Annotated in this window: 58 protein-coding genes and 1 pseudogene (2 of these 59 cut by a window edge); 18 read left to right on the plus strand and 41 right to left on the minus strand. The window is 38.5% G+C overall.

What is annotated here, in order from left to right:
- Both K364_RS0101830 and K364_RS0101835 read right to left on the minus strand, forming a co-directional pair.
- Window positions 1–151, minus strand: partial view of a response regulator transcription factor gene (locus K364_RS0101830; RefSeq protein ID WP_035267543.1) — the 5' portion only. Its footprint begins 539 nt before the window's first position; the window shows 151 of its 690 coding nt (coding positions 1–151); it begins with the start codon at window positions 149–151; its stop codon lies beyond the left edge, outside the window.
- 98 nt (window positions 152–249) lie between these two features.
- Window positions 250–1,173 (minus strand): universal stress protein, encoded by a 924-nt coding sequence (locus K364_RS0101835; protein WP_028306603.1) that lies wholly within the window; start codon window positions 1,171–1,173, stop codon window positions 250–252.
- Between the two features lie 236 nt (window positions 1,174–1,409).
- On the opposite strand from K364_RS0101835, the gene K364_RS0101840 reads away from it, so the two are divergent.
- Window positions 1,410–1,601, plus strand: coding sequence for a hypothetical protein (locus tag K364_RS0101840; protein WP_028306604.1), 192 nt, complete (start codon window positions 1,410–1,412; stop codon window positions 1,599–1,601).
- A gap of 156 nt (window positions 1,602–1,757) precedes the next feature.
- On the opposite strand, the gene K364_RS22505 is transcribed toward K364_RS0101840, so the two are convergent.
- The 17 genes from K364_RS22505 to K364_RS0101935 form a co-directional block, all read right to left on the minus strand.
- On the minus strand, window positions 1,758–3,323 hold the full coding sequence (locus tag K364_RS22505; RefSeq protein ID WP_051533745.1) for a glycine betaine uptake BCCT transporter: 1,566 nt from the start codon (window positions 3,321–3,323) through the stop codon (window positions 1,758–1,760).
- 153 nt (window positions 3,324–3,476) lie between these two features.
- Window positions 3,477–4,910, minus strand: a complete 1,434-nt coding sequence (locus K364_RS0101855) for a trimethylamine methyltransferase family protein (protein ID WP_035267544.1) — start codon at window positions 4,908–4,910, stop codon at window positions 3,477–3,479.
- 42 nt (window positions 4,911–4,952) lie between these two features.
- Complete coding sequence (locus K364_RS22510; RefSeq protein ID WP_051533746.1) at window positions 4,953–6,242, minus strand: sigma-54 interaction domain-containing protein; 1,290 nt, start codon at window positions 6,240–6,242, stop codon at window positions 4,953–4,955.
- 194 nt (window positions 6,243–6,436) lie between these two features.
- Window positions 6,437–8,155 (minus strand): sigma-54 interaction domain-containing protein, encoded by a 1,719-nt coding sequence (locus K364_RS0101865; protein WP_169734731.1) that lies wholly within the window; start codon window positions 8,153–8,155, stop codon window positions 6,437–6,439.
- 142 nt (window positions 8,156–8,297) lie between these two features.
- Window positions 8,298–9,191, minus strand: coding sequence for a sugar phosphate isomerase/epimerase family protein (locus K364_RS0101870; RefSeq protein ID WP_028306607.1), 894 nt, complete (start codon window positions 9,189–9,191; stop codon window positions 8,298–8,300).
- Window positions 9,192–9,293: 102 nt separating this feature from the next.
- Window positions 9,294–10,865 carry a BCCT family transporter gene (locus K364_RS0101875; protein WP_051533747.1) on the minus strand — a complete coding sequence of 524 codons (1,572 nt, stop codon included), beginning with the start codon at window positions 10,863–10,865 and terminating at the stop codon, window positions 9,294–9,296.
- An 895-nt stretch (window positions 10,866–11,760) separates the two neighbouring features.
- Complete coding sequence (locus K364_RS0101885; RefSeq protein WP_035267547.1) at window positions 11,761–13,233, minus strand: trimethylamine methyltransferase family protein; 1,473 nt, start codon at window positions 13,231–13,233, stop codon at window positions 11,761–11,763.
- Between the two features lie 446 nt (window positions 13,234–13,679).
- Window positions 13,680–15,116 carry a trimethylamine methyltransferase family protein gene (locus K364_RS0101890; RefSeq protein ID WP_035267549.1) on the minus strand — a complete coding sequence of 479 codons (1,437 nt, stop codon included), beginning with the start codon at window positions 15,114–15,116 and terminating at the stop codon, window positions 13,680–13,682.
- A gap of 335 nt (window positions 15,117–15,451) precedes the next feature.
- Window positions 15,452–16,486 (minus strand): ornithine cyclodeaminase family protein, encoded by a 1,035-nt coding sequence (locus K364_RS0101895; protein WP_028306611.1) that lies wholly within the window; start codon window positions 16,484–16,486, stop codon window positions 15,452–15,454.
- A 214-nt stretch (window positions 16,487–16,700) separates the two neighbouring features.
- Entirely contained in the window at window positions 16,701–18,257 is a 1,557-nt protein-coding gene (locus K364_RS0101900; protein WP_028306612.1) for an ABC transporter substrate-binding protein, read from the minus strand.
- Between the two features lie 127 nt (window positions 18,258–18,384).
- On the minus strand, window positions 18,385–19,332 hold the full coding sequence (locus tag K364_RS0101905; protein WP_028306613.1) for an ABC transporter ATP-binding protein: 948 nt from the start codon (window positions 19,330–19,332) through the stop codon (window positions 18,385–18,387).
- 6 nt (window positions 19,333–19,338) lie between these two features.
- Window positions 19,339–20,319: an ABC transporter ATP-binding protein gene (locus K364_RS0101910; RefSeq protein WP_028306614.1), complete on the minus strand. Its 981-nt coding sequence runs from the start codon at window positions 20,317–20,319 to the stop codon at window positions 19,339–19,341.
- Between the two features lie 10 nt (window positions 20,320–20,329).
- A complete protein-coding gene (locus K364_RS0101915; RefSeq protein WP_242841631.1) occupies window positions 20,330–21,226 on the minus strand; it encodes an ABC transporter permease in 897 nt (298 codons plus the stop codon).
- A 16-nt stretch (window positions 21,227–21,242) separates the two neighbouring features.
- The gene (locus K364_RS0101920; protein WP_028306616.1) at window positions 21,243–22,169 is read right to left on the minus strand and encodes an ABC transporter permease; all 927 of its coding nucleotides are present in this window, start codon (window positions 22,167–22,169) and stop codon (window positions 21,243–21,245) included.
- A gap of 23 nt (window positions 22,170–22,192) precedes the next feature.
- Entirely contained in the window at window positions 22,193–23,614 is a 1,422-nt protein-coding gene (locus K364_RS0101925) for a trimethylamine methyltransferase family protein (RefSeq protein WP_028306617.1), read from the minus strand.
- A gap of 39 nt (window positions 23,615–23,653) precedes the next feature.
- Window positions 23,654–24,772 carry a M24 family metallopeptidase gene (locus K364_RS0101930; RefSeq protein ID WP_028306618.1) on the minus strand — a complete coding sequence of 373 codons (1,119 nt, stop codon included), beginning with the start codon at window positions 24,770–24,772 and terminating at the stop codon, window positions 23,654–23,656.
- A gap of 22 nt (window positions 24,773–24,794) precedes the next feature.
- On the minus strand, window positions 24,795–25,349 hold the full coding sequence (locus K364_RS0101935; RefSeq protein ID WP_028306619.1) for a helix-turn-helix domain-containing protein: 555 nt from the start codon (window positions 25,347–25,349) through the stop codon (window positions 24,795–24,797).
- Window positions 25,350–25,858: 509 nt separating this feature from the next.
- Here K364_RS0101935 and K364_RS0101940 point away from each other — a divergent pair.
- The 12 genes from K364_RS0101940 to K364_RS0101995 all read left to right on the plus strand — a co-directional run bounded on the left by K364_RS0101940 (window position 25,859) and on the right by K364_RS0101995 (window position 36,043).
- Window positions 25,859–26,179: a (2Fe-2S)-binding protein gene (locus K364_RS0101940; protein WP_028306620.1), complete on the plus strand. Its 321-nt coding sequence runs from the start codon at window positions 25,859–25,861 to the stop codon at window positions 26,177–26,179.
- On the plus strand, window positions 26,176–27,249 hold the full coding sequence (locus K364_RS0101945) for an NAD(P)/FAD-dependent oxidoreductase (protein ID WP_028306621.1): 1,074 nt from the start codon (window positions 26,176–26,178) through the stop codon (window positions 27,247–27,249). Before K364_RS0101940 ends, K364_RS0101945 begins: the two co-directional genes overlap by 4 nt.
- Window positions 27,250–27,261: 12 nt before the next feature.
- A complete protein-coding gene (locus K364_RS0101950; RefSeq protein WP_028306622.1) occupies window positions 27,262–27,756 on the plus strand; it encodes a 4Fe-4S binding protein in 495 nt (164 codons plus the stop codon).
- A complete protein-coding gene (locus tag K364_RS0101955; protein ID WP_028306623.1) occupies window positions 27,753–28,028 on the plus strand; it encodes a (2Fe-2S)-binding protein in 276 nt (91 codons plus the stop codon). The genes K364_RS0101950 and K364_RS0101955 overlap by 4 nt, the downstream gene beginning before the upstream one ends.
- Window positions 28,021–29,181, plus strand: coding sequence for an NAD(P)/FAD-dependent oxidoreductase (locus K364_RS0101960; protein WP_028306624.1), 1,161 nt, complete (start codon window positions 28,021–28,023; stop codon window positions 29,179–29,181). Before K364_RS0101955 ends, K364_RS0101960 begins: the two co-directional genes overlap by 8 nt.
- 32 nt (window positions 29,182–29,213) lie before the next feature.
- A complete protein-coding gene (locus K364_RS0101965) occupies window positions 29,214–29,600 on the plus strand; it encodes a 4Fe-4S binding protein (RefSeq protein WP_028306625.1) in 387 nt (128 codons plus the stop codon).
- Window positions 29,601–29,620: 20 nt separating this feature from the next.
- Entirely contained in the window at window positions 29,621–31,528 is a 1,908-nt protein-coding gene (locus K364_RS0101970) for an aldehyde ferredoxin oxidoreductase family protein (protein ID WP_242841632.1), read from the plus strand.
- Window positions 31,529–31,541: 13 nt separating this feature from the next.
- A complete protein-coding gene (locus K364_RS0101975; protein WP_035267551.1) occupies window positions 31,542–31,778 on the plus strand; it encodes a MoaD/ThiS family protein in 237 nt (78 codons plus the stop codon).
- A gap of 120 nt (window positions 31,779–31,898) precedes the next feature.
- Window positions 31,899–33,341: a trimethylamine methyltransferase family protein gene (locus K364_RS0101980; RefSeq protein ID WP_028306628.1), complete on the plus strand. Its 1,443-nt coding sequence runs from the start codon at window positions 31,899–31,901 to the stop codon at window positions 33,339–33,341.
- A 234-nt stretch (window positions 33,342–33,575) separates the two neighbouring features.
- Entirely contained in the window at window positions 33,576–34,037 is a 462-nt protein-coding gene (locus K364_RS0101985; protein ID WP_028306629.1) for a helix-turn-helix transcriptional regulator, read from the plus strand.
- 61 nt (window positions 34,038–34,098) lie between these two features.
- A complete protein-coding gene (locus K364_RS0101990) occupies window positions 34,099–35,265 on the plus strand; it encodes a PstS family phosphate ABC transporter substrate-binding protein (RefSeq protein ID WP_035267555.1) in 1,167 nt (388 codons plus the stop codon).
- A gap of 247 nt (window positions 35,266–35,512) precedes the next feature.
- The gene (locus tag K364_RS0101995; RefSeq protein ID WP_028306631.1) at window positions 35,513–36,043 is read left to right on the plus strand and encodes a L,D-transpeptidase family protein; all 531 of its coding nucleotides are present in this window, start codon (window positions 35,513–35,515) and stop codon (window positions 36,041–36,043) included.
- A 107-nt stretch (window positions 36,044–36,150) separates the two neighbouring features.
- Here K364_RS0101995 and K364_RS22515 read toward each other — a convergent pair whose 3' ends face one another.
- From K364_RS22515 to K364_RS0102070, 15 genes and pseudogenes are all read right to left on the minus strand, one after another.
- Window positions 36,151–38,091 carry a heavy metal translocating P-type ATPase gene (locus K364_RS22515; RefSeq protein ID WP_051533748.1) on the minus strand — a complete coding sequence of 647 codons (1,941 nt, stop codon included), beginning with the start codon at window positions 38,089–38,091 and terminating at the stop codon, window positions 36,151–36,153.
- Window positions 38,092–38,496, minus strand: a complete 405-nt coding sequence (locus K364_RS22520) for an ArsR/SmtB family transcription factor (protein ID WP_051533749.1) — start codon at window positions 38,494–38,496, stop codon at window positions 38,092–38,094.
- A gap of 738 nt (window positions 38,497–39,234) precedes the next feature.
- On the minus strand, window positions 39,235–39,918 hold the full coding sequence (locus K364_RS22525; protein ID WP_051533750.1) for a TIGR04282 family arsenosugar biosynthesis glycosyltransferase: 684 nt from the start codon (window positions 39,916–39,918) through the stop codon (window positions 39,235–39,237).
- Entirely contained in the window at window positions 39,918–40,604 is a 687-nt protein-coding gene (locus K364_RS0102020) for a TIGR04283 family arsenosugar biosynthesis glycosyltransferase (protein ID WP_028306632.1), read from the minus strand. Before K364_RS0102020 ends, K364_RS22525 begins: the two co-directional genes overlap by 1 nt.
- 340 nt (window positions 40,605–40,944) lie before the next feature.
- Window positions 40,945–41,442: a Gx transporter family protein gene (locus K364_RS0102030; protein ID WP_028306633.1), complete on the minus strand. Its 498-nt coding sequence runs from the start codon at window positions 41,440–41,442 to the stop codon at window positions 40,945–40,947.
- Between the two features lie 73 nt (window positions 41,443–41,515).
- Window positions 41,516–42,154 carry a 4Fe-4S binding protein gene (locus K364_RS22530; RefSeq protein ID WP_277995524.1) on the minus strand — a complete coding sequence of 213 codons (639 nt, stop codon included), beginning with the start codon at window positions 42,152–42,154 and terminating at the stop codon, window positions 41,516–41,518.
- Window positions 42,155–42,259: 105 nt separating this feature from the next.
- A pseudogene (locus K364_RS27490) lies at window positions 42,260–42,475 on the minus strand (FMN-binding protein); the annotation flags it as partial.
- 23 nt (window positions 42,476–42,498) lie between these two features.
- Window positions 42,499–42,735 (minus strand): hypothetical protein, encoded by a 237-nt coding sequence (locus K364_RS25365; protein WP_051533752.1) that lies wholly within the window; start codon window positions 42,733–42,735, stop codon window positions 42,499–42,501.
- Window positions 42,736–42,863: 128 nt separating this feature from the next.
- Window positions 42,864–43,901, minus strand: coding sequence for an FAD:protein FMN transferase (locus tag K364_RS0102040; protein ID WP_028306634.1), 1,038 nt, complete (start codon window positions 43,899–43,901; stop codon window positions 42,864–42,866).
- Window positions 43,873–44,040 carry a Sec-independent protein translocase subunit TatA/TatB gene (locus tag K364_RS22535; protein WP_035267558.1) on the minus strand — a complete coding sequence of 56 codons (168 nt, stop codon included), beginning with the start codon at window positions 44,038–44,040 and terminating at the stop codon, window positions 43,873–43,875. Before K364_RS22535 ends, K364_RS0102040 begins: the two co-directional genes overlap by 29 nt.
- A 17-nt stretch (window positions 44,041–44,057) precedes the next feature.
- Window positions 44,058–44,405 (minus strand): NusG domain II-containing protein, encoded by a 348-nt coding sequence (locus K364_RS0102050; protein WP_028306635.1) that lies wholly within the window; start codon window positions 44,403–44,405, stop codon window positions 44,058–44,060.
- Window positions 44,406–44,440: 35 nt separating this feature from the next.
- A complete protein-coding gene (locus K364_RS22540; protein WP_035267560.1) occupies window positions 44,441–44,746 on the minus strand; it encodes a hypothetical protein in 306 nt (101 codons plus the stop codon).
- Window positions 44,747–44,763: 17 nt separating this feature from the next.
- Window positions 44,764–46,014 carry a reductive dehalogenase gene (locus K364_RS25370; protein ID WP_051533753.1) on the minus strand — a complete coding sequence of 417 codons (1,251 nt, stop codon included), beginning with the start codon at window positions 46,012–46,014 and terminating at the stop codon, window positions 44,764–44,766.
- A 255-nt stretch (window positions 46,015–46,269) separates the two neighbouring features.
- Window positions 46,270–46,569 carry a pyridoxamine 5'-phosphate oxidase family protein gene (locus K364_RS0102065; RefSeq protein WP_242841633.1) on the minus strand — a complete coding sequence of 100 codons (300 nt, stop codon included), beginning with the start codon at window positions 46,567–46,569 and terminating at the stop codon, window positions 46,270–46,272.
- Between the two features lie 87 nt (window positions 46,570–46,656).
- On the minus strand, window positions 46,657–47,325 hold the full coding sequence (locus K364_RS0102070; RefSeq protein ID WP_028306637.1) for a Crp/Fnr family transcriptional regulator: 669 nt from the start codon (window positions 47,323–47,325) through the stop codon (window positions 46,657–46,659).
- A gap of 289 nt (window positions 47,326–47,614) precedes the next feature.
- Here K364_RS0102070 and K364_RS0102075 point away from each other — a divergent pair, with 289 nt between their 5' ends.
- Window positions 47,615–47,875 (plus strand): hypothetical protein, encoded by a 261-nt coding sequence (locus K364_RS0102075; RefSeq protein WP_035267562.1) that lies wholly within the window; start codon window positions 47,615–47,617, stop codon window positions 47,873–47,875.
- Between the two features lie 7 nt (window positions 47,876–47,882).
- Window positions 47,883–48,077, plus strand: coding sequence for a hypothetical protein (locus K364_RS22550; protein ID WP_035267564.1), 195 nt, complete (start codon window positions 47,883–47,885; stop codon window positions 48,075–48,077).
- A gap of 46 nt (window positions 48,078–48,123) precedes the next feature.
- Here K364_RS22550 and K364_RS0102085 read toward each other — a convergent pair whose 3' ends face one another.
- The 4 genes from K364_RS0102085 to K364_RS22555 form a co-directional block, all read right to left on the minus strand.
- On the minus strand, window positions 48,124–48,867 hold the full coding sequence (locus K364_RS0102085; protein WP_242841634.1) for a Dps family protein: 744 nt from the start codon (window positions 48,865–48,867) through the stop codon (window positions 48,124–48,126).
- 95 nt (window positions 48,868–48,962) lie between these two features.
- Complete coding sequence (locus tag K364_RS0102090; protein ID WP_028306640.1) at window positions 48,963–50,087, minus strand: Ger(x)C family spore germination protein; 1,125 nt, start codon at window positions 50,085–50,087, stop codon at window positions 48,963–48,965.
- Window positions 50,074–51,171: a GerAB/ArcD/ProY family transporter gene (locus K364_RS0102095; RefSeq protein ID WP_028306641.1), complete on the minus strand. Its 1,098-nt coding sequence runs from the start codon at window positions 51,169–51,171 to the stop codon at window positions 50,074–50,076. The genes K364_RS0102090 and K364_RS0102095 overlap by 14 nt, the downstream gene beginning before the upstream one ends.
- Entirely contained in the window at window positions 51,165–52,628 is a 1,464-nt protein-coding gene (locus tag K364_RS22555; RefSeq protein WP_051533754.1) for a spore germination protein, read from the minus strand. The genes K364_RS0102095 and K364_RS22555 overlap by 7 nt, the downstream gene beginning before the upstream one ends.
- A gap of 172 nt (window positions 52,629–52,800) precedes the next feature.
- Here K364_RS22555 and K364_RS0102105 point away from each other — a divergent pair, with 172 nt between their 5' ends.
- The gene (locus K364_RS0102105) at window positions 52,801–53,352 is read left to right on the plus strand and encodes a spore germination protein (protein WP_028306642.1); all 552 of its coding nucleotides are present in this window, start codon (window positions 52,801–52,803) and stop codon (window positions 53,350–53,352) included.
- Complete coding sequence (locus K364_RS27040) at window positions 53,337–53,609, plus strand: hypothetical protein (RefSeq protein WP_028306643.1); 273 nt, start codon at window positions 53,337–53,339, stop codon at window positions 53,607–53,609. The genes K364_RS0102105 and K364_RS27040 overlap by 16 nt, the downstream gene beginning before the upstream one ends.
- 479 nt (window positions 53,610–54,088) lie before the next feature.
- On the opposite strand, the gene K364_RS0102115 is transcribed toward K364_RS27040, so the two are convergent.
- Window positions 54,089–54,640, minus strand: a complete 552-nt coding sequence (locus K364_RS0102115; RefSeq protein WP_028306644.1) for a ferritin family protein — start codon at window positions 54,638–54,640, stop codon at window positions 54,089–54,091.
- Between the two features lie 22 nt (window positions 54,641–54,662).
- Complete coding sequence (locus K364_RS0102120; protein WP_028306645.1) at window positions 54,663–55,088, minus strand: Fur family transcriptional regulator; 426 nt, start codon at window positions 55,086–55,088, stop codon at window positions 54,663–54,665.
- A 212-nt stretch (window positions 55,089–55,300) separates the two neighbouring features.
- Between K364_RS0102120 and K364_RS22560 the strand changes: the two genes are divergently transcribed.
- Window positions 55,301–55,999, plus strand: a complete 699-nt coding sequence (locus K364_RS22560; RefSeq protein WP_051533755.1) for a flavodoxin family protein — start codon at window positions 55,301–55,303, stop codon at window positions 55,997–55,999.
- Between the two features lie 355 nt (window positions 56,000–56,354).
- Here the strand turns inward: K364_RS22560 and K364_RS0102130 are convergent, their stop codons facing one another.
- Window positions 56,355–57,671, minus strand: partial view of an SLC13 family permease gene (locus K364_RS0102130; protein ID WP_051533756.1) — the 3' portion only. It continues 537 nt past the right edge of the window; the window shows 1,317 of its 1,854 coding nt (coding positions 538–1,854); its start codon lies beyond the right edge, outside the window — the gene reads right to left on this strand; it ends in the stop codon at window positions 56,355–56,357.

A 57,671-nucleotide genomic window follows, 5' to 3' on the forward strand; every position in this document is an offset into this window, starting at 1 on the left:
AAAGGTCATAAGCAGAAGTTTTAATTTTCTCTAAAGCCTCTTTGGAATTGGCAGCCTTATGGGCATTATAACCTTCTTTTTTGATATATATTTCTACCAGATCTCTAATTCCTTCTTCATCATCTACTATTAATATGTTTGGTATCGTCATTGTTCCACCCCCTGTTTGGCAGCTATGGCTATTCAACTCTATCATAGGGCATTAATATAGTATAAATGTGATGGATTTGTGAACAATTTGTGATTACTTTATTCCTTAAACTTTGCTGGAATAAGCAGTACAGGTATTGGTGAGTAGCGAGCTACCTGTAGACTAAGGCTTCCTAAAAATAATTCCTTAACAAAGCCCTTACCCTGACTTCCCATGATCACAAGAGAATATGTTTTATTATTTTGTATCATATCCAGGATTATCTCAATAGGCCTACCTACTGGAATTTTTATTTGAACGTTGTGTGAGCCTGCCTTCTCAAGCCTGGATTTAACCGTCTCTAGCTTGCCTTTAATTTCTATATCCCAACTGGCTTCTATATCATCAAACAATACAGCAGGTATTTCTCTGGCACTTTCTAAAATATATCTTTTAAATTTAGCAAGTTCATTTACGTGTACAATAGTAACAGGGCACTTTGTTTTCTCAATTATTGTTTCTAAATATTTTAATGCCTTATCTGCTGTTTCAGAAAAGTCAGTAAGGTATATAACATGGTTAAAGCTGCTCTTGCAAGCTAGTTCTACCTTATTACCATCTTCATCAGCATTTAGCCTGACTAGAAACACAGGTTTTTTGGACAAACTGATTACTTCGGAAGATACACTGCCCAGGGCAGCCTTTTCATATATTCCCTTCCCATGTGAACCAATTACAATTGCTGATACCTGGTGTTTTTCAGCCAGCTGGTTAATTTTTCTTGCAGGGATACCAGTAGTTGAAACAGTAATAGCGTTAATACCCGCCTCTTGAAAAACAAGTAATTGCTCCATCAAACTAGGGTTATTTTCAACAAGACTTTTATCCACTGCATTAAAACCTGGCCCAGGAAGTGCAATTATAGGTCTAATATTAGCTAAAACCACTTCTTCTACTCCCAAGCTTTTTAAATCCCCCACGCAGCTAACAAGGGCATTTGATGCCTGTGAAAGATCAGTACATACTAATACCTTTTTAAACATAGTTATTAACCCCCTTATAATTTTTTTTAATATTAAACAACTTACACTCAGCCTTAATAAAAACCTTTTAATTCATATAATCTTCGAAAAAGATTCACATTAAGTATACATATTATTACTGTTTAATCAAAGATTTACCCAGCTTTATTCACTAAAAATACACATTTCAATCAAAGACCTGTCACAAAGTTATGTTTATATATTGTCAACAAAACAATTAAGGAGGAAAATTCTAAATGAAAAAACTATTTGTAATAACTGCATTAGCTTTAGGATTGTTGATTTACTCTGGTCCAATTTTGGCCACCAACATGGTGTCAAATATGGCTACTGAAAAGGGCGGTCTTGCAGTTGCTGAATGTGCTAAAAGAATGGGTGGTTTACAGCAATGTGTTGCACAAAACATAAACGGTAGCTGCATGAAGTAGTAATCCAGGTGATGGCTGTGTCTATGCCATAATTATGGGTATGATCAAGGGAACAGCTCCAAATTGTGATTGTTAGGCACCAACTTTTTGGAAACCATGTTATAGAGAAAAAGGCAGGGCCCCTGGACGGCCTTGCCTTTTTCAAGTTAGAGCTTATTACATATTATGAGTTTTAGCAGTATTGCTCCTGCTGTTTTCCAGCTTATTTAAAGATGCTTCCTCAAGAGCCAGTGACTTGGCTAATGTATACATTATAAATACCATGATGATAGTAAAGGGAAAAGCTAGAGCAAAAGCAATGGTCTGTACAGAACTTAATCCCCCAGTTAAGATCAACATTGAAGCAATGGAACCGGCTATAGCGCCCCAGAATACCCTGGAACCTGATTTTGGTTCCAAATCCCCACCTGATGTCATCATACTTACAACAAGGGTAGCAGAGTCAGCAGAAGTTATAAAGAAAATTGTAACTACAAACATGGCCATTAATGATAGAAGTTCCGTTGCGGGCAAATTATTAAACATTGCAAATATAGCACTAGTCACATCTGCAAAGGTAGCCTCAGCTATACCTCCGGCACCAAATCTCTCCTCATGAATTGCCGTACCACCGATTATACTAAACCAAATAAAGCTTAGGAGTGATGGAGCCACCAGGATACCGATAATAAATTCTCTAATTGTCCTTCCCTTGGAAATCCTGGCAATAAAACTGCCCACAAAGGGCGTCCAGGTAATCCACCAGGCCCAGTAAAACACAGTCCAGGCACCAACCCAACCATAACCAGTATGCTCAGCTACTGCACCTTGAGTATCTACGAAAAAGCTCATCCACACTATGTTCTGTATATACTGCCCCAAGGATTCAGTAAAGAAGTTTAATATATACCTTGTTGGTCCTAAAAAAAGTACAACAAGCATTAGAATTGCAACTGCTACCATATTTATATTGCTCAACCATTTTATGCCCCTATTAATCCCTGTTACAGCAGAAATTGTAAATAGAGTTGTTACTATTGCCACAAAAACAATTGATACTGTAGTTGTATTGGGAGTACTAAACACTATGTTCATACCAGTAGTTACCTGCATGGCACCCAAGCCTAAAGAAGTAGCCACTCCAAAAAGGGCCATTACAACTGTAAACGTATCTATGGATTTTCCAATTGGACCTTTGATTCCCTCTTCTCCTAGAATTGGAGAAAAGCAGGAACTAATTAGGCCAGGTAAGCCCTTGCGGAACTGAAAGTATGCTAACCCAAGGGCGACAACACCATAAATAGCCCAGGCATGCAGTCCCCAGTGGAAAAAAGTATACCGCATGGCCTCAGATGCTGCAGCTGCAGTATTTGATTCACTTAAGGGAGCTCCCGCAAAATGATATATTGGCTCTGCAACTCCCCAGAAAACCAACCCTACACCCATGCCAGCAGCAAATAACATTGCAAACCATGCAGCTGTACTAAATTCAGGCTTTTCATCATCCTTTGCAAGTTTAATATTTCCATATTTACTAATGGCCAGGAATAAACAGAAGATAACAAACCCAGATACTGCAAGGAGATATGTCCACCCAAGATTATCAATGAAAAAAGAAAACAAGACACTAAAAATCTTAGATACAGCTGCAGGGTTAGTTGATGCTATTAACACAAAAACCAGACAAATGATAGCTGAACCCCAAAAGATAGTTTTGTCAATCTTTCCAAAAAACTTGTCCATTTATAAACCTCCCATTTCATTTTTTAAAAATCAATTATTATCTCTATATCGCCCCCTAATTCAGTAATTTCTAAATTTTTTGTTAATTGATAAGGAAAAATTTAATTCCAGATGAGATAATATGGTATTTTCTATTCGCATTATACAAGTTATCTACAACCTATCTATAATAGCATCTATTTTAACCTTTGCTTTTTCCGGCAAAGATTCTGAAACATGGTTTTCTATAATATATCTAGCTTTTTCCATGGCCCTTTCTCCACAAGTAATTTTCCCTTTATCACACCAGACTTGATATTGATTTTTATCTAATATTTTTGGTATCCATAGCTCCCTTTTAAAATTATTGAATGTATGTTCATCTGTTACAAAATGTCCTGCGGGACCCACCTTCTTAATTACTTCCAGGGCTAAAGTAACGTCATTTACTTCCACACCTCTAACCATTCTTTTAACAAACCCAATAATTTCATCACACATTACCAGCTGACCTGCACTGCTTGTAGTACCTCCTTCAAGGTAACCAACATCATGAATAAGATTAGCACCACTCATGGCCGACATCATAATTGAGGCTGTAGCTTCAATGGCTGACTGCTCATCCAGAGCTTTTGAATCACTGCACCCGGCTGTCCCCCACATTGGTATCTTGTAATAGTGAGCCATTTCTGCAAAAGCAGCATGCATCAAGTTAAACTCAGGGTTTCCGTAGCTCATAACCATGGTGTTCATATCTGTAGGTGCGGGCACACCTCCCATAACAAAAGGCGCCCCCTCTCTAACAAGCTGATGGATAACTAACCCACTTAAGCATTCGGCCAGGGCCACTATGACTGTGCCAGCTAATGTAACCGGTGAAGTTCCACCAGCCATTGGTGCCGACACATATATAGCCGGCAGGTTTTTTTCAGCTGTAAACACAAGTTTTTCAATAGCTTCTTCAGAATGCTGCAGAGGGGTGTTGGAAGTTGAAAACAAGGATATGAAGGGATATTTTTGCAGCTCTTCCAGGTCACCAGCAACAGCCAAGCATATATCCACTATTGTCACAAGGTTTTTTGCATTAAACCCCCAGTGTATAATTGGTTTAGTGGTATTTTCAAGTAATGCATGGAATAAATGAATGTCAGCAATTTCTGTTGGAACATCCTTGATAGTTCCAAAATCCATTGCAAAATCTATATTAGGCAAGGCATCTATAATTTTAGCTGCATTTCTAGTATCCTGTTTTTTGGGGTAACGCCTTTCACCGGTATAGGGATCTATTGTATAAGTAGTGGAAGGTCCTGGCCCAAAGTAGAAATTTTCCCCTTCCAGTCTCATCTTTCTATTTCCGTTGCGGTCATATAAAGCTACACTTGAAGGTGTAGTAGATATGGCTTTTTCCACCAGTGCAGGTGGAATCCTAACCTGATTACCATTTACAAAGGCGCCTGATTTCTTTAACAGCTCAAGGGATCTTTTCTCCTGAACAATTACACCTGTGTCAGATAACACTTCTAAAGTGGCATAGTGGAGTATATCACACTGTTCCCTGGAAAGGGTTTTAAATTGAATAGTACTATTACTTTTATAATTGCTGCGCATTATAAGTACCTTCCTTCTCTTATTCAGCTAGTATTATATGGTCTATCTGGAAACTCTAATTTGATGCTTTTTCATGCGATAATGCAGGCTTTGCCTGCTGATGTTCATAAGTCTTGCTGCAAGGGATATGTTGCCTTTTGTATCCTCTAATACTGTTATGATTTTGTTTTTTTCTACTTTTTCAATCTCACTATCTAGTGGATTAAGGTTAAATTTTCTCGTTAAGGGTTCCTCTTTAATTGTAATTGTAGATGTAACCTTCATATATTCAGGAATATGCTCAATGGTTATTTCAGTTTCTTTGCTGCTAATTAGAGTAATTGCACATTCTAGTGCGTGTTCTAACTGGCGTACATTGCCTGGCCAGTTGTAGCTTTGAAATACCCTTAGTAAATCATTTGCTGCAGTATAATGTCCCTTGGCAAGCTTTGTGCTGACTTTTTTAATAAAAAAATCTATTAGATATGGTAAATCATCGGTTCTTTCTCTTAGTGGAGGTATACCCAAACAAACAACACCCAGTCTGTAAAACAGGTCACTCCGCAGCAAACCCTTTTCAATGGCTTCCAGTGGTTTCATGTTTACGCTGCTGATAATTCTGGGATTCACTTCAATGTCTGTCATGCCGCCTACTCTTCGTATTTTCTTTTCCTGAAGAACACGCAAAAGTTTTGCCTGCAGCAATAAGGACATTGAGTTAATCTCATCTAAAAACAAGGTTCCATCACTTGCCTGTTCAAAAAGCCCTGGCCTATCTACAGCTTCAGTATAAGCCCCTTTGACAGTTCCAAAAAGAATACCTTCAAGAAGGTTCTCTGGAATTGCAGCACAATTGATAGCTACAAAGGGGCTTTTTGCCCGACAGCTTGCATTATGAATGCTTTGGGCGAAGAGCTCTTTTCCTGTTCCAGTTTCTCCATATATTAAAACTGGTGACTGGGTAAATGCTGCCCTTTTGGCCAAAATCTTAATATCACATAGACTTTGGTTATGCCCAATTATATCTTCAAAATTATGGCTTGCTCTACGTACGGGTACATTGTTCAATTCCCTGTGACCATTATTCTCAAGCTTTTTTATAAACACAACAGAAGCATCAGCACTATCTAACCACTTCTTTTTTACGTCATATTCCTTTTCAAAAATATGATTAGCCAGTACCCCTTCAATATTTTCGCCTATTATGCTTTTTACCTTTTTTGAAAATATTAAATTGGCTGCATTGTTGCACCAACTAATCACTCCTGTATTGTTATAAATAATTACTCCCTCTGCTATTTCATTTAAGATTTCCTTGTACATTTCAATGTCTGCATTATTATTCAGAGTCATCTTAGTATCCCCCTGCAATTAGTAAAATCTAAAATCCTACTATTTTAAATTTTACGAAAATATATAACAGCAAAAACCGTGCCATGTTGTATGGGCTTATTTTTATAAAATTAATGCAAAATGGCTTTTCATATCTGTGCAAAATTCTATTGCATTGTTGAATATTTTGTCATTTTAAGCTAAAAAAATTACTTCTATTTTATGCCATATTTTTTCATTCGATATTGCAGGCTCTGCCTTTTTATATTCATCTGCTTAGCTGCCCGGGAAACATTCCAATTGTTTTTTTCTAAAGCTTTTAACAGCACCTCTTTTTCAACTTTTTCCATGGTAGCTAATAAAGGTTCCTCCTGAAGAGTGATGTTTAAGCTTTCTTTGTCACAATATCTGTTATCTAATTTACTTTCCATATGACGAGGCAAATGTTCAATGGTTATAATTTCTTCATCTTCCTGCATGATATTCATTGCTGATTCAATAGCATGCTGCAGTTCTCTTACATTTCCAGGCCATGAATATCCCAAAAACATTTCTGTGACCTTGGGAGATATATTTTTAATATTCTTGTTAAGCATCCTATTGTAAGCTGCTATAAATCCCTTTGCCAAAGGTATAATATCTTCTTTTCGGTTTCTAAGAGGTGGTACTTTCAAGTAAACTACACCCAGGCGGTAAAATAAGTCCTCTCGTAACAGTTGTTTTTCAATAGCTAAAGCAGGCTCTATGTTGATATTGGTCACAATTCGCACATCCACAAGGACTTCATCAATGGCCCCAACCCTACGCAGGGTTCCTTCCTGCAGAACTCTTAGCAGTTTTGCTTGCAGTCCCAGACTCATAGAATTTATTTCATCAAGAAGCAGGGTGCCACCCCTGGCCTGTTCAAAGAGACCTGGTCGGTCTACGGCCCCCGTGTAAGCTCCCTTAACAGTTCCAAAGAGTATCCCCTCAAGAAGATTCTCAGGAATAGCCGCACAGTTAATAGCTATAAATGGTGCCGATGCTCTTTGACTATAGTTATGGATGCTCTGGGCAAACAACTCCTTGCCAGTACCTGTTTCTCCGTATATTAAAACAGGAGAATTTGTCCTGGCAGCCCTTTTAGCCAGTGTAACCGTATGCTTTAGAATAGGGCTATTCCCCATTAAGTCTTCAAATACATACCTGGCAGACTTTTTAGAACCGCTCCTGGTATTTTGTTTTTTGTTCTCAAATAGCTGTTCCTGCAGCTCAATAATTTTATCCGAAAGCTCTTTAATCTTTGAATAATCTCTTTGAATGGAAACAGCTCCTATAACTTTATCTTCTTTGAAAAGGGGATACGTGTTACACATTATGTTTAGGCTTCTGCCTGTAAATGTAGTGTAGTTCTGATGTCTATCTATAATAGGCTTACGCAGTCTCATTGTTTGAATCAACAAGCTTGTTTCTTCGGATAAATTGTATACATGAGTCACATGCTTCCCAATTACCTGTTCCTTCAATAAACCATCTAAACGTTGGTTTGCTTCATTATAGATGATTAATTTGCCTTGACTATCACAAACCATAACTGCTTCATCAATGGAATTGATCACGTTTTCCAATATATCAATGTCGTCTTTTTCAGGATTATGTTCTAAGAATAATATCTTTTTTGACGATTGTTCTACCTGCACTAGTCTGCTTTTGATTTTAAGTCCGCTGATTAAATCAACGGATCCATTGATAACCCTGCCTTCAATGACAAGTTCGGGACAGATACCCTTTAAATTTCTGCCAACAACCTCTTGCTGAGAAAGATTCAAAATGCTTTCTGCCCCAGGATTAATTCCAAGTATAGTATTGTTGCTGCTTAAAACAACTATGCCTTGATTAATCCTGTGGAAAATATGCCATAACAGTTTTTCATTAAGTATATTTATCTGTGTCATACATGACTCCCTCCGATTATTATCAGCCATAATCTTGGAATAACTAAAATATAACTTATACAGCCTCAAAATTCTATATTTATTAAGTGTAAAAAATTAGAATATAAAGGGCGTTTAGGAAAATCGGAGGACATTGAAATATCTACTTGCCTATACCAAGCACTTCCCTTGCATATTTTATACTTTTAATGCATGCATCCATTTCCTTCTGGCGGGCCACTTCTAGTGGATCATCACCCATATCCCATTCTATTTCAAAGGTAATACGATCAGTAGGTGATAATTTCTTTATGGTGTTGTATACCCTCACGCAATCAATATCCCCATCCCCTAAAGCCACTCCATGAAAACGGATGCCGAACTGATCCCTGTCAAGCTTATGGTCACAAAAATGGTTTGCAAAGGCATAGGGTGCCAGTTTTTCAACTGCACTAACAGGGTCTTCCAGGACACCCATGGAATTTACCGTATCAACACAGGCCCCAACCAGGGGGTGATTGATCTTATCAATTAACCAGAGGATTTCATCTGCATAAGTTTCAGTATGGTTTTCTAGCGCCAGTTTAATTCCTGTTTTTTCGAGTAAGGGCAGGGCAGCTTTAACCTCATCATAAACATCACATAGCTGCCTCATTACAGCTGGATGAAAGCAGCTGCCATAAAGGGGCCTGGGCCTGCGGATATCAAGGCTGATTTTTCCAATATCAGCACCTAACCTTTCGGCAATTCGGATGCCGTCCTGAATACTATCTGTTAAGCGAGGGTCAAACTCTTCATTCAGAGAAAAGTTATATTCAAGATAAAGTCCACGTTCTCCAGCTGCTGTCCTAACCTCTTTTAAACGTTTTTCATCCTTGCTTTCTAGATCACAGCCAGTAATATGCAGTCCATCTAATCCCCATTCCACCGCCTTATCCATAAGCTGCATTAAAGTCATTTCTTTTGGACGGGGTTCAGCAATGATGCCCCAGTTCTGACCAAGCCCCCAGAGATGCAAGGTATAGGTATGCAATCCAAGTTTCATTTTCTTATCCATTATTGATCTCTCCTCCTTGTTAAACTCAAAATATCGCATTCTTTAAAATAGATCCCCGTGCAGAGTATTTTCAGCCCACAAGAACCGCTGGAAATGCAATCCCTATTCTTGTTTGGCATATCCTTTTTTATAGAACATCATAATTATAGATATCATAATTGCCATCTCTATTATAAAGATGGGCAATGCCGTAACAATGCTGGCAGTCTGCAAAGCCTTGGTGCCGCTTACACCTGTGATTATTAGGAAGAGAATAGTGGAGCCACCCATTACCAGCCCCCAAAAAACCTTTATTACAGCAGGAGGCTCACCTTGACCCCTATTTTTTGTGGTCATAATGGCAATGGTTGATGTCATGGAGTCTGCTAGGGTAATAAATGAGATGGCTACTACTATTACGAAAAGGGGAACTGTAATAACGGCTAACGGAAAATGGCTTAACAATGCATAAGATGCTACTTCAAAACCCGATTCATTGATTACATTCATTATGGAACCATTTGCAATACTTTCCATATATATAGCTGATCCCCCAAATGCCGTAAACCACAAGATTCCAAATAAAGCCGGTATTGTAACGTTAACTATTAAAAACTCTCTAATAGTTCGGCCATATGATATTCTTGCTATAAACATACCTACAATGGGAGCAAAAGCTATCCACCAGGCCCAGTAGAACATTGTCCAGCCACCACCCCAACCTGCACCTTCGCCGAAGGGATCTGCCCAGAAGGACATGGGTATAACATTTACTAAATAGGAGCCAAATGAATTTACACCTATTTCTAATAAAAATTTTGTTGGACCAAGCAAGAAAAGAAAAACTACAAAACCTATAAATATCTTGGCATTATGGTTGCTTAAAAATTTAATGCCCCGATGAAGCCCCGTATAACTGGATAATGTATAGCTAATAGTGATAATAGTTATTATTGCAATATATATGCCAATGTTTGGGGTTAATCCAACTAAATAATTTAGGCCACCAGCCAGTTGCAAAGTGCCTAGTCCAAGAGAGGTCACTACTCCGCCTACTATTGCAAAAATACATATAGCATCCACAGTGTTCCCCCAGAAGCCATTAATTCTATCGCCTATGATTGGATAAAGACCAGAACTTACTTTAAAAGGCTGGTTTAAATTATAAGATGAATAGGCGATTGCTAACCCTATAATTGCATATAGTGCATAGGGATGGAATGACCAGTGGAGATAAGATAATTGAAGGGCTGTAATTGCACTTGCTGGGGTTTGAGGGTCTACACCAGCTATGCTTGGCGGCCCATAATAATGATATATAGGTTCTGCTACTCCCCAGAACAAAATGCCTATGGCAATACCGGCACATAGAGCCATGGCAAACCAATTCCAATACGAAAGTTCCGGTTTAGCATCCGGCCCACCAAGGCGAACCCTACCTATTGGAGCTAAGGTAACAAACAATACAAATGCTAAAAAAATAAAGGCAAAAAATAGGTACATCCAACCAAAGTAGTCTATCGTAAAACCAAGTGCAGCATTAGCACCTTTTGCAAAACCATCTGGGGATACCATTCCTATTAGCAGGAACACAACAAGTAATATTGCAGGGGGATAAAAAATACCCTTCTCTAGCTCAAACTTCTTATTGCCGTTGCCAACATCAGGCTGTGGAGCACGTTGTAATTCACTCATCAATCTTCCTCCTCGTTTGTTTGTTAGATTTAAAAAATTTTGCCCTTGCATGAGTAATAAAAACAGAGTTAATACATTCATCACCTCTCTCAAAGAATCTATTTTGCATTTCCCAAATAGTATAAATATTCTAATTATTTTTTTGGCTCAACCTCTAAATCAGAGAGGAATTAAGATAAACGAAGTGCAAATTGCATGCCAAAATTGCAATGCCTTTCAAAAGCAATTGTTAAAAAGACACATTGTTTAAACAGATGCAATTTAATTTAGCACTTGACATGTTGTAAGTATTCAAATTGCAATATTGTGCGATGATTTTAACTAATGGTTAATAAAGTGCATAGAGTTTTTGCATAGACAAATTATTTATATATTTTAGCAACCCCCTAAAAGGTCATGAAAATAGTCTTTGGACAACCTAGAGCCGATTGTCCAAAGATTATTGAAAAGTATATAATGTTTAATATGTCTATGTGCAGAAATGCTATTTTAATTTATACTTTTTCACCTTATAAAAGGAGTTTTTGCCTGCTTTTTCCCAGTTCCTGGGCAGCTTTAGCTATATTTCTTTGCTCCTCTTTAAAGCCATTATAATGTCTTCTTTATCCTTTGAATTATTTCTTCAAGAAGGGTTTGTTCTGCGCAATTTTCTCTCCAGGTTGGGTAGTCCACTACCTGCTGGTGGTTTATGACTTTTTTATAAAGAAAACTTGGCTTTCGCCAAGCCTTTTGGCGCCAGCGGAAGCCTTAGTCTTTGTGAATACTATCTACCTTGTGGAACTTATACTTTCTGATAGTGAAATAAAACGGAATATGTTCTGACCTTATTATAGTTTTGACTGCAGTCCTCTTGTTAGGGGTACTCATAATTCTTGCAAAAATCCTTACTCTACTGCTAAATACGGTCGTACTTTCCATACTTTTCAAGCGCCTCTTCAGTATATTGATCTATCAATTCATCTAGTTCCTTGGTTACTTTTTCATCCATAGGTTCAGGATGATATTCCTGCACAACCCACCTGACTTTATCTTCAATTACTTGACCCAATGTTTTCTTCCCGTTATCTACCCAATTACCATATGAAGCTCTTGTTAATAAATTTGGTGAATATATTTTTCTAAAATTATTTAAAGTATGTTTTTCACCAAGGTAATGTCCTCCTGGGCCAACTTTCTTTATTACGTCAAGTGCTAAATCTTCTTCCCTAAAAGGAATGCCTTGCACAATATGTTTTATTAAGCCTATTATTTCATCGCTAAATACTACCTGTGAAAGTGAGGAAGTCAAACCAGAATCAACGTAGCCTATATCATGTATAAGGTTACCTCCTGATAATGCTGCTAATAATAACGAATATGTGGCTTCAGCAGAGGCTTGTTCATCAAAAGTTTTTGCATCAGTACATCCTCCAGTGCTAAAAACGGGAAGTCTATAGTAATATCCCATTTCAGTAAGTGCTGAACTTAAAACATGAAACTCTGGTGCACCATAAGGATGAGCCATGTTTTTCATATCTATTGCTGTAATAGTACCTCCATAAAAAAATGGTGCACCTGGTTGTTTAAGCTGATGGATTACAAGGGTACTGAGCAATTCGGCATTGCCTTGAATAAGAGCTCCCGCTAAAGTAACTGGCGCTGAAGCTCCACACATCATTCCTATTGTATGAATAATTGGAACCATTTTTTCTGCACACGCCATTACCTTACCAATACCGTCCTCAGATTGCCTAAGCGGGGAAGTAGCCTCAGAGTATACCGCTAAAATAGGACGATCTCTAAGTTTTTCCGAGCCTCCCATAACTACTTCTGCCATTTCTATGATGTTTGAGATATTTTGCTTATCATAACCACTAACAATAATCGGCTTTTTTGTATTCCTAACCATTGCATCAAATTCATGTATGTATCCTATTTCTGGATATTGGTGCTTTGCAATCCCTAAGGACATAACAAAATCAATATTTGAAAGATAATCACATAATTTAGCTGTATTAGCAATATCTTCTTTTCTGGTTTGCCTTCTTTCTCCTGTAAAAACATCTAATGTATATGGGCAACCTGAACCTGTTCCAAAATAGCTTTTATGAGATTCTAAAAACATGCACCTATTGCCATCTCTATTTGCCATAACTATTCGGGATGGAGCAGTTAAAAGGGCATTCTTCACAAGATGTTCAGGTATCTTTACTAAATGCCTCTCTACTCTTGCCCCTGCCGACTGTAATAGTTCCAGTGCCTCAGCATGAAAAACTTCTACCCCTGTTTCTGCAAGGATTTCCAATGATCCAAGATGTATTTCTTCTAGCTGATCATACGAAAGAAATTTTAATGAAGGTGTTAACTGAATTGCGGTGTTACTTTTCATTTGAACCCTCCTATCTCAATATTTTGATGCTATTCTAAAAATTACACTCTAAATTGGCCTTTTTTAAAGACACAAATTTTAATATAAAACTAAATTTTTATTCCCCCGCTAACCCTATCACGTCTCTCTGTGTCTATGCCCTAATCTTCCTTCGTTCAGCATTATGGGGTAGGGGGGTACCAGTTACTCGTATGCAGGGTCATGCCCTAATGGAAGGTTATGGTTTCTCTACCTAAAACCAATATCAAATTTTATGTGAAATATTAAGGACTAATTTACAAATCATAGCCATAGAGGTTGTTGATATGTGGGCAATGGCAAATCGTTGTCCAAGCACTCGCATTCCTAACATCGCCAGGAAACCCTTTTTTCCGCGTTTTTATAAATTAATACCCATATCACGATTTGCATAAAGCATAGTTTAATCGCTCCTAGATATAGAGATTTTATAATTTAGATGCAATTTCTTTAATTTTATTTTTAACTTCAGCATTTAACGGCTTAGGTTGGTGGCTATCTATGATATTTTGCAGCTTTTTCTTTGCTAGTTCAGCTAAATCAGGCTGCCCTTGAGCTGTCCAATCATCAAATCTTCCTCTATTGAATATTGATGGGAACCACCACTCCTTTTTAAAGTTATTAAACGTATGCTCTTCTGCCATGAAGTGTCCACCTGGTCCAACCTTCTCTATCACATCAACAGCTAAGGTATTTCTATTTACTTCAATACCTTTTACGATCTGGCGCACCTGGCCTATCACTTCATCAGCTATTACTAATTGAAGTAAGGATGTGCTAATACCAGACTCCATATAACCAACATCATGGACTATATTTCCCCCACTTAATGCTGCCATAAGGCAATTTGTGGCAATATCGATGCCTGCCTGTTGATCAACACACTTAGAGTCTGAGCATCCTGCAGTGCTAAACATTGGTATTTTATAATACTGCGCCATATTGGTCATTCCCGCCGCCATTAGGCTAAATTCAGGGGAAGAGTAAGTTATTTGAGTTGTGGCCATGTCCATTATTGTTACCACTCCTCCCATTACAAAGGGAGCGCCTTCTCTAGTCAATTGATGAATAACCAGCCCACTTAGGCATTCTGCATTAGCAAGTACAATATTTCCCGCCATGGTTGCAGGACCTGTGGCTCCTGCTAGGGGTGCAGGTGTATTTATACATGGTAAAAAGTGTTCTGCCATAAACATTGTTTTCTCAATTGCATCTACATCATGAGTTAATGGAGTAATTGGTTCGGAATAAAAACATAAAAAGGGATAATTTTGAAGTTCCTGAAGACTTCCCCTTACGGCAATGGCCATGTCTACCATAGTCCTGTAATTACTTGAGGTAAAGCCCCAGTGGACTATAGGTTTTGTTGAGTTATTTACCATTGCCTCAAACATTAAAACATCGGCAATTTCTGTTTGAACATCTCTCGCAGTACCAAAATCCATTTGAAAGTCTATATTAGGTAAAGCATCCATCACCCTAGATGCTCTACATGTATCATTTATTGTGGGATATCTACGTTCACCTGTAAACGGATCTAATGTATAGTTTACAGTTGGGCCAGGACCAAAATAGGATTTATTATTTTCCAAAAACATTTTACGATTTCCATCTCGATCGCATAGTACAATTCTTGATGGAGCACTTCTTATACACTTTTCAACTAATCCTGCAGGAAACTTAACCCTTTCACCATCAACAAAAGCCCCGGCTTTTTTGGCAAGTTCTAGGGCTTTAGGATGATGAATCAGCACGCCCACTCTTTCTAAAACTTCCAAAGTTGCCATGTGTATCTCTTCGCACTGCTGTTCAGTAAACACCCGAAAATACAAGCTTGAGTTGGTCACATAATTACTTCTTAACATATAAATACCTCCATCCTATATGATTTCCTATATAAATTTATGCAACTTGCATGCCAGCTAAATCTTTATCTCTTCCACATAAACAGGATTCTTGAACTCATATGAACTTGTTCATTAGTGTATGCTAGAAGATAGTAGTCTTGGAGCGAAACTTGTCAACTCGATGACATAGCTGAACCCAGTCAGGGCTAGTGACGGTATTTATCGGAAAAAAGTTTCGTAGGCATTGTCAAAGAACTCCAAAAAGAATAAAATGTCTAATTTGTAACAATAAGTCCAGCGAAACCTTGAAGTAAAACAACTAGGAACAACAGCATGCTCCTAGTTTTATGTCACTACAGGGGTAATTTGACCCCAACCCCTTCATTTAATGCCCTATTTAGCAGCTCCCTGCCTACTACAACATCACAAACAGACATTCCAATGTTGCTGCAAACAATTAGCTCATCCTTATTTTCTCTACCCTTTTTAACCCCAGCAATAACCTCGCCAGTTTCACATGCTATTTCTGGTAGTCCATCTGGAAAATAACCCATCCCAGCGAATAATTCATGTTCTTCCTTACTATCAACGATATACTTATCAGCCCTCCTGGATGTAACTGGGTCAAAGTAGGTATTTAAGTCACATGGCAGAATGGTTTGCCCTTTTGAAACCCACTCATCCTTTATCTCCGCAAGTGGATCAAGGAGAATTATTGTTGCAGAACTTAAAACTTCACAACTTTTTGTAACCATTTCAGGATTGTCCCCTTTGATAATCTCCACATCAATCAACGGCTGACATTCTTTTATTAAATCATCCATGGCCGCCTCTTTTATATCATAAATGTATATTTTCTTGAGCTTTTTTAATACATGAACTACATATTTTACATGCTCTATTCCCTGAACACCACAACCAAACATACCAAATGTTTCGGCATCAGGATGAAGAGCCTGTGCAGCTAGAACAGTAACTGCCGGTGTCCTCATGGCAGTAATCCATGCAGAATCCATAAGTGCAATCGGGCATCCAGATGCTACATCGTTCATTACTAAGAGCCCTGTTGTTTGAGGCAGGTTGAATTTTTCCGGATTATATGGATAGCACTCTATCCATTTCATGCCAGCTGCCATCTTAGAAGGAACCCAAGCAGGCATGGCATGAAAAAACACCTCTTTAAACGGATGGATTCCTATCTTGGCGGGCATCTCATACTCTTTAGTGCCGTGTGCAATTAGGGCATCCCTTGTTAGATTAAGTATATTTTCTTCTTTTAGACCCAGGCTAATTACTTCTTTCTGGGTTAAGTAGAGCATCTGCTCTCCTATTTTGATCTTTTCCGAAATCCACTCTCGATCTTTTAATACTTCATCAGCAATATACATACTTTTACCCCCTTAAAAGATTACAAACTAATTTGCTATATTGCAACTTTAATGCCAAACCATTGCTCTTTCCATGGTAAAAAACCATCATGTTATGCACGACCAGAAGATTAAGGATGTGCCTTAATCTTCTGGTCGTGAAACAGCATAATCAACCAAAAGATTTAATATTCTGCAGTTTAGGTTAACCTAATTTTTTCTGTAGTATCTATGATTAATTTGCCCAACTATAATCAAAGACTCTGTCGTACTCCACATTGCCTTCTTCAATAACCAGCTTTGTTGAATAAGCACGGCTGCCATCTGGATAATATAGTGGTACCTGGGGTATGTCTTCGGTATAGATTTTTATGGCTTCAGCGTAAAGCTGTTTTCTAGTTTCAGGGGATGTTTCCCCGGCAGCTTTTACTAACAGCTCATCCATCGCAGGATTAGAATACCAGCTCCAGTTTCCAGCTATGCCTATACTATCAGTTGCAAGACTGCCAAACATAATCTCATCCATATCCTTTGTGCCCGCTGCCCAACGAACAATACCAATTTCATACTGCCCTTTAGTCAAAGCCTCATCGATGAATGCGCCCCTTTCCATCAACTGAACATCTGCTTTTAAACCTATTCGTGTTAAAGCATCCTGAAGCAAAGTAGCCAGCTTTGGATAAGGGTCTGAAGCATAGGTTTTAATAGTAACCGCCTTTCCTTCCATGCCCGCTTCTTTAACTAATTCAATGGCTTTTTCAATATTAACGTCATACCAGGTTTTAATCATAGGGTCTCCAATGGTTCTTCCCTGACGTCCACCAGGATAATCAGCAACTGCACCGTGTCCCTCAACACCAACAATCAGCATTTGTTGACGGTCCACTGCATAAGCTACAGCCTGCCGCAGTTTTAGATCAGCAAAAGGTCCATCTTCTACATTCATGATAATATTAAAAAAGATTGTGGAGGGAAAGGAAACCATATTAAGATTTGCTGCGTTAGATATTGTAGTACGCGAAATTCCTGGTATATCATTAAAGTAAGCGTGTATTTCACCAGTTTGCAGGGCAATAATTGCAGCATTGGTATCTGTTATTGTTTTCAGTCTGACATTTTTAATGGCTGGTTCACCCTTGAAATAATCAGGATTAGATTTGTAAACAACATACTCTCCTGGTCTCCAGTCTGTTACAATATATGGTCCAGTGCCGACAATTTTATCCACGGATTTGCCATAATCACCAGCAAAAGAAGTTACCGCATTTTCACTAAGCATTGCACTATAGTAAATGTTGCTCAAATATTCAATGAAACCAACGTTTGGCATTTTCATTTCAATAACAATGGTAAATTCATCCACTATTTCACATTTATTTACAGCAGCATAAGCCCAGGAAGTATAAGGGGATTCCATAGCCTGGTCAATTGAAAACTTGGCATCAGCAGCTGTAAATTGCGTTCCATCACTGAAGTAAGCATTTTCTCTCAGAAAAAATGTATAGGTTTTTCCATCAGGCGAAATTTCAAATCTTTCTGCTAGCGAAGGGGCAGTCTCACCGTTTTTGTCTTTAATAACAAGGGTATCATAGACTTGGGACATACTGATACTTTCAAAACCGTTTGGTGTGTAGTAAAAATCAAAACTCTCGGTTACCTTGGGAATTCCAATAACCATTTCTGCCTCGGCACTTGGCTGTGCTTCGTCTCCAGGCTTATTACCGCCGCATCCTGCTGTAAGTGCTGCAATTAACATGAAAATTAACAATATTAACACTTTTCTGTCCTTCATTTCTACTCCTCCGTTTCTTTTTCTTAATATTTTCCATCCTTTTTTCATCTATTTATAAAGGGAAATTGCTTATTTTATCTTACATTTTCCCAAAATTTTTTTTGAGTTTACGCTTACCTTGGATTGACTACTGATAAAGTATACATGCAACTAAATGCCCATCAACCTGAGGCGTTAAAAAAACATCCTTTTCCTGACATATGGGTTTAACATAATCGCACCGTGAAGCAAAACGGCAGCCGGGTTTTGGATTTATGGGATTTGAAACTTCCCCCCGAATCAGTTTTTTACCCTTTTGGCCCGTTAATTTGGGTACAGGTATGGCCTCCAATAGTGCTTTTGTGTATGGGTGCATAGGGTTTTTAAACAGTTCTTTTGAGTTGGCTTTTTCCACACACTGCCCAAGATACATGACAGCAATTTCGTCAGAAATATGCTTTACAACTGAGAGGTCATGTGTGATGAATAAATATGTAAGCCCCATCTCTTCCTGCAAATCCATCAATAGATTTAGAATTTGGGCCTGAATCGATACATCTAAAGCAGAAACTGGCTCATCACAGACAATAAACTTAGGATTCAGAGCCAAAGCCCTTGCAACCCCCACCCGCTGGCGGCGTCCTCCATCCATCTCATGTGGATAAGTATTTACAAAACGTTCTGCCAGTCCAACAATATCCATTAAACTGGTAACCTTTTCTACTAGTGCTTTTTTGTTTTTATATGCACGATTCATAATTATTGGTTCAGCAATTAACTCAAAAACTGACATGCGTGGATTCAAGCTTGAGAATGGATCCTGAAATATAATCTGCATTTCTCGTCTGATTTTGTACATTTCCTGTCGACTATATTTTAAGATATCTTTATCTTCAAAAAATACCGAACCTGAGGTAGGCTCAAGCAATCTCAATACCAGCCTGCCTAATGTTGATTTTCCACAGCCCGATTCACCAACTACACCAAGCGTCTTTCTCTTATTAATTTCAAGGTTTACACCATCTACTGCATGCAGAAAACCACCTTTAACTGGGAAATACTTTTTTAGTTCCTGGGTCTTTAATAAAGTTTCCAAAGTTGTTTACACCTCCCTAGCATAAAGATGACATGCAATTACATGTTCTCCTGCAGTATACAGTCCAGGGGCTTCGCTTTTGCAGATATCCATCCAAGATTTACATCTAGGATGAAATTTGCAGCCAGCTGGTAAGTTTGTGGGGTCAGGCATAAGACCTTCAATTGGGTTTAACCTTGGCACTTCGACTTCCAAATCAGGGATAGAACCAAAGAGTCCAATTGTATATGGATGGTGTTTATCTCCCTCAAATATATCTTCAACTGTGCCCTTCTCAATAATTTCTCCAGCATACATAATAGCAACCTTATCACAGGTTTGAGCAACCACACCCAGATCATGTGTAATCATAATCATTGACGTGCTAAGCTTCTCTTTTAGCTCTGCCATGAGAGCTAGTACCTGTGCTTGAATTGTCACATCAAGTGCAGTTGTCGGTTCATCAGCAATAATCAATTCCGGATTGCTGGCCAAAGCAATAGCAATTACAATGCGCTGCTTCATTCCTCCAGAGAATTGGTGCGGATATTCACCCTTTCTGCTAGGTTGTATTCCAACCAGCTTAAGTAATTCGTCTACACGTTCCTCCATCTGTGCTTTTGTTTTTTTAGAATCATTGTGGATTTTTATGGATTCCATTATTTGATCGCCCACTGTCATAATGGGATTCAACGAAGTCATGGGGTCTTGAAAAATCATAGCAATTGAGAAACCTCGTATCTTTCGTATCTCATTTTTTGATTTTTGCAGTAAATTTTCCCCTTTAAACAGGATCTCTCCTCCAGTAATCTTTCCGGTACGTTCAGGCAAAAGCCGCATGATTGCCAAAGCTGTGGTAGTCTTACCTGCACCAGTCTCACCAACAAGCCCAATGGTTTCTTTAACACCAATATCAAAGTCTATATGATTAACAGCCTGGACCGTTTCGCCTTCTGTTTTATATACCACATTAAGTCCTTTAATTTCCAAGAGTTTTTCATTGGTCATCCATATCACCTCAGTCTTTTAGTCTTGGATCCAGCGCATCTCTAAGTCCATCACCCATCAAGTTTAAGGATAGTGCTGTCAAAGCAATAGCTATCCCAGGAAACAAGACAAGATGTGGCGAATACATCATATACTCCTTACCTTCTGAAAGCATAGCACCCCATTCAGGATAAGGGGGTTGTATGCCCATTCCCAAGAAGCTCATGGCAGCTGCCCAGATTATCATGGTACCAACCGACATGGTCGCCTGGACGATTACCGGTCCTATGGCATTAGGAAGAATGTGTTTTAAGATAATATAGTGATCTGGTGTACCGCAAGCTCTAGCCGCTTCAATAAAATCCTGCCCCACAACTGTTAAAATTGCAGAGCGAATTACCCTGGTATAATAAGGCACCATAGAAAGCATTAAGGCAATTAATACGTTAACCAGCCCTGGCCCTAAGGCAGCAACAATTGCTAAAGCCAAAAGCATAAAAGGAATGCACATAATGGTGTCCACTAAACGCATAATAATAGTATCGATTCTACCGCCATAAAAACCAGCTGTCGCACCCAATACACCTCCAATAGAGATGCCAACAATTACTGCACCAATACCCATAACTAAAGAGTTTCTGGTTCCATGAATGATACGGGCAAAAACATCCCTTCCAAAAGCATCTGTACCAAACCAGTGTTCTGCTGAAGGAGGCAGTAGGCGAAGGTCAATTCTTTGTTCCAAGGCATTTTTGTATGGAACAATAAGATCTGCAAAAATGGTACAAAATACAATAATACTAAAAATCCCCAAGCCTAACATGGCAATCCTATTTCTTTTCATTCGTTTCCAGACTTCCCCAAACCAGCTTTTCTTTTTAAGTTTTTTTGTATTTGTCATCATATGAATTTCAACAGGATTATTCATCGTTTTATACCTCACATTATTCATAACGAGCCCTAATTCGCGGATCAATATAAGCATAAACAATGTCTACTACCAACATAACCATCATGAAAAAAAATGCTAGGAAAATGGCACATCCCGTCACCTGAGGAATATCCTTCATGCGGATTGATTCAATAATTAGCATGCCTACACCATTTATAGAAAAAATTGTTTCAATGGTTACAACACCTCCAAGCAGACCACCAAATTCCAAGCCTGCAACGGTCACAACCGGCAGCAGGGCATTTTTTAAGGCATGTTGAAAAATTACTACTCGTTCAGTCTGCCCCTTTGCCCGGGCGGTTCGTACATAGTCCTGGCGTATAGTCTCCAGCATGGTGGTACGCGTCAGTCTCAGCATGGCCGCTGCCACGGGTATGGCCAGAGTGGTTGCCGGCATTAAATAGTGAAGCCAGGTATCACTACCATTTGAAGGCAGCCATCCCAGTTTTAGAGCAAAAAGCACAATAGCCATTAAACCAAACCAAAAACCTGGAATTGATGCCATCAGCATTGCAGAGGCAGTACCAATAAAATCATAGAGGCTGTATTGTTTCACTGCAGACAGGATCCCCAAAGGAACTCCAATCATCACACCAAGCAAAATGGCAAAGCTGGCTAATTTAATAGTTGTGGGAAATCTTGTAACTATTTCATCAAAAACAGGTCTGCCTGTACGATAGGAATTTCCCAAATCTCCCTGCAGGGCATTAATCACATAACTCCCATATCTGATTAGAAAAGGCCGGTCTAGTCCTAGTTCCTGATTAAGCTTTTCCACAGCCTCTGGAGTCGCTCTTTGTCCGAGGATTGTTTGGGCTGGATCTCCAGGTGTCAAATCCATAATGCCAAACACAATGAAAATTACAGCCAGCAGCATGGGCAAAACTATTAATATTCGTTTTATAATATAATTTTTCATGACAACCTCCTTGGACTTGATGCTTAAGTTTTTAAAACAAGCTCCTTATACGAGGCATTTAGAATATTCTTTATCTCTTGGTCAATTTCTACTGGCAGAGATTCAACTTCGGGCGTTTTTGCCAATAAATCCTCTACCCTTTGCCTTGCTTTTTCATCAATGGTCGGCTTGTTATCTCTTATCCAATCGGTCAATAAACGGTCAAAACCTAGGGTTGGTATAAAAACCTCACCATTTCGCAAATGGCGTACTGTATGTTCCTGGGCCAAATAATTACCTTCCCTTGCTGCGTCAGCAACAATATTTAATGCTAAAGTATCCTCATTTACTAGAAAGCCTTTTATGGCTTTTTTAATCATAGCAAAAATCTCATCATCCACAACCAGTTGGGTATACGATCCTAATGTTAAGCTGGCCAAGCTGCCCATTCCAGATAGAAGATTAGCTCCAGCCAATGCAGGCAGCAAAGCATTAATTGCCTTTTCATATCCACTTTGCAGATCATTATCACAAGCACTGCAGCTAAAACCATAAACGTCTGAAATAAAACCATATTTTTTTGCCAGTTGTACAGCACCAGCACTTGCTACCCCAACTTCAGGAAGACCCCAAATGGACACACCATTTTTCATATTGGCAAAGGACAAACGGGCTCCATAGATTACAGGTGTCTGTGGATTAATCATATACGACATGGTGGCAAAAGCCAGCATGGATGCATTCATCTGTGCCAGTGCACCCGCCATCGTCATGGGTGCAGAAATTCCTACAATGGGTGCTATTAACATTACCGTGGGAATTCCTGTATTAATAATAATCCTCATGGTGTCGGTAATCTGCTTTGGGTAATATAGAGGACTTTCTGGTGAAATGCCTACAACACATGGATATGCTTCCTTTGCCTTTAAACCCTGAAATTCTATAAACACATTAAAAAGCTCTGCTATGTATTTCGCCTCTTCTGGTGAGGATACCCCCGGCCCATAAAAAGGTTTATTGGTATATCTCAGCATATATTCAAACTGTTTAATCTGATTAACTTGTCCGGGTATGTCCTCTAAATAATAAGAAGCACATGGTAAGTCAACATGCTTTAACTCGTTCATCAAGTGGATTGCCTTGATCAAATCATCAGAAACTGCAAGGCGATGGTTTCCAGTATTGTGGTCAACAATATTTGGCATTCCACCTGTTGCATGAGAGTAGGTTTTTCCTTTATCTAGTATGATTTCTTTTTCTCCATTACTTAATCGGATTTCTTTTTCGAGATTTTTAAGCATTTGTTCAATTAACAGAATGGGAAAATGCACTCGACACCCTTTTACCTCACACCCCCAGTTTTGTAAGGTGTTTCTAAAAGCTTCATCTTCAACCTTGATGCCTATTTCAGAAATTATTGTTAAACTCGCTTGATGAATTTGTTCCAGGCATTCTGTACTCAGCATTATTTGTTCTCCTTCCTTGGGAATCTTGATTATTACAGCTTAAAGAATCATATCTTCAAAAGTTTTTGGATATGGATTTAATATTTGACATCCCTGCTTAGTTACCACAACATCGTCTTCAATTCTTACTCCCCCAAAATTCGGCATGTATATCCCCGGTTCAATTGTGATTACCTGGCCTTCCTGAAAACATTCCGTATTTTGGTTATGGACATTGGGTAATTCATGTATATCAATTCCTAAACCATGTCCAGTCCTGTGAATAAAATACTCTCCATAGCCTGCTTTTGTTATGACCTTGCGTGCTGCAAGATCTGTCTCGCAAATTAATGCACCTGGTTTAATGCTTTTAATGGCAGCAAGCTGCGCTTCCAAAACAACATTATAGATCTCTTCAAACTTTTGATCAGGTTTTCCCATAAAAAAGGTTCTTGTGGTATCCGACCAATAATGCTGATAATTTACGCCAAAATCAATGGTAATAGGATCTCCTTTTCTAACACGGTAATCCCCAGAATATCCGTGTGGATTACTTGCATTATGCCCACAGAGCACCTGCACCACAATGCCATCACTTATCACCCCAGGTGATAACCACATTTTTTTTACAATTTCAAGTGCAATTTCTTTTTCCGAAATACCTATGTACATAGCTTCTTTTATATGGGCATAAATGTTCTTGGCATATGCCGATGCTTGCTCTATTTTTAATACTTCGTCTTCATCTTTGCACATACGAAGCCTTAGAATGGTATTACTGAGATCCTTTACCTTCAATGCATGGATTTTTTCTCCATTTTCTATATCATTAAAAAGGGCATTCGCAGTGGATAAGGTTAGATACTCCATATCAACACCAATTGTATAAGATGCTAAAAGTCTTTCCAGTAAATATGTCATAGGATTTTCATTATCCTGATAGCTAATCTCCTCAATCAGCGGATCCTTGACACTTCCTTGGTTCAAGCTTGGCAAAAACAGGGAACTTTTACCAGTTTTATTGTCTATAAGAAGTGCCAGCATCCGCTCATATGGCGCTATTTTAACTCCTGTAAAATAATAGATGCTTAAAGGGCTAAAAATAATGGACTTATCTAATCCTTCAGAGCTGGCTTCAACAATTAATTTCTTTCTGCGATTTTTATATATCCTTTGCATTATATCTGACCTCCACAAATTCTTATTTAAAAATGCTGGGAGTGCTTATACATAAAATCTTTGCCGTTTTATTGGTGAAATTAGCCACGTTGTGGGGTACTGAAGATTTAATATGATAGCTATCGCCTGGATACAGCTGATGTTCCTGCTGATCTATAAACACTGTGACTATGCCTTCAAGTACATAAACAAACTCTTCACCTTTATGAGTTAAAAGATTTTTGTCTTCTACAGATTGGCGTGGCAGTAAAACAATTATCAGGTTTTCTAAAACTTTATCCTCAATATCTCCATCTAGTGAATAATAAATCAAGTTATTGTCTACATGAAGAACTTCTTGTTCATAGCTTCGAACTACGTTTCTTTTAGAACTTTGGGGAGGATCAAAAAAATATGTAATCTCCACCCCAAGGGCCTCTGCTACTACCTGAAGGGAAGAAATTGCTATACTTGTTAAACCTCTCTCAACCAGCGATAAGAAACTGATAGAAAGATTCGTTTTTTCACTAAGATCCTTTAAGGTTAATTCCTTGGCTATTCTTAAATCTTTAATTTTTTGACCAATACTTTTTTCCAAAAGAGAGCCTCCTTTTTTGCTTATACTAAAATATCATGCATTATATTATACATATACTCAAATATATTCTACTCATACTCAAATTTTTCCTGCCTAAATTTTTGTTTTTTATAAATATTTGGTATTTTTAAAATTCGTGTACAAAGATTTTGTAGAACGATCTAATTCTAGAGTCAGAATAGATTAATTTTGAGATAGCGATTACTTCAGCGGCCAGCATTTCATTCTCTGATAGCTTTTGTCCTTATAATGCTTCAGGATTTAATATAATTAATTTTTTTGACACTGCATACTGTCTTTGCTTTCTATTATAATGCTTTATGCAAATTTTCTTTGCATAAAGCATTTTTTGCTAATTATTTTTAACAGCTTAAACCTTAGCCAGGTAAATTTTCCTTATATTTTAAAGACAAAGCACCAGCTATTAATTTTATAAAATAATCTGTATATTTTGGCATTAAAATTGCTCATATAAAAATTAGCAAATTAAGAGATCGGAGGGTTAAAAATTGAGAATTAAAGAACATCCTGTGCTGCAGTTTCCAGCTTTACAAGAAGTAACCTTTGTTTTTGAAGATACTCAGCTTACTGGATATAAGGGAGAACCAATAGCTGCTGCACTGCATGCCAATGGCATTAAAATTCTTAGCCACAGCTTAAAGGACCATAGGCCCCGGGGTTTCTTTTGTGCAATAGGCAACTGCTCATCATGTCTTATGGAAGTGAACGGAGAGCCAAATGTAAGAATTTGTGTCGAAGAACTCAGCGAAGGCATGGTTGTTAAAAGGCAAGACAAAAAGGGAAGTTTTCCTGGAGGTGAGAAAGGTTGATAAATACGGAAATTGCAATTATTGGCGGCGGCCCTGCTGGAATGTGTGCAGCACTAGCTGCAGCAGAACAGGGAGCACACGTTATTTTAATGGATCGAGAAAGCAAACCAGGAGGACAGCTTGTAAAACAAACTCATAGGTTCTTTGGTTCAGAAAAGGAACATGCTGGTACCCGAGGGATTAATATTGCTTCCATGCTGGAAAAAGCAATTGGCAAATATACCAACATTGAAGTAAAAACCAAGACTACTGTTCTCGCAATTTATGATGATGGATTAATTGCAATAGAGGAAAGGGATAGGTACAAAAAAGTAAAGGGCAAAAAAACCATTATTGCCACAGGTGCATCTGAAAAAATGATACCCTTCCCCAATAATGATCTCCCAGGCATTTACGGGGCTGGTGCAGTTCAAACATTAATGAATCAATATGGTGTGGTGCCGGGAAACAAAGTACTCATGGTGGGGGCAGGAAATATTGGTCTAATAGTATCATATCAACTAATGCAGGCTGGAATTAGGGTTGAAGCAATTATAGATGCTGCACCAGGAGTAGGTGGATACTTTGTGCATGCTTCAAAAATAAGGAGAATGGGAGTGCCCATTCTAACCTCACATACCATTAAAGAAGCCCTTGGCACTGATTTTGTTGAAGGCGCAATCATCTGTCAACTTGACAATAACTGGCAGCAGGTGCCAGGAACAGAAAAAGAGCTTGCAGTGGATACTATTTGCCTGGCAGTTGGCCTTTCCCCTTTAACAGATCTGCTGCGCCACTGCAGCTGTCTAATGAAATACATTCCCCAGCTCGGTGGATACGTGCCCATTAGAGATGAGCATATGGAAACAACATCTCATGGAATATACGTAGCCGGTGATGCATCTGGTGTAGAAGAGGCTAGCAGTGCCATGGTGGAAGGAAAGATTGCAGGTCTATCTGCAGCAGAATCACTTGGATACAGCCAAAACATCCAAGCATTAAGACAAGAATGCTTGGATGATCTTAAAAGCTTAAGAGCTGGTGTAACTGGATTAAAAATTAGAGAAGGGTTAGAACTCTTAGCTGTTTAGGAGGTGATAATAGTGTTTGAAAAAACAGGTCTTGTTAATGTGGAGATGGTGGAAACAATCTTACCATCTGAAGAAAGAAGACGCACAAAACCCTATGCCATCTTCGAATGCTTCCAGGAAATACCATGCAACCCTTGTTTTACAGGCTGCAAGCCTGGTGCCGTTATTCCCTTTGAAGACATCAATGATATACCAAAAATAGATTACGAAAGGTGTAATGGCTGTGCCCAGTGCGTAAGTGCTTGTCCTGGATTGGCATGTTTTGTATTAGATGAGACTTCTAGCGATACAGAAGCATCTATAAAACTACCCTATGAATTTTTACCTCTGCCAGCAGAAGGACAGATAGTAACTGCTTTAGACCGCGAAGGTAATGAAGTAGGTACTGCAAGGGTTGTTAAAGTGCAGTGCAGTAAAAAGCTTGATCACACCAATATTATCACCATTGCCGTTCCCAAGGATCAAGTGCAGATAATCAGAGGCCTTAGACTGGAGGGTTCAAGATGAGCGGTAAAACTTATCTTTGTCGATGTGAGGATGTTACTTTAGAGGATGTTCATAGACTGATAGATTCAGGGGTTCAAACCTTTGAAGAAATAAAAAGGCACACCCGCTGCACCATGGGACCATGCCAGGGAAGCACCTGCAGACATGTACTAGCTGGGGAAATTGCCAGAAAAAAAGGTTTAAATATTGAAGAAATAGATGTTCCCACCTATAGAGCTCCTATTAGACCCATAAAGCTGGGAACAATTGCAGGTGGTGAAGCTGATGCGTAAAAAAGCTGACGCAGTAGTAATAGGAGGAGGAACAATAGGCTGTGCCGTAGCCTACAACCTGGCAAAAAAGGGTTTTAAAAATGTTGTTCTCCTGGAAAAAAAATACATTACTAGTGGTTCCACAGGGCGATGTGCTGCCGGCTTTCGTCAGCAATGGGGCACAAAAATAAATTGTCTTATTTCAAGGGCTAGTACTCAGATTTTCAAAAATCTAAGCCAAGAATTAGGTTGGGATGATATTGAGTACAGGGAAAGCGGCTATTTACTTATTACTTATAAAGAGCAGCAAGCCCAAATGCTTGAAAAAAACCTAAAATTGCAAAATAGCCTGGGAATACCCTCAAGAAAGCTATCCCCAGAAGAAGCAAAAGAAATAGTACCGTACCTAAATACAGAGGGTATGGTTGCAGCCTTTCACTGCCAGGAGGATGGTCATGTCAACCCTTTTAAAGCAACCTTTGCTTATGCACATGCTGCCAAAAGACTTGGGGTAGAAATTAATACCTATACAACTGTTACAGCAATAAAAACGACTAACAAGGGAGCCTCCAGTAAGGGAAAAGTAACGGCAGTAGTAACTGATAAGGGAACAATTGAAACTAACATAGTCATAAATGCTGCTGGCCCTTATTCAAAGTTCATTGGCCAAATGCTTGGTCTGTCTCACCCCATTGAGCCTGAAAGACATCAAATCTTAATTACCGAGCCCATGGAACGATTATTTGAGCCACTGGTCATGTCTTTTCATCACAGCTCTTACTGCCAGCAGGTCCCCCACGGCGGATTTATCATGGGATATGGGCACCCCCATGAGCCTAAAGGTTTAAACTACAAGCATGATTGGAGGTTTTTAGAGGAAATGGCCCAGAAAATTGTATTCCAGCTGCCCATTCTTAAAAATGTCAGGGTAGTAAGACAGTGGGCTGGTCACTATGACATATCGCCAGATGGTCAGCCTGTTATTGGTTCTGTTCCTGAGGTGGAGGGTTATTATTTATCCCTTGGCTGCGGTAAGGGTTTCATGCTTGCACCCATGATTGCAAAGTTAACGTCAGAGTTAATTGCAGGTGAGGAAACCTCACTGCCTGTTGATATTCTTAATATTGAACGATTTGCAAAGGGAGAACTAATTAACGAGCCTGCAGTAGTTTAAAGCACTAGCCTCAAAAGGGAAGGAGAATTTTTATGAAATTAAAGGGTATTAATGAAAACTGTTCTGGATGCCGAACCTGCCAGGTAGTCTGTGCTCTTGAAAACTATCGTGAAATAAATCCTGCAAAGGCAGCCCTTGGCATAGAGGGGAAGTTTCCCGAACCTGGAACATATGCCATACATTACTGCAATCAGTGCGGTACATGTGCTGATGTGTGTCCAACGGGAGCCATTTATGAAAGGGATGGTATTTATATTCTTGATAAAGACCAGTGCAGCAGCTGCATGAACTGTGTGGAGGAATGTCCCCTTGGTGTAATGTATGTCCATGATTCATTAGATGCTCCAATAAAATGCAATTCATGTGGTGAGTGTGCAGAAACCTGCCCAAGAAATGCATTGATAATGGAAAATGCATGAGAAAAGGAGAGTGCTAATCTATGCTGTATGGCTATACAGGAACTATTTTACGAGTAAATTTAAGCACCAAAACAATAGCAAAGGAACCTTTAGGCCAGGAATTAATAGATGGTTTTATTGGCGGCAGAGGCTTTGTATCAAAGATTTTATATGATGAATTACCTTCAAAAATTGATCCCTTTTCAGAAGAAAATATGATTGTTATTGCAACAGGTCCCTTAAACGGCAGCTTTTTGCCTGCAAGCGGGAAAACCCATTTCGGAACCAAATCCCCTGCTACAGGAGGATTTGGTGACAGCAATATGGGCGGCCACTTTGGCCCTGCGCTAAAATATGCCGGATATGATGTATTGATTATTACAGGAATAGCAGACGAGCCCTGCTACCTGTTCATTGAGGATGATAAGGTTGAAATTCGCCCAGCCAATGAGTATTGGGGCAAGGGAGCCATTGTTGCCGAGAAGCTTCTCAAGGATGCACTAGGCGAGGATTTCCACAGCATAACAATCGGTCCGGCAGGTGAAAACAAGGTTAAAATAGCCTGCATCTCCCATGATTTTGGCAGGCAGGCAGGCAGAACAGGTGTTGCTGCCGTTATGGGATCTAAGCTGCTTAAGGCAGTTTCTATTAAGGGAACCGGCAGTATTCCTGTTTTTGATATAGAAGGTCTTTATAAAAAAGGCAAGGAAGCTTACAAGGAGATAACAAGAAAGCCTGGCTTTCTGGGATGGACACCCCAGGGTACTGCAGGAATAACAGACTGGTGTAATGAAGCCGGAGCATTTCCTACTAAGAATTTTCAAACATCCTATAGTGAGCATTACAAGGAAATAAATGGCGAAGCTGTGTTAGAAAAGCTTAAGATAACTGATAAAGGGTGTTTCGCATGTCCAACCCCTTGCGGCAAATATGGTTTTACAAAGACTCAGAGCGGATCAGCTTATGTTGAAGGTCCAGAATATGAAACAATCGCTCTTCTGGGAGGTAATTGCTATTTAAAATCTATAGAAGATGTTGCCTATGCCAACTATATTTGTGATGAGCTTGGATTAGATACCATATCTGGAGGATTAGCAGTCTCCTGGGCTATAGAATGTTATGAAAAGGGCATCTTATCCAAAGATGAGATAGGTAGAGAAATCACTTTTGGGGATTTGGAATCTGTAGTTTACCTGCTAAATAAAATCAGCTACAGAGAAGGCATCGGTGACCTTCTGGCTGATGGCGTAAAAAGGGCCTCTGAAATAATTGGGCAAGGCTCTGAAAAATTTGCCATACATGTCAAAGGCTTGGAATGGTCTGGCTATGAATGTCGTAATGCTCCAGGTATGATGCTGGCCTACATGACAGCAGATATTGGAGCCCATCACAGCAAGGCCTGGGTTCTAGGTCACGATGTAGCAGGTTCTGCAGCTAATGTCCATGATTTAATATCAGCTGGTGCTAAAGCAGATAAACTACCCAAGTCTACTATAAAAGGTAAAGCAGAAATAGTAATTAACAGTCAGCACACTCGACCATCCTTTGACCTCTTAGGAATATGCAGACTTCAGTACATGGAGTTAGGTTTTGAGGTTGAATACTATGAACAATTCTTTTATTTAATGACTGGCAGGAAAACAAGTTGGGAAGAACTGCGTACTATTTCTGAGAAGATATGGAACTTAAATCGCTGCTTTAACTTAAGGGAAATGGAAGATTACGGACGCAAGTATGACTATCCCCCTGCCCGTTTTTACGAAGAGCCAATTCCCAACGGCCCAAATGAAGGTCACTACTTAACTAAAGAAGAGCTGGATTTCCTTTTAGATGACTATTACAGGATACGCGGATGGGATAGGGAAGGCAGGCCAACTAAAGAAACTTTAGAACGCCTGGGTTTACTACACCTAGTGGGTAATACGTTTACACCAAGCATCTTGGCGTAAGATGGGTTCAGCCATGTTTAGGATACGAGTGATTGTATCAGGAAGCCTTCGTCAAATATACAAAGATATAGGCACTGAATTAGTTGTTGATTTGGAAAAGCCAACTACTGTAAGGGAACTTCTATGCATCATGGGTATTAACCCAATTGCTGTAGCCAGTGTTTTTGTTAATGGTAAATGTAAATCTAAAGACTATTTAATAACAAAGAATGATGAAATAGTCTTGATTGGCCCTTTAGCAGGGGGATAGATAAAGTAAAACGTAATTTCATTTAGTTTTGTTCTTGGCTACGTATTGCTGATACCTTAAATTTAAAAAAGTCTAAAACGCTAACTTAAGAAGTTTATATAACGAGAGGAGAATAAAACCATGTTTCCAGCACTTAAGGGAGGACAGCTGAGTTTATTAAACCAAAAGCAAATAGCACAAGTACATGAAGCAACAATAGAAATCCTGGAAGAAGTAGGAATAAAAGTAAAAAGTGAAAAAGCACGAGAAATATTTGCACAAGGTGGAGCTGCAGTAGAAGGAGAAATAGTAAAAATTTCAGCCTCCATGTTAGAAGCCGCCATTAAATCAGCACCATCTAAAGTCATACTTTATGGACAGGAAGAAAAAAATGACCTCCACCTGGAAAAAAACCGTACCCACCTTGGAACAGGAGGCACAGTGCTCTATGCCCTGGATTTAGATAAGGGCAAAAAGCGCAAAACCAACACCCATGATGTGAGAGACATTGCCCGTATGGTGGACTATCTAGATAATGTATCCTTCTATGTTATTAACACCTACCCTACAGACGTACCAGACGAAGCTGCAGATGTTAACCGCTTTTACTGGGCCCTTACTAATACCACAAAGCATGTCATGGGCGGCATGTATACCATGGAAGGACTAAAAAATGCCATAAAAATAGCCGAAACAATAGCAGGCAGCCCCCAAAAGCTAAGAGAACGTCCCTTTGTATCCTTTATAACACTAATGGTAAGCCCTTTAGTAATGGATGGACTATACACTGACTTTTTAATAGAAGTGGCAGGCAAAGGATTACCCCTGGCAATACCATCAGAGCCTTTAAATGGAGCAACCTCACCTGTAACATTAGCAGGAACAATTGCCATAAACAATGCAGAATCCCTGGCAGGAATAGTACTAGCCCAACTAGTCAATCCAGGCACACCAGTATTATTTGGCTCAACCTCAAGCATCATGGACATGAGCCAGGGCTTTTACGTGGCAGGATGTATAGAATCAGCCATGGTAAATGCAGGGCTAGCACAAATGGCCCAGTACTATGAGCTGCCCATGTATGGAACAGCAGGCATGTCAGACTCAAAAACAAACGACTCCCAGGCAGGGTATGAAAGTGCCTTAACAGCCATGACAGTAGCTCTAGCAGGGTGCAACTATATCCATGATGCCGTGGGCTTACTAGAAATGTGTCAGGTGTTTTCCTATGAAAAGATGGTTATAGACAATGAGATCATAGGCAACATCTTCAGGGTGATGCAGGGTATCGAAGTAAATGAAGATACCCTGGCAGTAGCTAGAATAAAGGAAGTGGGTCCGGCAGGACATTTCCTGGCAGATCCCCATACAGTTAAGTATGTTCGTAAGGAGTTTTTCTTCCCCAGGGTTTCTGATAGAAGAACAAGGATAGCCTGGGAAGAGGTCGGCTGTCCTGAGGCAAAAGACCGTGCCCATGGTATGGTGAGGGATATCCTGGCAGTTCACAAGCCTGCTCCTGTTTCTCCTGGGTTAAAGGCAAGGATTCGTGAGGAGTTTCCTGAGATAAAGGGGGAAGAAATCTAGACACTAAATTCTTTTAGAAGTAAGTAAGTATACCTCCACAGTTACTAGTAAAGGCAGGGCATATCAAAGAATGCTCTGCTTCTTTTTTAATGTCTTTTTGCAACGCGAGTGTTATTGTATCATAAAGAGCTTATAAAAAACTTGCAAGATTTTATTTGTTAGTGTAATATTACACTATAAGTGGCATTTAGTAATAAAAAGAGAGTTTATGGCAAAGGAGGCTAATCTATTTGTATGGATAAGGAAAAAATTATAGATATCTTATCAGATAAGTTAAGGTTAGTTAGAACAGAATATGATTTTTCGCAAGAAAAAATGGCTTTGGTTTTGGGGCTATCAAAAAAAACACTTATTCAAATAGAAAAAGGACGAAACAAACTGGGTTGGGCATATGCTGTTGCTCTTTGTGCAATTTTTAGGGAAAGTGAAATTTTACAAATGACTCTAGGTGGAAACCCAGTTGAAACCATGGAGACAATTGCTCTTAAGGACTGGGGAGGCCCTAAAAATAATACATTGGGGGGCAAAGTCTGGTGGGATAACTTGCAGGAAAAAGGAGGGTTTAGGCTTCAAAAAAATGTAATTAGTGGACATTATCGTATTCTCGATAACAAAAATCGTCGTTGGTACAGTTCCTTAAATAAGGATTACATAGATGAAAAATTTTACTATTTATCGGAAGAAAATGATAAGTAATTGCATAATTTTAAGAGCTCAAAAAAAATTGAAACCCGTTTATCTAAACAGGAGGGAAATTATGTTGAAATATGAAATAATTGAAAAAACAATAAAAGCCTTGCTTTCCATTATTTTATTAATGGGTGTAGGTTTTATTCTTGCAATAGTTACAGCCTTTTCAAAAGGACAAAAGTTTTACATACCGCTAATAGCTATTGTTATAGGTGTAAGTATCATTTTTGTCATATTGCTTATTTATGAGCTGGTACAAAAAAAGCATTTAATGAAAGCCTTTATAGTATTTATCGGATTAAGTATCATCGTACTAGCTGGTTATGAAATAAACCAAAGATATCATGATAGTATTGCTACTTTAAGCGACCAGGAAGTTAATATATATGAATATATGCCATTTGTTGAAAATACAAGGGCAGTGTCTTTGTCCGAGCCAGCATTTTTAAAAATCACAGGGGAATTACCAAGACTTGATGGAGCAACAGCATTATATCCACTGTATGCAGCCTTTGTGCAGGCGACATACCCGGAGGATGAGTATGACCCTTATAGAAGTGAAGTTATGTGTTCAAAAACTGGCGAAGCATATAAAAGATTAATAAACGGTGAAACAGATATCATATTTGCTGGTCCTCCTTCAAAGGCTCATATGGAAGAAGCAGCTCGTAAAGGTGTAGAGCTGACCCTTACACCCATAGGTAGAGAAGCCTTTGTCTTCTTCGTCAATGCTGAAAATAAAGTAGAAGGGGTTTCAAGAGAACAGATACAAGCTATATATTCAGGGGCAATTACTAACTGGCAGCAGCTTGGCGGAAATAATGAGTCTATTCGAGCCTTCCAACGACCGGAGAATAGTGGCAGCCAAACAGCACTGCAGGGTCTAATGGAGGGAAAGGATTTAATGACACCACCTAAAGAAGATGTTGTGGCAGGTATGGGGGGAATTATTGAGCAAACAGCAAATTATCGTAATTACAAAAATGCTATAGGTTATTCATTCCTGTATTTTGCAACTGAAATGATTCAAAACGGCGATATTCGATTGTTAGAAATTGATGGTGTTTATCCTGACAGAAATACAATTAGCAGTGGTGAGTATCCACTATCTTCCGAATTTTACGCTGTAACAGCAGGAAGCGTCAATCCTAATATTGAGTTGCTATTAGAATGGATTTTATCTGAACAGGGGCAAGCTATTATCAATAAAACTGGATATACTCCGTTGAGTTAAATACTACCCGATTGAAACTTGAAAGGTTATTGGACTATCTCCCACTGATATATTATCAAATATATGGGACCATCTTATTACCAGATATGACATAATTCAATTGTCCATTATTTCTTTAATACAAGAAAAAGCTATATCTATATATGTTTAATATTTAGGCAATGTTGTAGTTTTGTAGTTTTGTAGTTTTAACCTTTCAGTTATTACTTTCGTATAATGTATAAATCTATTATGTGAAGGTGATAGAATGGTTAAAATACTTATCAACTTAGCGGAGAGAAGATTGTATTTTTATAAAAATGAGCAAAAAATAAACTCATACCCTGTAGCCATAGGTAAACCCAACACTCCAACTCCTCCGGGAACTTATACAGTAGTCAATAAAATTGTAAATCCCCATTTATCAGTTTTAGGAACCCGCTGGATGGGCCTTTCAAAGCCAGGCTATGGAATACATGGTACCAACAACCCTGCATCCATAGGTACCATGGCTTCTCTAGGCTGTATTAGAATGTATAACCGTGATGTGGAGGAAATCTTTCCCGAGGTGCCTATTGGAACTAGTGTGGAGATAATCTCTGGTGGTGGCAGCTATAATCCCAAACCACAGACTCCATCTCAGGGAACCTCTGGTCAACGGTATATAGTACAAAGAGGAGATACCTTATGGAGGCTCTCCCAAAGATTTGGTGTTTCACTTGATGCTTTAATTAAAGCAAATAACCTGAGCAAGCCCAATATGATCTATCCTGGGCAGAAGTTGATAATTCCGGGTTAGGATTGCGATACAGCAGGACAAAAAATTAGATAACGCTAGTTATTAATAATTCAAGCAGCACTTTAACTTTAGGTGCTGCTTGACCTTTAATGTTTAAACCCCTTTTTCTACTTTAATTTCCGAGAGGTTATATTTCTTTCAATTTCCGTTTCTCGTTCTATGCTATTATAGTTTATATGTTGTTGTCGATGAAAACGATAAAGGCGCAATGAGTTCAATACAACGATTATGGCACCTAAGTTGTGAATAATAGCTGCCATAACAGGTCCAATCCACCCATAAGCCGCTGCAATTAATGCTAATACGTTAATACCATTAGCAAGCCATAGGTTTGTTTTAATAGTGCCAACCGTACGTTTACTTAATTGTAAAGCTAGTGGAATTTTCTCAATAGCGTCTGACAAAAGAGCAATATCTGCTGCTTCGATTGCCACATCCGTCCCTGTTTTACCCATTGCTACGCCAACATCTGCTTGCATAAGCGCAGGAGCATCATTAATGCCATCCCCAACCATGAGCACCCTTTTTCCATTGGCTTGTAGGCCCTTTATAATGTCTAGCTTCTGAGCGGGAAGTAGTGATGAATACACATGATCAATCTCTACATCTTTAGCAATTGACTGTGCCACATATTGATTGTCACCTGTAGCCATTCGAATATCTTGTGTAAAGTCTCTTTTTAAATCTCTGATGGTAGCTATAGCCTTCCCACGGATAGGATCATCAATTGCCATCATGCCAACCAGTGTCTGATTATATACAATATAAATCGTAGTATGTCCTTTGTCATTCCATTCTTTTTGCTTCTCAGAAAAGGCTTGATGAAACTCCATTTGTGTATATTCAAGAACAGTTTCGTTACCTATATAGACCTTGTTGCCATTAACCTTGCCTTCAATCCCAATGCCAACCATGCTTTTCCAGTCACTAGCTAAATCCCAGCTTACCCCTTCTTTAGCAGCCGCTCTTACAACTGCTTTTGCAATATGGTGTTCCGATAAAACTTCTAGACTAGCTGCTAACTGCAATAGACGAGAGCGACTCCAGTTTGGATCGATGATTGCTATATCCACGACTTCGGGTTTTCCCATTGTAAGGGTGCCAGTCTTATCAAATATAATAGTATTAACTTTGCTGATAGCTTCTAGTGCCTGTGCCCCTTTGATTAAAATTCCCAGCTGCGCTCCTCTGCCGACACCTGTCATAACAGCAGTAGGAGTGCTTAGTAGCATTCCACATGGACAAAAAACAATCAAGACTGTAACAGCACGGACGATATCCTGGGTGAATAAAAATACTAGTGTTGCTATAGTAACGCTCATAGGGACAAACCAACCGGCTACTCTGTCAATGAGCCTTTGAATGGGGGCTTTCTCTTCTTGCGCCTTCTTAACTAACTGCAAAACTCTTCCTATTAGTGAATCTTCTCCTACTTTATCAACCTGTACATATATGGGTTGGTGTTGGTTCAAGCTTCCACCGTATACAGTTTCACCTATATATTTTTCAATAGACTTCGATTCGCCAGTAAGGGGTGATTCATCTACATAAGTAGTTCCCGCTATCACTTTCCCATCTGCAGGAATTCGCTCTCCTGGTTTCACCAGTAGTAGATCTCCAATCTTTATTTCCTCTCTAGCTATAATCATTTCTGCCGAGGCTTGAATCGAGGTTACCTTTCTTGCTTCAGTCGGTACAATATGTAATAAGTTTTCTAAGGCTTTGGCAGATTTTCTAACAGAGTAAGTTTCTAATAACTCACCAATAAGCATAATTAAAGCCACTTCAGCAGCAGCTAGATACTCACCTATGGAGATAGCAGCTATCATAGCAATGCTAACTAGTAAGCCAATCTTCGTTTTTCGTTGTAATAATAGAGCTCGAATGGCCCCTAAGTATATGGGATAACCGCCAATAATAGCTGCAATCAATGCAGTATCTATAGTGAAAATTGTTGGCAATTTTTTCGTTATGGAAAGTAATATCAGAATAGCCGTAACTGCTGCAATATGAAAATCCCGTTGATGTTCTTTATAAAACTGCTTCATTTAACAACCATCCTCCTCTGTTAAATGGGTGCAGGCCGTATTAAATAACAGTGCAATATGTTCATCATCTAAGGAGTAGTAAACACTTTGTGCTTGTTTTCGTGTCTTGACCAGGCGCAACTGACGTAGTCCTTTCAATTGATGAGAAACAGCAGAAAGACTCATGTTTACTGTATCTGCCAGGTGTTCAACGCATAGTTCATTGGCCTCCATCAGTGCATATATGATTTTTAGTCGAGTTTGACTTCCCATGGCTTTAAAGAGTTCTTCTAATCGCAGAAAAAATACATCGTCTGGCATTTTCTGCTTTATTGTTTGAACTACTTGTTCGCTTGAGCATCTATCGTCATTGGAACAAGTATGACCATCCAGACACTTTTGGTCAAAAGAACAGTTTCTTTTCATAATGCATTTCCTCCCATGCTTGTCTCGTTTTGTCTCTAAACTATAATGCTTGTTACCTTATATTCTGATGAAAGCTGTAAAATAGACAAGAAAACGTCATTAAGTATGTGAGTATTTGAATATTTATTCATATACTCAACAAGATTAATATAACAGGTGCTGTTTCATTTGTAAAGAATTATTTTTACCCTCAGACTGTTCGCTTTGTTTTAATCCCGATTTTCGTTCCATCCTTAGGCTAAAAATTACTTTGCTTTTTCGTTACAGTAATTTTCTCAACATAAATAAAGTAAATACAAATAAAACAACAATAACAATATAGAAATCTATAGAAATTTAATTACTCTTATTGGATCCAAGATGGTGGTACGCGGATTATTTATTAAGATTTTGTGGGCAATTGCCGGTGTAATCCCTTCAGTATTGTTAGGAACTGGGGTGTATATGTGGGCAGTTAAAAGAAAGAAAAAGAAGGCCTCAGGTAGTAATGCAGTAATACTGAATTAAGTCCAGCCAGTTATCATCTCTGTCCTTTAAAAAAAATATTACACCCAATAAAATAAGCTGTCGCTTTTTTTATGGATGACAGCTTATTTATTATTCTATTCAATATTAAAATTTTCTTTCTTTTTAATCCAACCTGGGATTAACGAGATAATTACAAAAAACTGCTGTAGCTCCTAGTGTAGACCCAATGGAGGTAAATATGTTGCAGCCCCCCCCATAGCATGATGCTAGTTATCTTCCCAGCCTGGTTATTCTTTGTTCAATGTTTAAGGATTTTAGTAGTTTATAGGTGTTTATTGGCGTATTTTTCAACTGGCCCTGTTCAAGCTCCTGCCATAGTTTTTTCAAATCATCAAAATTATCTATATCTTGATGCTGAGATATAAATACCCAGCTTAGCCCCAGGTGGTCTATGTTAGCAATTGTCCTTTCAAGTACTGTGGCATCTCCCCAATTCTTTATCTGAAAAATATCCTTGTATAAATTCTTCATTCCTAGAAGATAGTAACCACCGTCACCTGTTGGTCCTACTACTACATCATGATGATTTAACAGGCTATCGGCTTTTACAATAGTGTCAATATCTATTGACGGTATATCTGTTCCCAGGACTGCAACTTTTTCATAACCTTTATTAAAGCCCCATAACATGGCGTTTAACATTTTTTCACCAAGGGTATGACCTACTTGTGGAACAAGTAGCTTATGCCTGGGTATAATTGTCTGAAGCCTATTTCGGTTTCCATGTATATCATAAAATATCTGGTAGTTTACCGGTGCTTTTTCCAGTATAGTTATTATATCCTTGATGAAGGCACTATGCAGTTGAGCACACTCCTCTTTAGTTAGATGGGTTTCCAGTCTTGTTTTGGTAAAACCAGGTTCGGGAATACGTGTCATCAAGGCTATCAGCATTAATCTACCTCTTTATAATATCTTTTTTTTAAATATCTTGGGGATACCCCTAGAATATATAGAAGCTTTAGCTTATGCATTAACAAGCATGTTTTCAATACTCCACCCTTTTTAAATCTCCTTGAAGAGGTTATTATTTTATCTGGAAGCTGAACAACCCTGCCTGTCTTTCTTAAAGCCCTGGAAAATTCCCAGTCCTCCATTAAATCAATTTGAGGATAACCACCCAGCTTTTCAAATACATCTTTTCTAACAAAGATACCCTGGTCACCAAAATATATCCTTGAATATCTGGCACGTATATTTGAACTTACAGATATAATTTTAAACAGCAAACCTGTATCATCCATTTCTAAAGTAAAGCACCCACCAACTACCAAAGGATCCTGCATTGTCTCCGCAATGCTTTTTATTGCCGTATGCTGCAGAAGACTATCACTATGCAGAAAAAACAAAACATCACCAGCAGCATTTTTAGCACCATGATTCATTTGGCTGGCTCTTCCCATGGGAGCAGATAATAATAGCACATGGGTTTTCTCAGCAGCCAAGCTCATAGTATTGTCACTGCTTCCCCCATCAACTACAATTATTTCCTTATCTCCCTCTAGATTATCTAGCATTTCTAAAGTTCTCCTGATAGTCTTGGCTTCATTCAAGGTGGGTACTATAATTGATATTTTCAAATCAGTTCATCCCTTTTAAATCTAAAAATTTATTTTATACCTTCTTTGTATCCAGACAGGTATCAAAGACAAGAGAGTAAAAAAAACTGCTGCTAAACCTAGATAAACAAATCTCCTTGACCACTTATAATTGAACCTCCTGCAAATGAATAAGCGGCTGAGCCAGGCCTTATTTCATTTCTCTCCACAGCCAGCCACCTAATTAAGGTTTCTATAATTCTATCATATAATTGTGATAGCCGGGCTGGGAGAATAAAGAAAAATCCACATCTGTGTCCCAATAATGTATAATGATTTTGTAGCTTATATTGTTTTTTGGAGTGGTTAGCATGGTTTTGTTTTAGTTCTTTACAACACTTAGATTAAAGATAACCGTGCTTGCAATTTTCCCAGTACACCAGCCTGCGGGAATTGCGAATAACAATAAGTATGGCAGTAAATACATAATACCATACCCAATTAAAGAGTATGCTACTACCAGCTGAGTAATGTTATGAACAAGAGCGCCAATGATACACAGAAAAATGGGAGTAACATTTTTTATATATTTATAAAGGATATACACAACAAATGCACTGGCTAACCCTCCTGTCACACTCATAAAATATCCAATGGACAGAAAGGTACCAAGAAACAGGGAGGATACAAGTGTTCTTATGATAACTATGCCTAAAACATTTCTAAATGATAATAGATAAACTGCCACAACTGTCACAACATTTGCCAAACCGATCTTGGCCCCAGGAATAATACTAGGAATAAACATGCTTTCAAGAACACTTAATGTTACTGCCATTGCTGCCAATATTGAAATCAAACTAATGTTAGAAATTTTCATTTCCATCATCCCGATAAGAAGCTAGAGAGATTTTGAAAAAGGACAAGACATATAAGTATAGTCATCAATATTGCTAATCCGATGAAGCTGACTTCCCAGAAATTGAATTTCTTTTCCATGGTTGCCCTCCTTTAAACACTTTAGTCAATGTACAGCGTACTTTTAAGATCGCTTCATAGAAAACCCACACAGGACAGAATAAACGGCACCAAAACCGATAAAAAAACATGGATACGACAATGACAATAAACCATATCACCCATTGAACACCTGAACCCTGAAACCCAAACATTGTTGCAAAGGGTTCATAGCTGGCTATTCCAGGATTGCTAAATATAAACACTAGTGCTAATGCACCCCAGGTTAATATATATTTTATAGACTGCAGATTTTTTTTCACCTTATTAGAGCAACCAGCATTACCTCCACCGATTTTAGCAGTTAATTCTTGGATACCCAAAAAAGGGCACAACCACATACAATATATATGCCTATTGAATATTAAAGTAAGGATAATGGTTCCACCGATAAGCAGGTACCAGAAAATATTATCATAAACACTGGGGAAATAACCCAGCAATAGGCTGCCATAGTTAGTAACATTAACTGCGGCATTTAACCAAAATCCTATTACAATTATACTGACTGCCAAGGTAACATATCTTAGCTTAGGATTGTTTTTCCATAAGCCAAGTAGAACCAAACCATACATGACCAATAATATGCCTTCTTTTAAATCAAATTGTATCTGCTTTTTTTCTACAGGTACACTTAGGCCTAAATGTTGAACAGCAACAGAATAGCTTGCTTTTTTAACAGCATTAGCTATAGCTTGAGATGAAATAGTTGCTCCTGAAACATTGTCTATACTCTGATCCAGCTTAAAACTATCATTTGCCTTTTTCCCTAACATGGATTCTAAAAACTTATTATGGGTTATTAATGCGTAATAATAAAGAGTTTCTTTATGTTCAACTACTTCAATTCCAACTATTTCTGCCTTTAGATTAATACCAACAAGAACTGTCAAAGGACCGCCATAGCCAACTTCATCTGCTAAAGCCGCATATCCTTTAAATCCCCAGTCGTTGAATCATATCCAGCATATATTACAGGAGAACTGCTCAGTAGTTCATAGGAATCAGAACCGGGCAGCAAATCATATATTTTACTTTCGTCCTTCAAGCCGCCAGGACTTGAAAAAATATTAAAAATAAATAAAACTGCCAAGGTAATCAAGGCAAAATATTTAAATAGTGTTTTCATATTTAACTTCTTCTTAGTATCAGTCATAAATTTCTTCACACCTCTATGTCAATTAGTCACCCCTTCAATATAAAACAGGGTGAAGCACATGAATTTTCGCTAACTCATGTGCCTCTTGGCCCTAAAGACCCCTAAATCTCTATACTACTGTTTTCCTAGATAATACTTACTTCTATTCCCCTGGCAGGCTGAAACGTATCAACTAGTCCAGAAGTTATAAATATCTGCAGGTCTTCTGTTACCAGGATCATCTCGAAATCATCAGAGGATTTATGGTAAACCCTTGCTTTCTCTAAACCCATAACCAGCAATGCCGTGGACAAGACATCTGCTTTTACAGGATCTTCAGCTAAAACTGTCACAGCAATTAAACCCCGGGCTGGATAACCGGTAGTTGGGTTTAAGATATGATGATATCTAATACCATCATGTTCAAAAAATCTTTCATAATCTCCAGAAGTATCTATTGCCATATCCGACAACTCTACATATCCCAGAGTTAATTCCTTCTCTCTTGGATGCCTCACACCTATCTTCCATGAAAGACCATCCGGCTTTGTTCCAAGGGCATATTGGTTACCCCCTGCCGATACTAATGCCGAAGTCACCTGTTTATTTTTTAAAAAATTCACCATTTCCCTTACAGCAAATCCCTTGGCAATGCCGCCTAAGGTTAGTTTCGTTTCAGGATCATCAAAAATTACTGAATTTGCTTCTTTATCCAGGGCAACGGCCGCGTAATTAACCACTGGCAGAAGAGCTTCAACAGCTTCTCTCTCAGGAATAGTTCCTTTTTGGAAGTTCCATAGTTCCATTAGGGCTTGAATTGTTGGGTCAAATGCTCCCTCTGTTTTTTTTGCAAAGTTTAAGGCTTCTTCAATTATTTCATAAGTTAGTGGGCTAACTGGTATTTTCAAATCTGAATAATTATTGATTCTATACAAATCACTATCCTCTTTGTTAAAATCCCATAACTTATGAAGATGGAGTGCAATTTTTGATGCTTCCTCTGCCTCAGCAGCATACTGCTCTTGGACAGTTATAGAAAAAACTGTATCCATGGCAAAAAAATCCATTGAGTGAAAGTTATTTCCCTTGTTAGTACATCCCTGCACAACAAATATAATAATTACTACAATCAATACTATTTTTATGCCCTTTAAGTTAGCTTTGCTTAGTATCCTCTTGATCATTTACCGCACCCTTAAACTCTTTTATGCTTTTACCAAACATTTTTGCAGCCTGAGGCAGCTTGCCCGGCCCAAAAATTATTAACACAATTGCTAAAATAAGGACTATTTCCCAGGGCCCTACAGGCATTATTCCAAACATGAGCATTCCTCCATTATTTATTCAATCTTTACGATCATTTTATTTGGCATACAGACAATAGCTTCGCCAGGCTTACTAATCCACCCTGTATGAGAACATATGCCCAGCGGGCAGGCATCCTTTGGCATGGGGAGCACCCTTACTCTCCCCTTTTTATCTACTTCAATTTTTGCATCAATATCTCCTTCTATTTCAATTGTGATGGTTTCGTTTAAATGCTCACTAATCTTGGCTTTTTCCACAACCGTTCCGTCTATGTTAATAGTCATATAATTTTCATGCGCATCCTCTGGATTGTTTATTAATAATAAAGACAAGCCTATGATTAGAATTAAACCCACTATAGCTTTTTCAAAAGCTTTCATAAAGGCACCCACCTCAGAAAAAGGGCTGTAACAGCTTAAGCATTAAAATTCTTTGATGTTATTTTAACACCCTTTTTTAAAAACATCCAACGTCCCAATCCTACTCCTGAAACTATGGTCATTATTCCAAAGATAATACCGCCAACCATGGCCGCCCTGGGCTCACCCTCCCCATAGGCTGTGCCAACAAAAGCAAAGGTAAATAGAAGAAATACACCCCATAAGCTAATTAGAAGCCAATTCCACCATTTAAGAGGCTCTTCAAGTGTTTCGCTCCATTTTTTCAAACTAAAGGCTGCCACTGTAACACATATTCCAACTACTAGCCATAAAAAACCCATGTTTTTCACCCCTTATCTTAAGATTTTTTTACATTAATAAAACGTTCTGTATCAAACCACCAGGGTGGCTTTCTAAAGGTACCCCATTCTGGCCCAACAAAATGAGCAGCCTCATGCTGACCATAGAAGGTCTTCTCCATCCAAGTTAATGATGAGTGAACTACGCCTGTCTTATCCCTTACAGCAACATTTCTTGCAGTGGTATGCAGCCAGTTGGATTTTCTACTAAAGGGACATACAGCAAGACAAATGCGGCAGCTGTCGGAGCCTGGAACAGACATCCAGTAATTATGACAGGTTTCAATATCAATCTGCCAACCATCAAAACCTCTGCCCCTGATTTCTTTAGGCCCATCAAAAGATATGGATTCTGATGGACATGTTTCAGCACATATCTTGCAGGTTTCACAAAACTCCCTAACACCAATATCTATTGGCTTATCTGGCTTTAATGGCAGGTTTGTAGTAACAACAGCTGGCCTAAAATTTGCTCCAAACTCAGGAGTCACAACAAAACCAAATCTCCCCTGTTCTCCCACTCCGGCGTCAACTAGAATAGGAGGAATAATTACTTCATAACCGGTGTCAGGACAGTGGGGTCTAGCAGCATAACCTAAAGATTTAATAAAGCTGGTTAACCTTGCTGCAGCTATGGACACTTCATTGTAAGCATCTATGCTGTGTCCAAAAGTAGGGTTGGCCCGCTCTTGATCCCATTCATGTGGAACACCTATCATTTGCATTGCCGTTGATAACAGCGGTGATTCTGGAAGAACTGCACTACGGGAATATAATGACCCTATGGACCAAGAAAAGGCTGCAAACAGCAGAGCTATTATTCCTATTGTATCAATACCTTTATCTGCATTCATCCCTCCTTGAGGCATGACCATCACAGCTATTCCGCAAAAGCCCAATATAATACCTATAATAACCCCTGTATTAGGTTTTTTTCTGTCAAGGACACTTACGTCTGTTTGTCCAAGTAATTCTGATGCTTTATCTACTTTTAATTTGCTAATGTACTGTACAGGAGTAAGACCAGTATGCTGCTTAAAAAGCCTTATGACTACGTTACTACGCAGTGGAACCTTTGCCCTGCATGATGGACGGCAAAAAATTCCTGTTGTCTTAACTCCATAGAAAAATAAGCCATTATAGGCTTCATCGCAGTTAATAACAGCTTGCCATTTCTCATCATGGGAAATTTGAACTGTAAGCTTCAGCTTACAAGCCAGCAAATTATCCGGTACTGGTGCTTGCTGCATACCAGCTCCTCCTTTAAAAACAATTGTCTTACATACATATTATATAAGAGAGTCCCACTACAAATCTTCCTACATTTCACTAAGTAATTTTATAAAAAAAGATGTTAGCTGCTGTTAGAAAGTATACTACAAACATACTTCCATTTTCATAGATATGCAAATAAAAAGAAAAGAGCTAGGGAAAATGACCTAGCCATTCCTGCCTAACTTCATGGGAACGTGATAAATTTATTAATAATAAACGCTATTTTGGGATTATAACAACTCTTCAATGGCTTCTACCCGGAAAAGCACTTCCTTATTTTTCACACAAGCTTTTCCACTAAAACGGTATCCCTTTTTGCCATATACCGCTGCAACCTGCATTATGCCATTTTCATTAATGTTCTTTTGGGTTTTTTCCATTTTGTAAATATCAAATGCCAGGATATTACCATTGCGAATACCGGCAGCCTTTCCAACAACAATTAAATGAGGTTTCCCCTCAGCAGAAACAGTAACTATGGAAATATAAGGCGACTTAACAATAACTTCTTTAATTTCTGTAGATAACAATTCAATTCCACCTTTCATCATTTAATGACATTGTAACAATAAAAACAGAATTGAATTGTTGCATATTATACATTTTATTAAAAATTTTCAAAAGCATTTATTCTTTAATATGAGATAGTTATTTTTTCGCAGTATAATATTATTATCAGTCAGCTCTTTTATAGCCCTGAACACCATGACACGTGAACATCCTATCATGGAGGCAATATCTTGTTGAGTTAAAGATATCTTAACCTTTGTTCCTTCTGGGCATTCCTCACCATATTCATTTGCAAGACGGATAAATAAACCAAGAACTTTATCCTTTACAGTTAACGAGTTTATATGGGCAATATGATCCCAAATTTTATAGATATTGCTGCCTAAACTAACAATAACCTGCCAGGCCACATCAGGTGACTGTTTTATAATTTTTTCAATATTACTGCGGCTCATGCTGCATACCTTAGTTTCCTTGGCAGCAGTAGCCGTACCGGGCTGTTCTTTCTTCTGGAAAAGTGCAGCCTCACCTATCACATCTCCTGCACCATATATTTGTAAAATTACCTCTCGGCCATCTTCTGTATAGTGAACCAGTTTTATAGCCCCTTGTTTTACTAAAAAAATTGCATCAACATCATCTCCCTGGGAAAAAAGCACATCTCCTTTTTTTAATGTATGTTTACCGGCTGAATGACAAACAAAAGAAAATGATTGATCATCAAGTTCACTGAATAAAAACAGATCTCTAAGGCATAAAATTGGTTTGTTCTCCATTTTTCCTCCTTGACTATTATTTTTCTATGAATCTACCAATAAATAAAAAATATATCAAGCTTATTAAAATAATAAAAGCTAAAACAGTTTGCTTTTGTCACAAAACTTTAAGGTCCATAGCAGCCACGAAACTTTCATCAATGGTCATTATGCTTTATTAGAGCACGCCAATAAAAGAGTTTAAAATCCAAAAACCAGGTACAGCTTTTGCGTGCCTGGTTACATAAAAATCTGTCTACTGTAGAAAATATTAATTAAAGAACCTGTTTCTCACGGCAGGAGGTGCATTATGAGAGAATTTTTTAACATCATTAATCAAAATAAACCTAAATTAAGGGAATTTGACCCTTCCACAATGCAGCGCATCAAAGAAGGCTCTTACTTAGTTAAGCTTATTAGCGAAACTGAGGTAACAGCCCGTAAGTGCAATTATTATTCAGGTATTGCATCTGACCAGGAAATAGCTAATTTTTTTAAAGAACAAGCACATAAATTAAGTAAGGCTAAAAGAGTTTTGCAGGATTATTATGAAAGCATGACCAAGGAGTGAGTTGATCTTGAAATTTGGTGATATGGATATGCTGCAAGATTATGAAAAAGATACCAGAATGGCCGCTTTGGCATATGCATTAATTCAAACTGAGATAATTGACCCTACATTAAGAAAAATAATAGGAAAAGCCAGCACTGAAGCTGCAAAAGCACAGCAAATGACTGCCAATTTAATTTTATCCAGAGGTGACAGACCTTAAACTCCCAAAAAAAAACGCCAACAGGATGGCTGTTGGCATAGTTTAGTTATTGTAGTTTTGAATTTGGATCCATAGGTCTATTGCCAGCTAAATTGTTTTCTGCGGAAACCAGGTGTTCCATTCCCCTAACCAACGTATCATCTTCAAGTACACTATATAAATGGTAACCCAGGTCTTCCCTATCTAATAGTACCTCTTCAAGAACCTGAACAGTACCAAAATCTTTAAGTTCGTGGGCACGGGATATGGTTTGCCTGAGCATCTGCTGAAGTTTTAGCTCGTGTTCAAGATCATTTCTAAGGAAATCCCTCATTGTATAACGGCCCTCAACCTCATGCTTAATATATGACAATTCATGTTGGGTTACCGGATGAGCTGTAGGCACTACACCAAGCCTAGCTACTCTCTCACCCACCATATCGATATGTTTTTGGGTCTTGTCAATATGCTCATCAAGAAGATGATGCAGGCTTAGAAATGACTCAGCTCCCTCTGTTAACCAGTGATGCTTATTATATTGGTGCAGGGCAACTGTTAAAGCACATTGATGGTCGTCTAACATAAGTCCTATTTCTTGACGAACTTCAACAGGCAGGGAAATTCCAGAACCTACTTTCTTAGCAGTTCTAGGTTCTTGACGGAAAATCATACTATGGTCAGTATTATGTCCTGGCATTTTAGAATCAAAGCCTGTTTTATTGAGATTGAATTGACCTTGAAAATTGGTCATGTCGGTCATAACCTTGTTAAGTTCCATTGTTGGCCTTGTTGCTGGCTGTATATTATCCACTATTAAACCACTCCTTTTGATAATTTTACTTCAATAATATTATGTAATAATGGTCAACGTTATATGCACCCAACCAAATTAAATATTGGGTTTATTTACTCAAGGTCTATCAGCAATCTCTCGTTGCTTAGGGTTACATCAAAAGACACTTCAATAGGAATATAGGGAAAGTATTCATCCCAATTGATTTGCTTCCAGTAATCTGGATAATAAGCCCTGACATACAAGCCTATGCCAATAATGTCACTTTGAAAATCATGTTGTATTTTCTTTATTAGATTATTAGTTCTATTTTCAAAAACCTTAGCTAGATATTCCTCAAAAACATGTTCTTTTCCCAGGTGTGCTCTATCTGGATTTTTTTCAATAATCTCCACAGTAAGCTTAATATTTATCTTTGCAGTGATGCGGCCTGCATGGTTAGTCTCTACCCTTGTTTTTGTTTTTATTTGAATAGGAGATACAACTAATATTTCATCTGGGTGGAGGTTGCAAGGGCTTTCTATAGATTTACCCAGGAGTCCCTTAATTCTTAGAAAATCACTTAACTCTTCATTATTTAAAGAGCCTGCCAGCCTGTCCCTTTTAAATGCAGACAGCCCTGCAATGGACAAGCGATCTTCTAGGTATTTAATGCTTACTAATACTGGTTCAATACCCTGGTTTCTATAGGGAATAGTAAAATTGTGCATATAAGTATCCAACAACCACTGTTTGCGAATCTCATTATCAATCATTCTATAAAGGTACGTAATAGGCAGGGTTGCCTCTGCAGGTGCAACCGCTATAATGTCCTCCGGTTTATCAGGAGTTATTATCATGTATGCCAGTGGGCGAAACTGGGCAGACCTTCTGAACCCATCTAGAACTTCATTTATATCCCTTTTAAACGCAACTTCTTCTGAAATTACCAGGACCCTTACATATCCTAAAAATACTTCTCTAGCAAGCATACTATGCAGCTGTTCAAAGGCTGTGGTTAAATTTTTTGCTTTTGCTGCAATTACTATGGGTTGTTTTTTTTCCGGTGCAGCCTGGGGCCCTCCAGCTAAACCTAAAACATCTGGAACAGCAATGGAGATAATTAATTCCCCATCCTCTGCCATGTCTATACCAATTGACAGCACAGGGACTCTTTCTTCCACCTCTAGTCTATCCCAACACCCTGTCAGCAGCAGCAGAGAAAGAAGAATCAAGACAAAAATTCTAGCTCTTGCCATTTAACCGCCTCCCTTTCACCAGAGAAACAAGATAAAGCAGCAAGGGGATAATTGTAGCTCCTATGATTCCCATGTGCCCCAACCAATCTGAGAGCTGAAAGGCTTCCATTAAAGTATTGGGTATGAGTGCTACCCATATCATGAATATTCCTGTGGGAAATACTAATAGGTTTTTATTTATATTAAATAATTGGGAAGCAACGTCAACACCCAGGGCATAAAAAACAGCAGCAGTAGTAAATATGGCCATAATCCAAATGGTAATAAAAGGTCCATCTACTCTTTGAAGAATATCTACTGGTATGTTAACAATTCGTATAGCTTCCAGGGTTGGCCACTGCAGCTCTTTAATGGCATCCCCAAAAATACTTATCCCAGCAAGAATAACTATAAAATACACCAGAAATATAAAGAACAAGGATAAAGCAAAAGCCTTGTAACCTTCCGATGGCGTCTGCATATAAACCAGGAGAAATACTATTAGTTCAAAGCCTGTGAAGGAAAAACCGGTGGCTAAAGCAGCCCTGCCCAGCTCTTGTATGCCATGGCGCATGAGAGGCAGCAAAAATAAAAATTCAAAGTGATAATACATGGATATGAAAAGAAAGCCAATTGGAATTATAATTATTAAAGGCGCGAGAAAAAGTGTAATCCTTCCTAATACTTGCATACCCTGAAGGGTCAAATAGCCTGCAGCTAGAATCATGGTTCCAATGACTACAACTTTAGGAGTAGTAAGTAATAGGGATTCAGATACTATTTCAGAAAAAAGACGAATGGTCATGGTAGGCAAAAGTATTAAATATGCCGTGTAATATAACTTGATAATAAAGCCAACATATTTACCCATCAGCAGGTCTATTATGGTAAAAATGGACGTATTAGGGTATAACAGTCCAACTTTAATAAAAATCATACCTGTAAATAAAAGTATGATTGAGGCAATGATAATAGCAAAAATACTGTCTTGTCCAGCTTCAACATATGTAGCCCTGCTTAAAGTTATTAGACCTACACCTAAAGCAGCATTTAGGCCAATGGAAGATGCCTGCAGCCAACTTATTGGACTTGTCTTTTCTACCATTTTCTTCTCCTTTTTGCCTGCCTTATCTTATCAAGGGGGCGCAAATATCTGGGTCTTGTATTTATACTTTTCATGGGCAGCCTTATTAATGTATCCTTTACATCCTTAACCCTGAAGGGTCCATAAGGTGCAAAGTATGGTATACCAAAGGATTTTAACGAAGTTAGATGAATTAGAATAAATATCAAGCCTATAACTAGACCATAAAGGCCAAGTATGGCTGTAATAAATGTTAAAAGGAACCTTAATAACCGCAGACTGGCTCCCGCACTATAATTTGGAATGGCAATATTCCCGATAGTGGTGAGGGCTATTACTATTATTAATGAGGGGCTTACCAGGTTAGCAGAAACAGCAGCATCCCCTAGAACCAGTGCCCCAACAATGCTTAATGTGGGTCCTATCTGACCAGGCAGTCTTATACTAGCCTCTCGGATGATTTCAACTGTAAACTCCATGGCTATGATTTCAACAATAGGCGGGAAGGGCACGTTAACCCTTCCCCCAGATATTGTTAATACTAACTCTGTAGGCAGCATTTCCGGATGATAACTTGAAAAGGCTATATAAAAAGCAGGAGTAACAAGACCTATAATACTGGCCAGGAAACGAAAGAACCTTAAGAAAGAACCATATAGGACCCTTTCATAATAATCCTCTGAAGAGATAAAAAATTCATTGAATACTGCAGGTGCTATGAGAACCAAGGGAGTGCCGTCAGTAAATATGGCCACTCTCCCTTCTAACAAACTGGCAGCAACCTTGTCTGGCCTCTCTGTATAAAGAATCTGGGGAAAAGGTGAAAAGGTGTTTTCCTCGATTAGTTGTTCAATGTAGCCAGATTCAAGTATTCCATCTATTTCAATGGTATCCAGACGTTTTTTAATTTCAACCAGCAGGTCAGGCAGAACTATATCATCTATATACATAATGCTAAGAGAGGTATTTGATCTTTGACCCAAAATTACATTTTCTACTTTCAAGTTGTTATTCTTTATTCTTTTTCTCACTAAACTAATGTTTGTTTTAATACTCTCTGTAAAGGCATCTCTGGCTCCTCTGACTACAGTCTCTGTTGCTGGGTCAGTTACTGCCCTTTCGGCAATTTTTACAGCTTCAACAATAAGAATGTCATCCTCATTATCCTTGAGCAAAAGAGTATTGCCAGAGAATAGCTTGTTTAGAGCCTCATCTGCTGATCCAGTTAAAGAAATTTCCCCTACCGGCAGAATGCTGTCTTTTATATATCTAATGCTTAAAGACGTTTCAGAGAATCTAGCCTCCAAAAGGGGCCGGATAATCCTGTGCTCAATCATCTCTGTATCACTCAACTCTTCTATATATAACAAATGGTAAGAGGATTTTAAAATAGATAGATCCCTTACTATTAAATCATCACATTTATCAGCCTTGTGTAATATGTACTGGAGCAAATGATCTTTCTTTTTTTTGTTCATGCTTAATCCAACTCTCAGCAAGCTATAGTATTACTCTTAGTTTTGTTATATTTAGGGCTATTATTCATCTGTTTTTTATCCGAATAAAACTTGGGCTTAAGTTAAACAATATAGGGTAATATTACTATTTGGCCGAAGGCTTTAGGGTTTAATCTAAAGGGGGTTTTTTTCATTGTTTGGCTTATTTAACAATAAAAAGAAAAAAATTAATATGCAAACGGAAAATACAGTACCTTTTAAGAACAGTCTGGAGGCAAATATTACATGGCTAAGAGAGAGATTATCAGACTGCTTCGACGTGGAATACAGGTCTATAAAAGTTGGGAAGGGCAGGCAGTTGGAAGGTTATCTTGTATTTTTTAATGGTCTGGTTGACACCACCACAATATCTGAAAGCATTTTAAAACCCTTAATATTAGTTGATTACGAAGCCCATGGCAAAAAGCCCATTCATGAAATAGTTTATGATCAGCTTATTGTGGTAGGTAGTGTAAATAAGGAAAAAGACCTGAACCTGTTTATCATGAAGCTGCTTTCAGGCCATGTAGGGTTATTGCTGGAAAATGAGAAAATTGGTTTCACCATTGAGGCCATAGGATGGAAAGAACGAAGTGTAGAGGCGCCAAAGACCGAGACAGTAATTAAGGGACAGCATGTGGGCTTTACAGAAAATGTAAGGGTAAATACTTCTATAATCAGGTCAACCTGTTGGGGAATTTCCTAAATTTTGCTGTCTTTGGTTATATTTTTGTACTGGTGTTAGCCCAGGTGCTGGGCCTTAAGAGCTATAGACCCTTGGTAGCTCCCTCCTTTGCCGCCATGATTATTGCCAGCAATTTTACTGTAAATAGTTCTAATGAACTATTATACTTTTTAGATGGGTTTTTTCCCTTATTTACTATTCCATTACTTTACGGTTTGCCTTTACTGGTGCTGTGTACAGCAGTTATAAAAAATAAAACAAGGAAATACAAAAACTAGATTTATTATGCTAATCTAGCCTTTTTTCTTGACAAGAAGCAGCTTTCCGGATGGTTATATGGAACAGGAGGACTTCCCCCATCCTTGATTGCCGGTAAAGATTCTATTATGAGGCTATGCAAAATGGAAAAAGGCAATTTGTAATCTAACAAACCTTTACTATACAAAAACAGTTAAATTCTAAAATTGGCTTTAGATTGGCTTTATTTTCAGCGGTGCTAAAATTGGTTATTTAGTAGATTTAGTTATAACCGCTTTTCTCTATGGAGCAGTAGTAACAATGGCAGCTGGTATGAGGGCAATTTTTGCACAGGAATTCGGACTAGCTAACACCCTGGGCAGAACTGTCTTGTTGGTTATTACCCTTATTAAAGAACAGATTTCAACAGATAATTATAGAAAGCCCGGTAAACGTAAGAGGGTAAAGAATAACTTTTACCCTCTTTTAGCAACCATCGATTATTTTAAATTAGCCTTTCTTATTTTTCAAAGTATCTTTTTAACAAACCGGCAAATGCCTGACCGTGACGGGCTTCATCCTTGCACATTTCGTGGACAGTGTCATGTATAGCATCATAGCCTAGCTGCTTGGCCTTAACTGCAAGGTCCTTTTTGCCTTGACATGCTCCATGCTCTGCCTGAACTCTCATCCAAAGATTAGTTTTGGTATCGGCTGCAACTACCTCTCCCAGGAGTTCAGCAAACTTTGCCGCATGCTCTGCTTCTTCAAAGGCAATTCTTTTATAAGCTTCAGCAACTTCAGGGTAACCCTCCCTGTCAGCCTGACGGCTCATTGCTAGATACATTCCCACCTCTGTACATTCGCCCATGAAGTTATCCTTAAGACCTTGAATAACCTCTGGATCTAAATCCTTTGCAACTCCAACCCTGTGCTCATCAGCATAAACCATATCTCCATCATCTTTTCTTTCTGTGAGCTTTGCAGCTGCAGCTCCACACTGGGCACACTTTTCTGGCATATCCTCTCCAGTATGGACAAATCCACAAATTGTACAAACATATTGTCTCATTTTAACAATTCCCCCTTATTTATTAGTTTTTATGTTTTTCAAGGCACTTACTGCAAGTACCTTTAAAATAAATATGGCTTTCATTGATTTTAAACTCATCTAAACCCTTAAGCTTCATGTTGGTCATATCCAGCCAAACATCATATACCCTGCCGCACTCCAGGCATTTAAAATGTCCATGAATTGAAATATCAGCATCATACCTGGTCTCATTATCTTCAATAGTAATAAGCTGGATTATCTTCTTATCTAAAAAAAGCTTCAATGTGTTATATACGGTGGTTTTTGACAAGGTGGGTATTTCATTAACCAGGGCCTGATATATTTCATCTACAGTTGGATGACTTTTGTATTTTATCAAGTAATCATATATTTTCATCCTTTGATAGGAAGGCTTTATATTATTTTGTTTCAAAAATTCCTCTATCTTAAATTCACTAGTCCCCATTTCCCCTTACCACCTTTACATTTTAATTGGCCTTAATGTAATATTTATTTCTTATTTGTACTTATTACAATTTTATTTTAATTACACTTGTGTAATTTGTCAATAGGGAAAATAAAAAAACTCCTTTTATAATTTATATACATTTCTCTTGATAGTTACTTTTATTGTTGATACAGTATACTAGAGCAATTTGAAATATGGGAGGGAGACTATTGGCAAATATAATTGGTATTAGTGCAGGCCGTAAAAACAAGGTAACAGAATCTGCTGTAAAGGCTATCCTGGAAGGAACTAATAAACCTTATGAGTTAATATCTTTGTCAGGCAAGTTAATTCGTCCTTGTGAAGCATGTAATGGATGTATAAAAACCAATAGGTGTGTTTTAAAAGATGACTTTCAACCAATTGTCGAAAAGCTTTATAATGTAGATGGGCTAGTTTTTGGAGCTCCAACATACTGGAATCACATGAACTCTAAGGCCCAGGCATTTTGGGAAAGACTCTGTTTTTCTGGAAGCCACAACAATGTATTCCCCCTTGCAGGGAAAACTGGAGTTATAGTATCTGTACATGGTACAAATGAGGAACAGCGTTACACCCTAGATGGGCTAAAAATATACTTTGCTGACGCAAGAATTAGCGTTGCGGGAGAGCTGCTGGTACAGGGAGAATACGCTTGTTATACATGTGGGTATGGAAACTACTGTGCAGTTGGAGGCTTTATAGAGCTTTTCCCTCTGGGGACACCAATCACAAAGGACATTACTCCCTCCTTGACTAATCAAAGCCCAGGCATTTGTAATCTGCCAAACCATAAAAGAGATTTAAGTGAATCAGCCAGGCATTTGGGATCTGTATTTAGCAAGGTTATTGACATTACCATAAAACAGCGGGACAATTTTTGCAGTTAATTAGTTTTAATAAAAGACTCCCTTTCAGCTTTTAAATGTATTGCTGGAAGGGAGCTTCTGCTTAAAGAGTTAAAAAATGTAGTATATAGTATTGTGCAGATTAAAACAAAACTTGGCTTGCGCTAGTAGTTCTAGCATTTTAATGCGTAGAAATACCAGTCCTAGCAGGGCGCCAAGTCCTTGACGTCGGCGGAAGCCTTAGTCTTTGTGAATACTATCTACCTTGTGGAACTTATACTTTCTGATAGTGCAATGAAAAGGTTTTTCCTTTCTAAATTCGACAAAATACGTGGTTTTCTTTAAAAACTTTCCAATATAGCATTCTGATTAAAATGAGGAAAGAAAAATAAATATGCTAGAAGGGGAAAAACATGGGCACTACCAGGACTGCAATTAACCCTATGATAATCTGTAGTGGAACCCCTACCCTCATAAAATCAGAAAATGTATATTTACCAGCTGCCATAACCATGGCATTAGGTGGGGTGGCTACAGGTGTAGCAAAAGCCATGCTGGCAGAGTATGCCACTGCCATGACCATTGGTACCGGGCTTACTCCCATTTCTTGAGCACTTAAAATTGCCACTGGAAATAGCAGAACTGCTGTGGCCGTGTTGCTTATGAATTGACTAAAAATAGAGGTAATGACATAAAGCCCTGCTAGTACAGCTAACGGACCAACTGCACCCAGGGAGGTAATTAGCTTATCAGACATAAAAGCCACGCCACCGGTTTTTTCTAGGGCTGTAGCCATGGGCAGCATACAGGCTATGAGTACAACAGTCTGCCAGTTTATTGAGCGATAAGCTTGATCTGTATGCCTAACACTTCCTGTTAAAATCATGAGCAGAGCAGTAATTACTACAGTTATTACTGCAGGCAGCCACTCAAAAACCAACATTAGCAGCATCCATAAAAGAATAGCTCCGGCAACTGCAGAACGGAGAGATTGGTTCGCTGGCTCCGGAGGATGAGTTGCATGTCTGAGTACAACCATATCACTTTTTTCTTTAGATAACAGGTCAATGTCCTTCCATTTACCATAGACAAGCATTGCGTCACCATAATGAAGCTCATCATCCCTAGATGGGAGTCTTGGTTCTTGATATTGACGTTTTATTGACAAAACTGTCAGACCATATTTGTCTCTAAAGTGAACATCTTTTAATGATTGGTTAATTAATCGGGACTGGGGAGTTAAAATAACCTCTGCTATATTTGTTTCCTTGAGCTGCAGTTGTCCCGGAGAAGTCAGCACTAATTTCTCAACACCTGTTTCTTTAATAAATCTATTTATGGAAGCCTCAGCTGTGTAGACAAGTAAAATATCTTCTGCCTCAAGTAAATAGTTTGGATCTGCTGTCAGCTGGCGCGGAACAGTACCTGCAGCAAAGGGGAAGCGACCTTCCCCGTCTTTTTTTAATATCTCAAGGACAGTTACATCGTATTTGTTAGGCCATCCCAGCTCCTTTAGCTTTTTACCAATAATATTATGACCCTTTGGCACCTGGATGTGGTGAATATTGGGCCCTATTTTATATTGTTCCAACAATTCTTTAAGATTGAATGCACCTGAGGCTTTAGGATCTTTTTCATGGGGTTTATTTAACCATTTTCGCCCAATAAACCATAGATAGGCTATGCCTGCTAAAAGAATTATCAGGCCCACAGG

The organism is Desulfitibacter alkalitolerans DSM 16504, assembly GCF_000620305.1.
GTDB classification, from domain to species: domain Bacteria; phylum Bacillota; class DSM-16504; order Desulfitibacterales; family Desulfitibacteraceae; genus Desulfitibacter; species Desulfitibacter alkalitolerans.

Coding starts and splice junctions, on each gene's coding strand:
- K364_RS0101835 (WP_028306603.1), bottom strand. CDS start 1,173: ATGTTTAAAAAGGTATTAGTATGTACTGATCTTTCACAGGCATCAAAT.
- K364_RS0101840 (WP_028306604.1), top strand. CDS start 1,410: ATGAAAAAACTATTTGTAATAACTGCATTAGCTTTAGGATTGTTGATT.
- K364_RS22505 (WP_051533745.1), bottom strand. CDS start 3,323: ATGGACAAGTTTTTTGGAAAGATTGACAAAACTATCTTTTGGGGTTCA.
- K364_RS0101855 (WP_035267544.1), bottom strand. CDS start 4,910: ATGCGCAGCAATTATAAAAGTAATAGTACTATTCAATTTAAAACCCTT.
- K364_RS22510 (WP_051533746.1), bottom strand. CDS start 6,242: ATGACTCTGAATAATAATGCAGACATTGAAATGTACAAGGAAATCTTA.
- K364_RS0101865 (WP_169734731.1), bottom strand. CDS start 8,155: ATGACACAGATAAATATACTTAATGAAAAACTGTTATGGCATATTTTC.
- K364_RS0101870 (WP_028306607.1), bottom strand. CDS start 9,191: ATGGATAAGAAAATGAAACTTGGATTGCATACCTATACCTTGCATCTC.
- K364_RS0101875 (WP_051533747.1), bottom strand. CDS start 10,865: ATGAGTGAATTACAACGTGCTCCACAGCCTGATGTTGGCAACGGCAAT.
- K364_RS0101885 (WP_035267547.1), bottom strand. CDS start 13,233: ATGAAAAGTAACACCGCAATTCAGTTAACACCTTCATTAAAATTTCTT.
- K364_RS0101890 (WP_035267549.1), bottom strand. CDS start 15,116: ATGTTAAGAAGTAATTATGTGACCAACTCAAGCTTGTATTTTCGGGTG.
- K364_RS0101895 (WP_028306611.1), bottom strand. CDS start 16,486: ATGTATATTGCTGATGAAGTATTAAAAGATCGAGAGTGGATTTCGGAA.
- K364_RS0101900 (WP_028306612.1), bottom strand. CDS start 18,257: ATGAAGGACAGAAAAGTGTTAATATTGTTAATTTTCATGTTAATTGCA.
- K364_RS0101910 (WP_028306614.1), bottom strand. CDS start 20,319: ATGACCAATGAAAAACTCTTGGAAATTAAAGGACTTAATGTGGTATAT.
- K364_RS0101915 (WP_242841631.1), bottom strand. CDS start 21,226: ATGAATAATCCTGTTGAAATTCATATGATGACAAATACAAAAAAACTT.
- K364_RS0101920 (WP_028306616.1), bottom strand. CDS start 22,169: ATGAAAAATTATATTATAAAACGAATATTAATAGTTTTGCCCATGCTG.
- K364_RS0101925 (WP_028306617.1), bottom strand. CDS start 23,614: ATGCTGAGTACAGAATGCCTGGAACAAATTCATCAAGCGAGTTTAACA.
- K364_RS0101930 (WP_028306618.1), bottom strand. CDS start 24,772: ATGCAAAGGATATATAAAAATCGCAGAAAGAAATTAATTGTTGAAGCC.
- K364_RS0101955 (WP_028306623.1), top strand. CDS start 27,753: ATGAGCGGTAAAACTTATCTTTGTCGATGTGAGGATGTTACTTTAGAG.
- K364_RS0101960 (WP_028306624.1), top strand. CDS start 28,021: ATGCGTAAAAAAGCTGACGCAGTAGTAATAGGAGGAGGAACAATAGGC.
- K364_RS0101965 (WP_028306625.1), top strand. CDS start 29,214: ATGAAATTAAAGGGTATTAATGAAAACTGTTCTGGATGCCGAACCTGC.
- K364_RS0101970 (WP_242841632.1), top strand. CDS start 29,621: ATGCTGTATGGCTATACAGGAACTATTTTACGAGTAAATTTAAGCACC.
- K364_RS0101975 (WP_035267551.1), top strand. CDS start 31,542: ATGTTTAGGATACGAGTGATTGTATCAGGAAGCCTTCGTCAAATATAC.
- K364_RS0101980 (WP_028306628.1), top strand. CDS start 31,899: ATGTTTCCAGCACTTAAGGGAGGACAGCTGAGTTTATTAAACCAAAAG.
- K364_RS0101985 (WP_028306629.1), top strand. CDS start 33,576: ATGGATAAGGAAAAAATTATAGATATCTTATCAGATAAGTTAAGGTTA.
- K364_RS0101990 (WP_035267555.1), top strand. CDS start 34,099: ATGTTGAAATATGAAATAATTGAAAAAACAATAAAAGCCTTGCTTTCC.
- K364_RS0101995 (WP_028306631.1), top strand. CDS start 35,513: ATGGTTAAAATACTTATCAACTTAGCGGAGAGAAGATTGTATTTTTAT.
- K364_RS22515 (WP_051533748.1), bottom strand. CDS start 38,091: ATGAAGCAGTTTTATAAAGAACATCAACGGGATTTTCATATTGCAGCA.
- K364_RS22520 (WP_051533749.1), bottom strand. CDS start 38,496: ATGAAAAGAAACTGTTCTTTTGACCAAAAGTGTCTGGATGGTCATACT.
- K364_RS22525 (WP_051533750.1), bottom strand. CDS start 39,918: ATGCTGATAGCCTTGATGACACGTATTCCCGAACCTGGTTTTACCAAA.
- K364_RS0102030 (WP_028306633.1), bottom strand. CDS start 41,442: ATGAAAATTTCTAACATTAGTTTGATTTCAATATTGGCAGCAATGGCA.
- K364_RS22530 (WP_277995524.1), bottom strand. CDS start 42,154: ATGTATGGTTTGGTTCTACTTGGCTTATGGAAAAACAATCCTAAGCTA.
- K364_RS25365 (WP_051533752.1), bottom strand. CDS start 42,735: ATGACTGATACTAAGAAGAAGTTAAATATGAAAACACTATTTAAATAT.
- K364_RS0102040 (WP_028306634.1), bottom strand. CDS start 43,901: ATGATCAAGAGGATACTAAGCAAAGCTAACTTAAAGGGCATAAAAATA.
- K364_RS22535 (WP_035267558.1), bottom strand. CDS start 44,040: ATGTTTGGAATAATGCCTGTAGGGCCCTGGGAAATAGTCCTTATTTTA.
- K364_RS0102050 (WP_028306635.1), bottom strand. CDS start 44,405: ATGAAAGCTTTTGAAAAAGCTATAGTGGGTTTAATTCTAATCATAGGC.
- K364_RS22540 (WP_035267560.1), bottom strand. CDS start 44,746: ATGGGTTTTTTATGGCTAGTAGTTGGAATATGTGTTACAGTGGCAGCC.
- K364_RS25370 (WP_051533753.1), bottom strand. CDS start 46,014: ATGCAGCAAGCACCAGTACCGGATAATTTGCTGGCTTGTAAGCTGAAG.
- K364_RS0102070 (WP_028306637.1), bottom strand. CDS start 47,325: ATGGAGAACAAACCAATTTTATGCCTTAGAGATCTGTTTTTATTCAGT.
- K364_RS0102075 (WP_035267562.1), top strand. CDS start 47,615: ATGAGAGAATTTTTTAACATCATTAATCAAAATAAACCTAAATTAAGG.
- K364_RS0102090 (WP_028306640.1), bottom strand. CDS start 50,087: ATGGCAAGAGCTAGAATTTTTGTCTTGATTCTTCTTTCTCTGCTGCTG.
- K364_RS0102095 (WP_028306641.1), bottom strand. CDS start 51,171: ATGGTAGAAAAGACAAGTCCAATAAGTTGGCTGCAGGCATCTTCCATT.
- K364_RS22555 (WP_051533754.1), bottom strand. CDS start 52,628: ATGAACAAAAAAAAGAAAGATCATTTGCTCCAGTACATATTACACAAG.
- K364_RS0102115 (WP_028306644.1), bottom strand. CDS start 54,640: ATGAGACAATATGTTTGTACAATTTGTGGATTTGTCCATACTGGAGAG.
- K364_RS0102120 (WP_028306645.1), bottom strand. CDS start 55,088: ATGGGGACTAGTGAATTTAAGATAGAGGAATTTTTGAAACAAAATAAT.